The 57,671-nt window shown below is 55.6% G+C and carries 40 protein-coding genes, 4 pseudogenes and 2 CRISPR repeat arrays (1 of these 46 only partly in view); of the genes and pseudogenes, 9 read left to right on the forward strand and 35 right to left on the reverse strand.

Annotated features, from left to right (window positions below; all coding sequences use genetic code 11):
• The 11 genes from cas8c to HRQ60_RS06470 form a co-directional block, all read right to left on the reverse strand.
• Positions 1–1,119 carry the 5' portion of a type I-C CRISPR-associated protein Cas8c/Csd1 gene (gene cas8c / locus HRQ60_RS06420; RefSeq protein WP_172194820.1) on the reverse strand. The gene continues 882 nt to the left of window position 1, outside the view, so 1,119 of the gene's 2,001 nt are visible here — the first part of the coding sequence; the start codon lies at positions 1,117–1,119; its stop codon lies off the left edge, out of view.
• Positions 1,116–1,793: a type I-C CRISPR-associated protein Cas5c gene (cas5c, locus tag HRQ60_RS06425; protein ID WP_172194821.1), complete on the reverse strand. Its 678-nt coding sequence runs from the start codon at positions 1,791–1,793 to the stop codon at positions 1,116–1,118. Before cas5c ends, cas8c begins: the two co-directional genes overlap by 4 nt.
• A 26-nt stretch (positions 1,794–1,819) precedes the next feature.
• Positions 1,820–4,177 carry a CRISPR-associated helicase Cas3' gene (cas3, locus tag HRQ60_RS06430; protein WP_172194822.1) on the reverse strand — a complete coding sequence of 786 codons (2,358 nt, stop codon included), beginning with the start codon at positions 4,175–4,177 and terminating at the stop codon, positions 1,820–1,822.
• A gap of 357 nt (positions 4,178–4,534) precedes the next feature.
• Positions 4,535–11,363: direct repeats of the CRISPR family, unit length 32 nt; unit sequence GTCGCTCCCCATGCGGGAGCGTGGATTGAAAC.
• Positions 11,364–11,633: 270 nt separating this feature from the next.
• Positions 11,634–12,506 (reverse strand): DUF4261 domain-containing protein, encoded by an 873-nt coding sequence (locus HRQ60_RS06435; protein WP_172194823.1) that lies wholly within the window; start codon positions 12,504–12,506, stop codon positions 11,634–11,636.
• Between the two features lie 20 nt (positions 12,507–12,526).
• Positions 12,527–13,279 carry an esterase family protein gene (locus HRQ60_RS06440; RefSeq protein WP_172194824.1) on the reverse strand — a complete coding sequence of 251 codons (753 nt, stop codon included), beginning with the start codon at positions 13,277–13,279 and terminating at the stop codon, positions 12,527–12,529.
• An 89-nt stretch (positions 13,280–13,368) separates the two neighbouring features.
• The gene (locus HRQ60_RS06445) at positions 13,369–14,535 is read right to left on the reverse strand and encodes an ATP-grasp domain-containing protein (RefSeq protein ID WP_172194825.1); all 1,167 of its coding nucleotides are present in this window, start codon (positions 14,533–14,535) and stop codon (positions 13,369–13,371) included.
• Positions 14,536–14,734: 199 nt separating this feature from the next.
• Positions 14,735–15,586 carry a GNAT family N-acetyltransferase gene (locus HRQ60_RS06450; RefSeq protein ID WP_172194826.1) on the reverse strand — a complete coding sequence of 284 codons (852 nt, stop codon included), beginning with the start codon at positions 15,584–15,586 and terminating at the stop codon, positions 14,735–14,737.
• A 90-nt stretch (positions 15,587–15,676) separates the two neighbouring features.
• Positions 15,677–17,866, reverse strand: coding sequence for an S-layer homology domain-containing protein (locus HRQ60_RS06455; RefSeq protein ID WP_172194827.1), 2,190 nt, complete (start codon positions 17,864–17,866; stop codon positions 15,677–15,679).
• 57 nt (positions 17,867–17,923) lie between these two features.
• Positions 17,924–18,088 (reverse strand): hypothetical protein, encoded by a 165-nt coding sequence (locus tag HRQ60_RS06460; protein WP_172194828.1) that lies wholly within the window; start codon positions 18,086–18,088, stop codon positions 17,924–17,926.
• Positions 18,089–18,347: 259 nt separating this feature from the next.
• Entirely contained in the window at positions 18,348–19,859 is a 1,512-nt protein-coding gene (locus HRQ60_RS06465) for a sensor histidine kinase (RefSeq protein WP_343044626.1), read from the reverse strand.
• On the reverse strand, positions 19,856–20,542 hold the full coding sequence (locus HRQ60_RS06470; protein WP_246281168.1) for a response regulator transcription factor: 687 nt from the start codon (positions 20,540–20,542) through the stop codon (positions 19,856–19,858). The genes HRQ60_RS06465 and HRQ60_RS06470 overlap by 4 nt, the downstream gene beginning before the upstream one ends.
• A gap of 205 nt (positions 20,543–20,747) precedes the next feature.
• Between HRQ60_RS06470 and HRQ60_RS06475 the strand changes: the two genes are divergently transcribed.
• Complete coding sequence (locus tag HRQ60_RS06475) at positions 20,748–22,955, forward strand: glycosyltransferase family 39 protein (RefSeq protein ID WP_246281176.1); 2,208 nt, start codon at positions 20,748–20,750, stop codon at positions 22,953–22,955.
• Between the two features lie 35 nt (positions 22,956–22,990).
• Positions 22,991–23,926, forward strand: a pseudogene (locus HRQ60_RS06480) (glycosyltransferase family 2 protein); the annotation flags it as partial.
• Between the two features lie 848 nt (positions 23,927–24,774).
• Positions 24,775–25,996: a CRISPR direct-repeat array (repeat unit 32 nt; unit sequence GTCGCTCCCCGTGCGGGGGCGTGGATTGAAAC).
• A 441-nt stretch (positions 25,997–26,437) separates the two neighbouring features.
• Here the strand turns inward: HRQ60_RS06480 and HRQ60_RS06485 are convergent.
• Positions 26,438–27,268, reverse strand: coding sequence for a hypothetical protein (locus HRQ60_RS06485; protein ID WP_172194831.1), 831 nt, complete (start codon positions 27,266–27,268; stop codon positions 26,438–26,440).
• Between the two features lie 237 nt (positions 27,269–27,505).
• Between HRQ60_RS06485 and HRQ60_RS06490 the strand changes: the two genes are divergently transcribed.
• From HRQ60_RS06490 to HRQ60_RS06515, 6 genes are all read left to right on the forward strand, one after another.
• Positions 27,506–27,763 carry an autorepressor SdpR family transcription factor gene (locus HRQ60_RS06490; RefSeq protein WP_172194832.1) on the forward strand — a complete coding sequence of 86 codons (258 nt, stop codon included), beginning with the start codon at positions 27,506–27,508 and terminating at the stop codon, positions 27,761–27,763.
• A gap of 50 nt (positions 27,764–27,813) precedes the next feature.
• On the forward strand, positions 27,814–28,458 hold the full coding sequence (locus HRQ60_RS06495) for an SdpI family protein (protein ID WP_172194833.1): 645 nt from the start codon (positions 27,814–27,816) through the stop codon (positions 28,456–28,458).
• Between the two features lie 128 nt (positions 28,459–28,586).
• The gene (locus tag HRQ60_RS06500) at positions 28,587–29,780 is read left to right on the forward strand and encodes an alanyl-tRNA editing protein (protein WP_172194834.1); all 1,194 of its coding nucleotides are present in this window, start codon (positions 28,587–28,589) and stop codon (positions 29,778–29,780) included.
• Between the two features lie 210 nt (positions 29,781–29,990).
• Positions 29,991–31,706, forward strand: coding sequence for an ABC transporter transmembrane domain-containing protein (locus HRQ60_RS06505; protein ID WP_172194919.1), 1,716 nt, complete (start codon positions 29,991–29,993; stop codon positions 31,704–31,706).
• Positions 31,707–31,770: 64 nt separating this feature from the next.
• Positions 31,771–32,142 carry a YtxH domain-containing protein gene (locus tag HRQ60_RS06510; protein WP_172194835.1) on the forward strand — a complete coding sequence of 124 codons (372 nt, stop codon included), beginning with the start codon at positions 31,771–31,773 and terminating at the stop codon, positions 32,140–32,142.
• 147 nt (positions 32,143–32,289) lie between these two features.
• Entirely contained in the window at positions 32,290–32,910 is a 621-nt protein-coding gene (locus HRQ60_RS06515) for a YtxH domain-containing protein (protein WP_172194836.1), read from the forward strand.
• Between the two features lie 133 nt (positions 32,911–33,043).
• Here HRQ60_RS06515 and HRQ60_RS06520 read toward each other — a convergent pair whose 3' ends face one another.
• The 6 genes and pseudogenes from HRQ60_RS06520 to HRQ60_RS06545 form a co-directional block, all read right to left on the reverse strand.
• On the reverse strand, positions 33,044–34,582 hold the full coding sequence (locus HRQ60_RS06520; protein ID WP_172194837.1) for a lipopolysaccharide biosynthesis protein: 1,539 nt from the start codon (positions 34,580–34,582) through the stop codon (positions 33,044–33,046).
• Complete coding sequence (locus HRQ60_RS06525) at positions 34,579–35,676, reverse strand: glycosyltransferase family 2 protein (RefSeq protein WP_172194838.1); 1,098 nt, start codon at positions 35,674–35,676, stop codon at positions 34,579–34,581. The genes HRQ60_RS06520 and HRQ60_RS06525 overlap by 4 nt, the downstream gene beginning before the upstream one ends.
• A gap of 56 nt (positions 35,677–35,732) precedes the next feature.
• Positions 35,733–36,806 carry a glycosyltransferase gene (locus HRQ60_RS06530; protein WP_172194839.1) on the reverse strand — a complete coding sequence of 358 codons (1,074 nt, stop codon included), beginning with the start codon at positions 36,804–36,806 and terminating at the stop codon, positions 35,733–35,735.
• Between the two features lie 339 nt (positions 36,807–37,145).
• Positions 37,146–39,128, reverse strand: a pseudogene (locus HRQ60_RS06535) (PTS fructose transporter subunit IIABC).
• A 110-nt stretch (positions 39,129–39,238) separates the two neighbouring features.
• Positions 39,239–40,150 (reverse strand): 1-phosphofructokinase, encoded by a 912-nt coding sequence (gene pfkB / locus HRQ60_RS06540; protein WP_172194840.1) that lies wholly within the window; start codon positions 40,148–40,150, stop codon positions 39,239–39,241.
• Positions 40,151–40,153: 3 nt separating this feature from the next.
• Positions 40,154–40,900 carry a DeoR/GlpR family DNA-binding transcription regulator gene (locus HRQ60_RS06545; RefSeq protein ID WP_172194841.1) on the reverse strand — a complete coding sequence of 249 codons (747 nt, stop codon included), beginning with the start codon at positions 40,898–40,900 and terminating at the stop codon, positions 40,154–40,156.
• 399 nt (positions 40,901–41,299) lie between these two features.
• On the opposite strand from HRQ60_RS06545, the gene HRQ60_RS06550 reads away from it, so the two are divergent.
• Entirely contained in the window at positions 41,300–42,646 is a 1,347-nt protein-coding gene (locus HRQ60_RS06550) for a diguanylate cyclase domain-containing protein (RefSeq protein WP_172194842.1), read from the forward strand.
• Positions 42,647–42,795: 149 nt separating this feature from the next.
• Here the strand turns inward: HRQ60_RS06550 and HRQ60_RS06555 are convergent, their stop codons facing one another.
• From HRQ60_RS06555 to HRQ60_RS24105, 17 genes and pseudogenes are all read right to left on the reverse strand, one after another.
• Complete coding sequence (locus HRQ60_RS06555; protein ID WP_172194843.1) at positions 42,796–43,875, reverse strand: suppressor of fused domain protein; 1,080 nt, start codon at positions 43,873–43,875, stop codon at positions 42,796–42,798.
• A gap of 179 nt (positions 43,876–44,054) precedes the next feature.
• The gene (locus HRQ60_RS06560) at positions 44,055–46,031 is read right to left on the reverse strand and encodes a methyl-accepting chemotaxis protein (RefSeq protein ID WP_172194844.1); all 1,977 of its coding nucleotides are present in this window, start codon (positions 46,029–46,031) and stop codon (positions 44,055–44,057) included.
• A 241-nt stretch (positions 46,032–46,272) separates the two neighbouring features.
• Positions 46,273–47,052, reverse strand: a complete 780-nt coding sequence (locus HRQ60_RS06565; protein WP_172194845.1) for a hypothetical protein — start codon at positions 47,050–47,052, stop codon at positions 46,273–46,275.
• The gene (locus HRQ60_RS06570) at positions 47,045–47,923 is read right to left on the reverse strand and encodes an ATP-binding cassette domain-containing protein (protein ID WP_172194846.1); all 879 of its coding nucleotides are present in this window, start codon (positions 47,921–47,923) and stop codon (positions 47,045–47,047) included. The genes HRQ60_RS06565 and HRQ60_RS06570 overlap by 8 nt, the downstream gene beginning before the upstream one ends.
• The gene (locus HRQ60_RS06575) at positions 47,920–48,297 is read right to left on the reverse strand and encodes a GntR family transcriptional regulator (RefSeq protein ID WP_172194847.1); all 378 of its coding nucleotides are present in this window, start codon (positions 48,295–48,297) and stop codon (positions 47,920–47,922) included. Before HRQ60_RS06575 ends, HRQ60_RS06570 begins: the two co-directional genes overlap by 4 nt.
• Positions 48,298–48,463: 166 nt before the next feature.
• Positions 48,464–49,786 (reverse strand): slipin family protein, encoded by a 1,323-nt coding sequence (locus HRQ60_RS06580; protein WP_246281178.1) that lies wholly within the window; start codon positions 49,784–49,786, stop codon positions 48,464–48,466.
• A gap of 932 nt (positions 49,787–50,718) precedes the next feature.
• On the reverse strand, positions 50,719–51,717 hold the full coding sequence (locus HRQ60_RS06585; RefSeq protein WP_172194848.1) for a hypothetical protein: 999 nt from the start codon (positions 51,715–51,717) through the stop codon (positions 50,719–50,721).
• A complete protein-coding gene (locus HRQ60_RS06590) occupies positions 51,704–52,630 on the reverse strand; it encodes an ATP-binding cassette domain-containing protein (RefSeq protein ID WP_172194849.1) in 927 nt (308 codons plus the stop codon). The genes HRQ60_RS06585 and HRQ60_RS06590 overlap by 14 nt, the downstream gene beginning before the upstream one ends.
• 27 nt (positions 52,631–52,657) lie before the next feature.
• Entirely contained in the window at positions 52,658–53,482 is an 825-nt protein-coding gene (locus tag HRQ60_RS06595; RefSeq protein WP_172194850.1) for a hypothetical protein, read from the reverse strand.
• Positions 53,430–53,912, reverse strand: a complete 483-nt coding sequence (locus HRQ60_RS06600) for an RNA polymerase sigma factor (RefSeq protein WP_172194851.1) — start codon at positions 53,910–53,912, stop codon at positions 53,430–53,432. The genes HRQ60_RS06595 and HRQ60_RS06600 overlap by 53 nt, the downstream gene beginning before the upstream one ends.
• A 650-nt stretch (positions 53,913–54,562) precedes the next feature.
• On the reverse strand, positions 54,563–54,955 hold the full coding sequence (locus tag HRQ60_RS06605; protein ID WP_246281180.1) for an IS5 family transposase: 393 nt from the start codon (positions 54,953–54,955) through the stop codon (positions 54,563–54,565).
• Positions 54,952–55,086 carry a hypothetical protein gene (locus tag HRQ60_RS23880; protein ID WP_281358065.1) on the reverse strand — a complete coding sequence of 45 codons (135 nt, stop codon included), beginning with the start codon at positions 55,084–55,086 and terminating at the stop codon, positions 54,952–54,954. Before HRQ60_RS23880 ends, HRQ60_RS06605 begins: the two co-directional genes overlap by 4 nt.
• A 12-nt stretch (positions 55,087–55,098) precedes the next feature.
• Positions 55,099–55,221, reverse strand: a pseudogene (locus tag HRQ60_RS24100) (transposase); the annotation flags it as partial.
• Between the two features lie 156 nt (positions 55,222–55,377).
• Positions 55,378–56,061: a hypothetical protein gene (locus HRQ60_RS06615; RefSeq protein WP_172194852.1), complete on the reverse strand. Its 684-nt coding sequence runs from the start codon at positions 56,059–56,061 to the stop codon at positions 55,378–55,380.
• 20 nt (positions 56,062–56,081) lie between these two features.
• Entirely contained in the window at positions 56,082–56,660 is a 579-nt protein-coding gene (locus HRQ60_RS06620; RefSeq protein ID WP_172194853.1) for a matrixin family metalloprotease, read from the reverse strand.
• 115 nt (positions 56,661–56,775) lie between these two features.
• Complete coding sequence (locus HRQ60_RS06625) at positions 56,776–56,961, reverse strand: hypothetical protein (RefSeq protein WP_172194854.1); 186 nt, start codon at positions 56,959–56,961, stop codon at positions 56,776–56,778.
• A 182-nt stretch (positions 56,962–57,143) separates the two neighbouring features.
• Positions 57,144–57,359, reverse strand: a pseudogene (locus HRQ60_RS24105) (M23 family metallopeptidase); the annotation flags it as partial.
• Positions 57,360–57,671 lie beyond the last annotated feature (312 nt).

The raw sequence follows: 57,671 nt of genomic DNA on the forward strand, positions 1-57,671 counted from the left end.
CATATCCGCGCTCACGGTATCCGCATTTTTCACCCGCCCAAGCAAGTCTCCGATCTGGCGGGTCAGTTCCCGATGTTCTTCGCCTATAGGAAGATCAGCAGGCTTGGCTACCTTCTCTGAAGCAGGATCAACCGACTCTCCGTTCTCCTGCTGTGCCTGTTCGTTCCCGGCAGCCGAGTCCCCGAATGTCCCGTCAAAGAACGCCCCGAACATGCCCTCCTGCAAATCCCATTCTTCTTTCGCTTCGCCCGGCAGACGCTGTGCCCAGAAAACGACCGTCATATCGCCCATTCGGCGCAGACGGTTGCGTTCCGAGAGAATCAGGTGGTTGAGCGCTTTGGCATAACCGACCGATGCGGCTTCGCTGAACGGCGCGTTATAGCTTTGCTTTTTGCCGTAAGATTCGAGCGAGGGAAAGTTAAAAGAAACGATGCTCGCTCCCGAAGACTGCGCGTTCAGCACTCCTTTGATATTGACCTTGTGGATTTTGGCGATCGGCTGATCGGCAAGTCCCGTGACCAGACAATTTCCAAGTACTGCATCTTCACCGGATTCTGCCTGCGCAATCGCCAGATCCCACTCCCGCAGCACCTCCGAAGTTTCATGAACATAGCCCATTTTGTCCGACAACTGAAAAACAAGATTGTTATCTGTAGTACCCACGATGCGCAGCAAGTCGGCATACAACGGAGATTCCGGAAGAATCATTGCCTGAGGACTCCACTTTTCATAAAAAGCGACCACTGCCCGGGCTTCCGGCTCATTCGAAGAAGCCAGCAGACGCTTATGCAAGTCGGCACTGCTGGCGTATTTGGCAGGAGAGGATTTGATGCCCACTTCCTTATCCGCCAAGATGCCGAGTACATATTCCGCTTTGTCCGATAGAAAAAACGGCTTGATTCCACTTGTACGTACCGGATGCTCCGGCACCATCATGCGCAGCGGCATAAGCTTCTTGCCCTGCTGAACACGAATATCCACGATACTGCGCACTTCGCCGTCTTCGTCAATCTTCAGCACAAAAGAAACCTTATCCGAACTGTATCCCGGCTTGGACATCCCCGAATGCGGGTCCTGCAGCAGCTGTTCATACCGCTCGTATAGGGACTGCACGATCATGACCGCACCTCCCGCTGATACAGATCCGGCACGTCAATGACACCTTCGCGCATCACCGCCCGGAAGAACTTTGGCGATATTTCGGTTCTGTATTCCAGATCCCAGAGCATCCACTGCAAATCCCGCTCGGGCAAGTTCCGGTACACCGAGGTCGGCATCGACTTCTCTTCTTCCATCAGTTCAAAGTTGACCGGGAACTCCCGACACCCGAAATACGGCTGATGGTAGAATTGCCCCTGGCGTGCCCGCCTGGAGAAAATACTGTAGTGCTTCTCCGGATTATCCGTTTCGCCGGCGCTGTCGGTCATCTCAAAATGAGCCTCGATGATGTAGGCCACATTGCGCAGCATAACCGTCATCCGCTGCTGCCGCTCTTCTGCCGAGGCCTGATTCAGCACAACTTCCCGTCTGTTCATCGCCGATTTGATCTGCGACTGGGATACCGAAATTTTATTCTTGATTTCATTGCGCCGCACGGAATCGAACGAGATCTCGTTCAAGACGTGAATCCGATCCACCACCCAGCGTATCGCCGGTTTCCAGTGGATTGCTTCCAGAATGCCGCGTGCCGCCGAAGGTGTCATCACGTCGTAACTTACTCTTTCCGCCTTCATCTCCGGCCGCGTGAAGCATGCCCGATCGCCCCACACATGCAGCTTGATCCCATATCCCACTAGAGCCTTCCTCCTTTCATATTTCCTCACATGATCCACAATTCCCGAGCCGCGCTTTCTTGCGAATACGGCTTGATTCCCGTCTTTGCTTCGTACCAGGCGTTCGGCCGTGCAAGCGCGAAGATGCCTTCCCGTATCTCATCCAACTCTCCGGCACGGCGATACTCCCTGTATTCGTGTGGATACAGTTGAACCGTGTAAGGCTGGAGCGCGCGCATAATGGAACGAATGGAATAGGGATTGCTTTTCAACGCTTCAAGCAGCCGTCTGGCTTTACCTTTATAGGACGGATCGTCGGGATCTTCGCCCTGGGCCCATGCAGCCGCTCGTTCTTCGTCATCCACGTACGGAATCAGCAGCGTCTCCATCGGCGAGTCGATCAGTCGAAACTTCTCGGCTACCGTCGCAAAAGGAAACTCCATCTTCCTTGCGCCTTCCTCCAGCATCGGCAGAATGCCTTCGCTATCGGTCTGGTCGATCGTTTCATTTTGTCCGTAGAAAAAAAGTTCTGCAAAATATTCCCGAACGGCTTCAATCGACAGCGGACTTTGATCGTTCTCCCCGAACTTGACGAGCAAATTGCGGGCAATCGTACCCGTGCGGCTCATCCAGCCGTCCGGCAGTCCTTTTTCCGTTTCGAAGACGAGCACGTTTCCCAGGCAGGGCCGACCATTACGTTCGAGACGTCCGTTGCGATTGCAGCGTCCTGCCGCCTGCGCGATCGAATCGATACCGGCCAGCTCCCGATAGACGGAAGGAAAGTCGATATCGACGCCGGCTTCGATCAACTGCGTACTGACCAGCACGCAGGGAAGCCCATCCCGAAGCTGCATTTTGACCGTGTGCAGAATATCGCGACGATGCTTCGGACACATCCGTGCGCTCAGATGATACAATTCATCTTCGTCGTATTGACCGGACAGTACGGCGTACAGCTCTCTGGCATTGCCCCGCGTATTGACGATGCAAAGAGCCTGCCCACCGTTTTCTTCGACTTGTTCGGCCAATTCCGACCAATTCATTTTGCCGCCAAATCGCACTTGTACCCGTTCGAACTGTTCGTATCGGTGCTGCGGATCGGCTACCGTCTCCCGGATCGCGGCATGAGGAAGCAGTTTGGCCGCAGGCGGCTGGGTCGCGGTACAGAACAGCACCGAACAGCCGTAATTGCGTACCAATTCGTCCAGCGCATACAAGCAGGGCCGGAAAAAGCCGCCGTTCATCATCTGGGCTTCATCGAGTACAATGACGCTCCCGGCGATGTTATGCAGCTTCCGAGAAGGCGAACGCCGGGCGGCAAACAACGATTCGAAAAACTGGACGTTTGTTGTTACGATCAGCGGCAGCTCCCAGTTCTCCTCCGCCAACTTCTGGCGTTCCGTCGTCTCGAAACCCGCTGTTCCCTGCTCATGCGAATCGTGTTGAAAGTTGGAGTGATGCTCCAGCACCTGTTCCTCGCCGAGAATATCTCGAAACTCCTGCGCATTCTGCTCGATAATCGACGTGTACGGAATGACGTAGAGGATACGGCGAAGTCCGTGCTGGACCGCATGCTCCAGTGCAAAACCGAGCGAGACCTGCGTTTTGCCGCTGCCCGTTGGAAGAGTCAGGCTAAATAATCCTCTGGGGTCTGCAGCGCGACGGATTGTTTCCTCGAAAATCTCGGTGCGCCAACGATCGATATCTCCGCGGGGCGTGTGGAATTTGACTGCACGGTAATCATAAAATCGCTGCCTTAATCGTTCCCACAGAAGACACATACGCTCCTGCTCATTCTCCTCACGTTTGCGAAGGCTGTGTCTGGATGGATCTGAGAACGCTTCCGTATTGAGCGAATCGGCATCAACGAGACAAGAGAACAGCATTCGGGTGAAAAAAGAAAACTGGAATCCGGGAGCCGGTCCCGGCTTGATTGGAAACGTTCGCGGCGCAGCCGGTAGGACAATCTCCGTATGGAACGCGCTGTAGTCTTCAAGAACATAGGTGCCGGCGAGTCTTCTGCGCAGACAGGCATTATGGTCCGCTTCCGACGTTCCGAAGTCCGGCAGACCCGAATGATGTCCCGCGATGACGTAAGCGAGCAGCCGCGCGGCCGCTTGTTCCGTGCCGCTGCTCGACCACTGCTGCACAAGCGTAAGCGCTCCCGCCGTCGCATGATCGACCTTTTTCGTAGAACCGTCAAGGCGTTTCTGAAAAGCGAGCGAGTATTTACCAAGATCGTGCAACCGTCCGGCAGCTTCTGCCCAAGGCGCCGCCCCAAATGGCTGCGCCATCTCGCCAGCCAAAGTTCCAACCTCGGTGAGATGAGTTTTGAGCAGCTGCCAGATTGATTTGGGGCCCATCGATCCGTCTTCCAACTCTTTCGTATGAGCGTAGTAGGGCAAGGATCATCCTCCTTCGATGCGAATTCGATGTTATTCTGGGTGCTTGTTTACTAAGATTCGTCTTTATCCATAAATATCCTTTGCGAATATTTGTTTCAAGTGACTATTTTGTGTAGAATAACCCATTTCAGTGCCTCGAGGTCTAAAATCTCATTTCTATGGGCACACGCCTGTTGAACAGATTGAAAAGTGCGAACCTGAAGCTCTCATCAAATCCCTGGGAGGTTCGCACCCCGCATGGTATAAGGGCTGACACACTTTTCCTTGTCTTTTTGTCCGGTTTTAGATAGTCTGATTCTGAGGTTCGCACTTTTAGGGGATCCAAGCCTTGCGGGGTAAGGCCCCAAACAGCGAACAGTCGCTCCCCATGCGGGAGCGTGGATTGAAACGTTGAAGAGGCTGCAAGCTTCCCGAACGGCAAGCGTCGCTCCCCATGCGGGAGCGTGGATTGAAACTTCTTTGCTCATGTATTTGCTAATATACGCTCCGAGTCGCTCCCCATGCGGGAGCGTGGATTGAAACGTGAAGATGTACAGGAAGTTCGGGCACTGATTGCATGTCGCTCCCCATGCGGGAGCGTGGATTGAAACTGTAATGAATCCTTTAGTCACGTATGTTTTGAGTGTCGCTCCCCATGCGGGAGCGTGGATTGAAACCTTACGTTGTCGGCGGTGATACAGCTGGCGATGGATGTCGCTCCCCATGCGGGAGCGTGGATTGAAACGGTGGCGAACGGACGGATACACCGACGATGCAGGTCGCTCCCCATGCGGGAGCGTGGATTGAAACTGATGGCGAAGGACATCGGCAATTACATCGAACAAGTCGCTCCCCATGCGGGAGCGTGGATTGAAACTTCGGCAATCCGCAGCAGCGAGACGTACAGAAGCAGTCGCTCCCCATGCGGGAGCGTGGATTGAAACGCCAGTATCGCGTCACGGACAAGTGGCTTGCCGTGTCGCTCCCCATGCGGGAGCGTGGATTGAAACTACCGATGGAGACGCAATACATCCAGATCAGTATGGTCGCTCCCCATGCGGGAGCGTGGATTGAAACGACGCTCTGTTCAAGGAACTGGCCGCCTACCACGAAGTCGCTCCCCATGCGGGAGCGTGGATTGAAACGATTGAAGGGCAGCGGACCCGGCTGAACAGTTATGGTCGCTCCCCATGCGGGAGCGTGGATTGAAACATATTCTTCGTTTGCCACTACCCAATAATCTTTGTCGCTCCCCATGCGGGAGCGTGGATTGAAACGGGGGAAGATCGGCAAGGAGGGAGCGATGATGTAGGTCGCTCCCCATGCGGGAGCGTGGATTGAAACATCCAAGAGTACCTCAAGGACTTAAACGCCACGCAGGTCGCTCCCCATGCGGGAGCGTGGATTGAAACCGCTGTACCCGAACAAGACAATCAGAGCGAGCAGGTCGCTCCCCATGCGGGAGCGTGGATTGAAACCGGTTTCGGTGGGTACAGCATCCGGGATATTTAGTCGCTCCCCATGCGGGAGCGTGGATTGAAACGTGGTACAACTCGGGCGATAATCGACCGTTTCAAACGTCGCTCCCCATGCGGGAGCGTGGATTGAAACGCGTTCGGTTTCCAGAGCGCGTAAATCCGAATGGGTCGCTCCCCATGCGGGAGCGTGGATTGAAACCGCGTATACCCGAAACTCTCCAAACCGCTTGCAAGGGTCGCTCCCCATGCGGGAGCGTGGATTGAAACAACCCATTGAAAGAGCAGGAATGAGAGTTCTGACCGTCGCTCCCCATGCGGGAGCGTGGATTGAAACAGATCGGGACGTTTGGAAATCACGAATTTATAATGTCGCTCCCCATGCGGGAGCGTGGATTGAAACTATTAAGTCAGAAGCTACTTTGAGAAGCGCATACGGTCGCTCCCCATGCGGGAGCGTGGATTGAAACCCGGATGAGAAACGCAGGGACTCGCACAACGCGCGTCGCTCCCCATGCGGGAGCGTGGATTGAAACAAACAAGCCGCTGACGACCTCTATACCTTCCAAAAGTCGCTCCCCATGCGGGAGCGTGGATTGAAACCTGCGGGCCGAGGAGCAGCAGAACATCAAAGCGGGTCGCTCCCCATGCGGGAGCGTGGATTGAAACGCTTGGTTTCACCGAAAGCGACCGTTTGGCTCTTGTCGCTCCCCATGCGGGAGCGTGGATTGAAACTTCCAACAGACGAAGCAACAAAGTCGTATCTTCTGTCGCTCCCCATGCGGGAGCGTGGATTGAAACCGACGCAAGCTGCACCGCCGATGTACCTACGGTCAGAGTCGCTCCCCATGCGGGAGCGTGGATTGAAACCTGCCAAGATATGTTATCTGGTAGCTCGGGCTGCGTAGTCGCTCCCCATGCGGGAGCGTGGATTGAAACTATTTCCGGCCCTTGTAGACAATGACATCGCCGGGATTATGTCGCTCCCCATGCGGGAGCGTGGATTGAAACTAAGATTACTCTGCACGATCCATCGACTCTTGAGTCGCTCCCCATGCGGGAGCGTGGATTGAAACCCCCTCTTCGAACCCTTCGGAGTATGTGACCAGTGTCGCTCCCCATGCGGGAGCGTGGATTGAAACATCGTCATTGTGTAGATTTTAGAGCAGACTCGGGTCGCTCCCCATGCGGGAGCGTGGATTGAAACAACCTCTTCGTGATGATCGGCACCGTATGCCTGGTCGCTCCCCATGCGGGAGCGTGGATTGAAACAAGATCGAAAGGTCGGGCATCCCCGGCTCATAGGTCGCTCCCCATGCGGGAGCGTGGATTGAAACCGCTGTACGATGACCAGATTTTCACGAATTGCTTGTCGCTCCCCATGCGGGAGCGTGGATTGAAACGTATTCCACCGGATGAATCGCAGCTACGTCCGGGTCGCTCCCCATGCGGGAGCGTGGATTGAAACCAGCATCCCGGTCGACCACGGATATTTGCCCAACGTCGCTCCCCATGCGGGAGCGTGGATTGAAACTTCGCTGCCCTGAGCGCTTCCGCCTCGGACGACGCGTCGCTCCCCATGCGGGAGCGTGGATTGAAACCCGCTCTGGAATCTTTTCATAGCCTTTGCGAGACTTGTCGCTCCCCATGCGGGAGCGTGGATTGAAACCCATGGGCGCGCCTGTATGCGGAGCTGGCGAAGGGGTCGCTCCCCATGCGGGAGCGTGGATTGAAACTTCGTCCGTTGTAACACCAGCTTCCAAAAGTCGTGTCGCTCCCCATGCGGGAGCGTGGATTGAAACTCGATGAAGCAGCCGTCTACTTTAACGCTCGTGAGTCGCTCCCCATGCGGGAGCGTGGATTGAAACTCGTATGTATTCTATCTGGAGAGTTTTCAGGCAAGTCGCTCCCCATGCGGGAGCGTGGATTGAAACGGAGAAGAGCCGGTTGCGAAGCGTCGGGTGGTAGTGTCGCTCCCCATGCGGGAGCGTGGATTGAAACGGATACCTTTGCCGCACATACCGGGCACATCCAGGTCGCTCCCCATGCGGGAGCGTGGATTGAAACCGTACGGGCAGACGCGACAGACGTGCGTGGGCTCGTCGCTCCCCATGCGGGAGCGTGGATTGAAACATTGGCGATCTGCTTGGCGTTCTGCAGCGTGCCGTCGCTCCCCATGCGGGAGCGTGGATTGAAACTTCTTCGCTACTTCTTCATCGGTCAGATCCTGAAGGGTCGCTCCCCATGCGGGAGCGTGGATTGAAACTCGGCGATCGATAGGCCCTTCCATACCCTGCCGGTCGCTCCCCATGCGGGAGCGTGGATTGAAACTTCGATGGCCACCTGCCGGCGCAGGATCCGGACTGTCGCTCCCCATGCGGGAGCGTGGATTGAAACGAGCCTCCCGGCCTTGCCTACGGGGATTGAGGTGGTCGCTCCCCATGCGGGAGCGTGGATTGAAACCAACCGATCCGGACTCAAGTTCGTCGTGTAGATGGTCGCTCCCCATGCGGGAGCGTGGATTGAAACAACCTTTCGTCTTTTGAAGCTATTCAGCAATTTTTGTCGCTCCCCATGCGGGAGCGTGGATTGAAACGCCTCCTTGATGATGTCGACGGCCGGGCCGCTTCCGTCGCTCCCCATGCGGGAGCGTGGATTGAAACCCGTGAGTCAGCTCGAAGGCTCGAACCGTTCCGAGTCGCTCCCCATGCGGGAGCGTGGATTGAAACCGTAACGATGCCGAGTTTGGACGCGTGGGCCATGGTCGCTCCCCATGCGGGAGCGTGGATTGAAACATCAGTGACGTAAAAAAACCGTTTATCGACACCTTGTCGCTCCCCATGCGGGAGCGTGGATTGAAACCACTTGCTCCTTCCGTGGGTGGCCAAACGTTACGGTCGCTCCCCATGCGGGAGCGTGGATTGAAACCGTGGGACGTCAAACGTCTCATTGATCTCATGGTGTCGCTCCCCATGCGGGAGCGTGGATTGAAACGGGTAAACTGTATGCCGGCGACGAGAGCAATGCCGTCGCTCCCCATGCGGGAGCGTGGATTGAAACTCAAAAGTACGTAAGCTGTCGGAGAACCATTTCCGTCGCTCCCCATGCGGGAGCGTGGATTGAAACAAACTGCCCAACACTTTCGAGATCCGCAGATGCCCCGTCGCTCCCCATGCGGGAGCGTGGATTGAAACCGTCCAGCCTTTGCCGCCATCTGAAAAGGCCATGCCTTGTCGCTCCCCATGCGGGAGCGTGGATTGAAACATGCAATCACCCCTTTCAAATCAAATAAAAAAGACGTCGCTCCCCATGCGGGAGCGTGGATTGAAACCTCGCGGACAAGACTTTGTTTATACGCCTACGGCTGGTCGCTCCCCATGCGGGAGCGTGGATTGAAACGGCGAAGACTCTTTTATCGAAGCTGAAAAAGAAGAGTCGCTCCCCATGCGGGAGCGTGGATTGAAACCTGCTGTCCCGGTCGGTGCCGTGGGAGTTGGTTCGGTCGCTCCCCATGCGGGAGCGTGGATTGAAACGGTTGTAACGCCATTCTAACATCATTGTGGTGTTAGTCGCTCCCCATGCGGGAGCGTGGATTGAAACGACGCACAGACGGGACACATCCAGACCGAGCCGCGTCGCTCCCCATGCGGGAGCGTGGATTGAAACGCAGCCATATTGATGCTGGCGGGGAATGTACTAGTCGCTCCCCATGCGGGAGCGTGGATTGAAACGATTTCCGCGTCATAAGCTTCGATTCCTTTCACGGGTCGCTCCCCATGCGGGAGCGTGGATTGAAACTCCACTTCCTCACCACCTTTGCTCACCGGATTCAACAGTCGCTCCCCATGCGGGAGCGTGGATTGAAACTTCTGGGCCAATATATGGCGCTCTGGAAGGTCGGTCGCTCCCCATGCGGGAGCGTGGATTGAAACTAGTCGACAGTCGGTCGCTTGTCAATCGAAAAAAGTCGCTCCCCATGCGGGAGCGTGGATTGAAACATATGCGTGATGATGCTACGCTTACTGACGATACAGGTCGCTCCCCATGCGGGAGCGTGGATTGAAACCTGCGGCGGGGTGCTTGGCTGCGGCGGCTGCGGGACGTCGCTCCCCATGCGGGAGCGTGGATTGAAACATCCATGCGCCTGCACCTTCCACGCAACGGTTACGTCGCTCCCCATGCGGGAGCGTGGATTGAAACCCGTTTTGGTCCGAGAAGACGATCAAAAGGGCCGTCGTCGCTCCCCATGCGGGAGCGTGGATTGAAACAGGCGCTTTATCCAGTTCCTTCACTGCGAACATAGTCGCTCCCCATGCGGGAGCGTGGATTGAAACACGTGATCGGGCTTAACGCTATCGAGGTAATCTTGTCGCTCCCCATGCGGGAGCGTGGATTGAAACATGTCAGCGCGTAAAGTGGCAAACATATATGAGGTCGCTCCCCATGCGGGAGCGTGGATTGAAACAAGCTGCCGCCCGGTACTGCAAAGAAGGCACACCGGTCGCTCCCCATGCGGGAGCGTGGATTGAAACTGGTAATGGGTGTTGTATTGGTCGCCCTTCTTTTGTCGCTCCCCATGCGGGAGCGTGGATTGAAACTAATTCTGTAATGCGCTCATACATAAAATCGTGCCAGTCGCTCCCCATGCGGGAGCGTGGATTGAAACATTTCTGCATAAGTTTTCATCGTAAGTTCCTCCTGTCGCTCCCCATGCGGGAGCGTGGATTGAAACACGACTACGTTTCCTTTTAGTTTGCCCTGGGACGTGTCGCTCCCCATGCGGGAGCGTGGATTGAAACCTGATTCACAAAACCAAAAAATAAAAAGTCGCTCGTCGCTCCCCATGCGGGAGCGTGGATTGAAACGGTGATGGCGTCTTATAATACGGCTGTCGCGGCCGGTCGCTCCCCATGCGGGAGCGTGGATTGAAACATGTCCGGGCGATCGACGACACCCAGGGAAGCGTGTCGCTCCCCATGCGGGAGCGTGGATTGAAACAAACGGTTTTTGGGCAAAAATCCGGGCTTGTCGGTCGCTCCCCATGCGGGAGCGTGGATTGAAACCAAGACGCAGTGTGGGAATTAGCCAAGGAAAACGACGTCGCTCCCCATGCGGGAGCGTGGATTGAAACACCAAGGATTCAACACTTTCTACCAAAACACGGAAGTCGCTCCCCATGCGGGAGCGTGGATTGAAACGGCTATTGCTTGGGCTGAACAAATCCTCAACATCGTCGCTCCCCATGCGGGAGCGTGGATTGAAACTCGAACTCTCGCAGCCAATCCGCACCAGTCGGAACGTCGCTCCCCATGCGGGAGCGTGGATTGAAACGGATACGAGCGGGATGTTTTTATTCGCCGTGAACGTCGCTCCCCATGCGGGAGCGTGGATTGAAACGCCTTCTTCGTACCCCGTGATTTCAAGGTCGTAAGTGTCGCTCCCCATGCGGGAGCGTGGATTGAAACCACCTAAAAAAGCTGATACCAAATCCGTAATGACCGTCGCTCCCCATGCGGGAGCGTGGATTGAAACCCAAAGTATTCGTTTAACATGTTATCCATGACGACGTCGCTCCCCATGCGGGAGCGTGGATTGAAACGCATAACAAAGACCGCGCCGATTACCGTACTCGAAGTCGCTCCCCGTGCGGGAGCGTGGATTGAAACACGAACCAGGAATGGCGCGAGAAGGTCATCATTGGTCGCTCCCCATACGGGAGCACGGATTGAGACGTTCTGTGGACAGTGTCAAGCGAGGAGGCGGAAGGAGAAATTCAGTGCAGGAACTAAAGTCTTTCGAAGAAATACATATCGTAAGCATCGGCTAACGAATTTCTCCTGCAGCCCGCCAAGCTGCTCACACGAATAGGAGTTTCTCCGCACTCCCCTGCGCAACGCAAAAAAAGGAAGGCGCCCACGGAATTCCATCCGCCGGTACCTTCCTTTCCTTTTCCTATACCAGATCGCTGCCTAATCCCATTCCTTAAGCTGCTCTAGGCTGCTCTAAGCTTCCTCGATCTTCACCGTCATCCCCTGCAAAGCCGATCCCGCCGAGCGGTTCAGCGTAATCGTGCGGCCGGCAAAAGCGATCTCTTCGCCGCCTTGGAAGCGGATGTTCCGCGCCACCGCATAATGGACGACCGAGAATGTCAGCTCGAAGATCTCGTTCCCGGAGCGCGGGGAGTTCAGCAGTTCGAATTCGTCCGAACCGAAGTCCGCCATCCCGTGCGTATAGGCCGCTCCGCCGGATTCGCCGCCGTACAGGCCGACGAATACCCAGAGATTCACGGGCAGTTCTTTTTCTTTTAGCAGCTCCGCACTCGCCAGATAATCGGCCCGGCTGACCAGCAGCGGCGCCGAATAGACCGCAAGTGCATTCTCGTTTGGCATCAGCATCGCCGCAAGGACCTGGGTCAGGAAGCGGTGGCCGCTCAGCCCGTTCGCCGCGTTGCGAAGCGTGACGAGCAGCTGCGCGGCATACCCGGCAATCTCCTGCTCCGCTTCCGGCCAGAGCCGGTTGTATTTGCCGTTGCTCTCGGCTTCGCCGTCCGGCAGAGGCGCAGGGATATATTCGGCCGTGACGGTCATCCCGCGGTAATGAATCAGCAGTTGGCCGTCATGCACGCCGCCTTCGACCTCGAGTCCCAGCGTGCGCAGAAACGGCAGACATCCGTCCAAAGACGGGGGCGACGGCGTCTTCAGCAGAATATGCCGCTCCAGCGTTACCGTATCGGGCCGTTCGTCCGGGACTGTGGTCCAGTCTCCGTTTGCGCCTCCGTGTTCCCGATCAGTCCGCTCCGGTCTGCTGCGTTCCGCGGCTTCCCTATTCGATTCGTTTGCCGGATCTTTTTTAAACCATTTTGTGAAAAAACTCATTGTTGTCGGCCCCTCCCTGTTTACATCAGATCGCTCATATACTGCCGGATCTGCCTGCGCCACCAGTTCCAATCGTGCTCCGAGTCGTATCCCCAGAACTCGACGCGGGCAGGAATGGCTTTTTGAAACAGCACTTCGGCGAGGCGAGCGGTTTCTTCCTGCATCTCGTCTTCCCAGGCGCCCTGCCCGCAGCAGATGATGATTCGGCGTCGGCGGTACTGCTCCAGCAGATGATCGTCTTCAAGCCCTGGCAGATAATCGAGCGGCGAGTTGAAATAGACCGCACCTTCCCGGTATCCGCCGAAGAAATGATTAACCGAATACACCCCGCTCAGTGCGAGCAGCGTATCGAAAGACTCCGGATGCCGGAAAAAGAAATTGGCGCTGTAATAAGCCCCCATCGAACATCCGCTGATCAGAATCTTCTGCTCGTCTCCGCCATTGTTCTGCCGACTCTCATGCAGGATTCCCGGAACCAGCTCCTGCATGATATACGCATCGTACTGTTCGTGGCGCGCGATCCGCTCCCCGATATTCCAGTGCGGCGAGAAGAACGTCTCTTCGTCGAGCGTATCGCACGCCCAGACCTGAAGCTTGCCCGCATCGATCCACGGCGCCAGTTCTTCGATCATCCCGGCATCTTCATATTGATAAAAGCGTCCGAGCGATGTCGGAAAAACCAGCATCGGCTTGCCCCGGTCGCCATAGACTTTGACTTCCATTTCGCGGCCGAGGGCCGGACTGTACTGCTTTCGATAATGCACCGTAACCATGCCGCGTCCCGTCCTCTCCGGTTGTATGGAAACGAACGATCCGGCCCAGGCGATTTTTGCCGGGCAGACCGTTCGTTATCGTATCGTTTCTACCACTCTGCCTGGATATAATCCGCAATCTCCCGTACGCGATCCAGCGAATCCGCGCGGAACTGATACGCGCGGTTGCCGCTGGCCCGGCTGAAAATCTCGTCGATCGCATCGTAGCGCACCAGCGCACCGCCCAGTTCGTTCCGAATCTCTTCGTGGCTGTGGCGATAATGCTTGCGGTCTTTGCGGCTTGCGTATCCCGTGTAATAGTGACCCGACGGGGCTTCGCCGATTCCTCCGTGGACGACCATTCGGGCCCACAGCGTATAAATATCCACTTCGTACGAATAGTTGATCGAATCCGTCATCCAGGCACCCGGAGGACGCATATTTACTTCGAGCGCGATCAGCCGCCCGTCCTTATTCGACTTGAACAGCTCGATATGGAAGAAACGCTCCCGAATACCGAAAGCCTCCAGAATGCTGCGGCCCGCCTGCTCCACTTCCGCATCGACGTCTTTTAGGCAGAAATAGCGCAGATGGTCGTCGTCGCTCACGACTTTCATGATGCTCTGCTCGAAACGGTGGCTGGCCTGGAAACGCACAATACCGCCTTGGTCGATCAGACCGTCGTAGGTGAGAATGATGCCGTCGATAAATTCTTCCATAATAAACTCGGTATCCGCAGGCGAAGTATGGAAAAAGTAATCCAGTTCGTCCTGATTGCTCAGTTTGTACGTGTGACTGGCTCCCGATCCCAGATCGGGCTTGACGACAACGGGGAAACCGTTCTCCGCCGTAAAGGCCGCCGCGCTTTCCCGATTCGGATTCTTGAGGAACCGAACCGTTTCCACGCCGCTTTTGCGGAAAAAGTCTTTCATTTTCGATTTGTGCTTGAGGTTGTCTATGAAATCCGCTTTCGTACCCTCGATATTGAAATCGGTGCGCATGCGCGCATCGCTCTCCAGCCAGTATTCGTTCAAGGATTCGAAACGATCGATCCTGCCGTATTTGTGGGTGAAATACCCCGCCGCACGCAGCGTCTCGTCGTCGCTTTCCATATTGTCGACGCGGTAATATTCCGTCAGCGCCGCTTGGAGCCGGGAATCAAGGCTGTCGTACGGAGCGTCGCCGATGCCCAGCACCGTCGCGCCTTCCTCATGCAGCCGAATCGCGAACTCGCCGCTGCTGGCAGGGAAATGGGGAGAGAAGAAAACAAAGTTCATAGCCGGACCGCCTCCATCGCAAGATTGTACCTAATTTATCAGTCTGAGGGTGTTTCGTCAATTTACCGATCATTTTCGTCTATGTAAAAACGCCGCCGGCAGAAGCCCGGCGGCGAATTCGTCGGCCCGAGAGCCGACCTGGAACGGGGATGCACGAACACGTCGGCCCCTGCGGCCTCCGCATCCGATCAAGCCCGCCCTACAACCTTTTCTCCAGCCGCACATTCGTTTTGATACTCGAAGCATGCGGAGCGAACTTGCGGTCGGCCAGACGAAGCATGGCCGGGTTGTCGCCCGAGACGCTGAGCATCTGGTACGCAAAGCGTTCAAACAACCGGTGCCGACGGGCGATTTCCAGAAACAGCGCGATTCCGCTCGCATGAATCCGATATTCGGGGCGCACATACATAGTGCGCAGCAGAAGCAGGTTGGAAGCCAGCTGCTGGATACCGATCCAACCCGCAATCCGGCCGTCGATCTTCATCAGCATACTGAATTCCGGATGCAGCAGCCGTTCTTCCTGCAGCGGATTCAGATCGGACGGCAGATTCATCGCGATGGCAGCCAGTTCGGCCCGCTCGGCTTCCGTCGCATCGAGCAGCGGCCGCAGTTCCGCGGAGATCGGCAGCGAAAGCCGCTTTTTCTCGGCTTCTTCCCTAAGGCTAACAGAACGCAGCGTATAGGTACGGTATAACAATTGTTCGGATTCATAGCCACGCTTGCGCAGAAAATCCAGTTCCGGAGCGGGCTTGCCCTGCCGCAGCGTCAGCGTGATCCGGCTGACCCTGCAGCCCAATTCGAGGATCTGGCGCTCGGCTTCTTCCAGCAGATGGCTGCCGACGCCCAGATGGCGAAACAGCTCCTGGGTATGCAGCACACTGATACTGCCCGTACCGGAACGGGGATGCGCGATAACCAAGGCTGTGCCGGCGAACAGACCGTCGACTTCGGCCTCAAGTCCGATCGCGCCAGGCGGCAGCGGATCGCTCAAAGACGGCAGATAAGTGCGGAATCTTTTGGCTTCGGCAGGAAGCTTATTGATGATAATCATGATGAACTCCTTCCGTTTGTCCGGCGGCTTGCGGCCGGCAGCGATAACGGGAACAATAAATCGGTCCGGCTAACTGGCCGGCAGAATTTGTTACTCGGCCGCTTCGGTAGGGGCTGCTTCATCTGAAGGCGATTCGTTCGAGGTTTCCGAATCCGATCCGGTTTGCTGCGCAGTGCCGCTCTGCGGCTCTGCAGGCGAAGAAGACGGCAGCGGCTCGAGGACGTCCGTTTCTTCATTGTAAGAAAGGGTTTCCGGGCTTGGAGCCGGCGACAGTGGATCCGAGAGTACGGTAGACGAAAGACTTTTATTATTTTTATCAAGATGATGTTCGGTTGCTTTCCAAAGATTGTCAAGCCGATTGTTCACTGTTTTTTGAAAGATACTCCAAGGTTCTGTTTGGGAGAGTTTAAGCAGATCTTCACTTGCCTGGATCGAAGCCTGCAAGGGTTCACGGCTGTTTAAAGTTCCCTCATGATCGATAAGCGCAGATTGGGCTTTCGCAACAGTTTCCTGCAGCGGCTCATAATCCCAGGCAATGATCTGGGCTTCGAGGCTCAGTTTCAACTTACTAAGTTCATTTAATAACAGGTATTCCGTATCGGGGTCGATCACGGCCGGGTCCGGATTGCGGACTTTCAGATCGGCCAAGCCGTTCCAGAACGTATCGTACGTACTCTGAGAAATCTGTCTCGGAGCGGTTCCGACTTGGTATACGGCATACTGCACGGTGGCAGAATCCAGAGCGCGTGTAATTTGCGTATGGTTTTTGGAATCGCGCAGGGCTTGAGTCGCCGAGACCAGGGTGCTTGCAGCCTCATTGACCGCGCTCTGCGTCGCGTCGGCGTCGTCCAATACCGCCTGCGAGCGGATCAGCACTTCTTTGAACTCCAATTGGCTTTTCTGCGGATAGGACTGGCCTACCAGGTCTCCGACCGGCAGTTCTTCCAGCGCCAGCTCGGCATCGGCCAGGGCTTGTCTCAGTCCGGCCAGATCGACCGGCTCGGCAGGCGGATTGACTACAGGAGGAGTCACAACCGGCGGGACCACTACCGGCGGAGCCGTATAGACCGATTCGGTTACCGGAACCGGAACGGAAGGTAAGGCAGTAGAGAACGGAGCATTATTCCACAAGGAAATCTGATTTCTGACCACCCCGAAATTCGTAATGAACGACATCGGATTGAGTATCGATGTGACAAGCAGATTATTGATAGAAGCGAAGCGGCCCAGCGTCAAGCTCAGCCGACCATCGGTCTGCATCATGATGACCGGTGCATTGAGATTAAAGAATCCTACGCCCGGTTCAAGCATAAGCTTGGGAATACGCACGCTCGAATCGCCTTCAAGCGAAGCCGATTTTTGCACAAACATCTCTTTGAGTTTCGAAGATTCAAGCAGTTCCACACGTACCTGCTCTTTGTTGAGGACCACGCTTTCGAGCTGCGCCGCACGGAACACGACCGTATGATCGTCGCCGCCAAGCACATGCGTGGTTCCTTTGACGATCAGACCCGTGCTCGAGAAGTCGTGCTGTACGGACGACGCGATCGTCAGATCACCGCCGATCTCCAGCGCATTCAGCGTGACAAAATCGCCGCTTACCGTTACCGCACCCGAAATCTTGGCGCCTCCGCCGTTCAAGGCGACATTGCCGCCGAATTCCGGCTGTCCCTGGGCCGCTGCGGTTCCCGCAGATTTGAGATCCAGAGTCCGGACGGCCGTCACCGTTCCGTTCGTGATCGTCAGATTGACTTTGGCTCCGGCCAGGGCAGGCGCATTGGCAGCCGTAAACAGCCCTGCCAGATCTTGCGAAACCTGGTACGCCACTCCGCCGATCTTCACGATTCCGTCTTGAACCGCTTCAATTGCCTGCAGCTGCAGATTCGAAGCGGCCAGCACTGCCGAAGCGGCTTCTCCGCGCAGGACCTTGCGGCCCGGCTCGATTCCCTGCGTATATCCTTCGAGCAGTCCCGCTTTGGCGGACTGCTTGAGTGCCGCTTGTGCCCAGACGCTTGCCGAAGCGAGCTGCGCATCGGACAGGGCGGCTGCTCCGTTTTCGATCGGCGAATTCGTCAGATCCAGCGCTTTCGCCAGTACGACGGCCATCTGTTCCTGCGTAACAGGCGCGTTCGGCAGGAAAGCACTGCCGCTTCCCTGCATCCAGCCTTTGGCGCGAAGCGCTTCGGCTGCAGGGGAAGCCCACGAAGAGGTCTTGAGATCCTTATAGGAAGAAGCCGACGGTTTGGACATGTCCAGACCGAACGAACGGGCGACGAGCACGGCAAATTCCGCACGGGTCAGCGCACGGTCGGCAGCCAGATTGCCCTGGGCATCGCCCTAGATCATACCGCGGGCCGCGGCGCGTTCTACATCACTGCTTGGAAGGTTTAGGGAAGAATCGGAAGCGGCTTGAACCGAGAAGGGGAAGGCGAGCGCGCTGACGGCAATAGCCGAAGCGGCGGCACCTTTGGCGGAGAAGAATTTCGCGGATGCTTTTGTCATGGAGGGCTCCTTATCGCGCGCCTGTTGGCAGGTCGCGGCGTCTACTGTTGGTTACTTAATGATAGTTTAAATTTTAATAAAAGCAATAGAGATTACTTCAATTCGACAAATTTCGTAACTTTCCTTACATCCGCACTGGATCGAAACGTTTATATTATGTTGCGGCCGATTTCCCAAGCCAAATCGCCGGGATTTCCTGAACGGAAACCCCGGCGATTAGATCTGACGATGTCATTGAGATTTGCAGACCTCCGGTCTGTTATTCGAGCGGAAGAACGACCCGAAACGTGCTGCCCGTCCCCGGGCTGCTGTCCAGTTCGAGGGTCCCTCCATGGGCCTCGGCAATCGACAGCGAAATCGACAGACCGAGACCCGCCCCTCCGCTGCGCCGCGAACGGGAATCGTCTCCCCGATAGAAACGCTCGAACACTTTGCGCTGAAGATCCGGCGCAATGCCCGGTCCGTTGTCCCTTACCGCGATTCGCGCGGCGCCTTCGCTCACATCCAGAATGAGCGCAATTGCGCCCTGCAGCGGATCCGTATGCTGCACCGCATTGCCGAACAAATTGAGCACGATCTGCTTCAATTTGTCCGAATCGCCGGATATTTCCGCCGCTTCGCCGGCCTTCGTATCCAGCGTAACCGTGCGATCTCCGGCCAGCATCCGCAGATGCGCTTCCAACTCGCGCAGCAGCTCCGCAGGGCGGAGGCGCATAAGCTGCAGTTCCGGCCCCCGGTCCAGCTTCACGAGCAGCAGCAGGTCTTCGACCAGCTTGGTCATCCGCTCCGACTCGCCGTGCATACTGCGCAGAGCGGCGCGAAGCTGTTCTTCGCTGATCCGGCTGCCGCGCAGCAGCACTTCGAGGAAACCGCGGATCGAGGTCAGCGGTGTACGAAGTTCATGCGAAGCGTCGGCAATAAACCGCCGCATCCGTGCCTGCAATTCCCGTTCGGCGGAGAAGGCTTCTTCCAACCGTTCCAGCATGCCGTTAAACGACAATGCCAGGTGGTCGACTTCCGCTTGGCCCTGCGAAGTCGGGAAGCGTTCGTCCAGACGGCCCGCGTCGATCTGTTTGACCGCTGCGACCATACGCGACAGCGGGGACAAGGAGCGGCGCAGCACCGGCCGATACAGAGCAAACCCTCCCGCCAGCGCGAGCATCGACAATCCCGCGAAGATCGCCAGCTGCCGCCACAAGATGGCGGTCAGCGGTCCGGTCGGCATTCCGATCTGCAGCATCGGAGCGCCGCTGCCGCCGAATCCTCCGGCGGGACGCAGCACCAACAGCTGCTCGGTTCCGTTCGCATCGTCCGCGAGCCTGTAATCGATACGGCCGGGCTGGACCGGTTTGCGCTGAAACGACTGATAGGCAGCCGGTGCCAGAACCGGCGCGGCCGTTCCGTATTCCGCGTTGAGGTCCGTCACTTGGCCTTCCCGGTCGATCGCGGCAAGCGACAGCCCATTCAGCAGAAAAGCCCGATGATCCCTTTTCCCTCCCCTGCCGGCAGCGGATTCCGACAGCTCTTCGATAGCTTCGGCGTCGGCCCCTTGTCCGTCCCTCCAGGACTCGATCAGAAAAGGAGGGATTGAGCGAAACTGGGCTTCCAGTGTCTCCGCCTGATTCTGATACAAAAACCCTCGCATCAGAAAATATTGAAAGCTCCCGATCAGCAGCAGCAGGGCCGCCAGCACAAACAGCGAGCGCGCCAGCAGCTGGGCGTAGAGCGTTTTTTGCGTCGGCCTGCCGGGTCCATGTCCGCGCGCCTTCACGACAAATCCATCCGATAGCCGACTCCCCGCAGCGTGCGGATCAACCGGTGTTCCTTATCGCCGAGTTTCTCGCGCAGAGAACGGATATACACCTCGACGATATTTTCTTCGCCTCCGAACTGATATCCCCAGACGCTGTCCAGGATTTTCGTTTTGCTCAGTACGATCCCGTGATTGAGGACAAGAAATTTGAGCAGTCCGTATTCCGTCGGAGACAGCGCCAGCGCTTCGGAACGATACAGCATCTCGCCCCGCCGCTCGTCGATCCGAAAAGGCCCGATCTCCACTCCGCCCAGCAGATTGGGGAACTGGTTGCGCAGTCTCGCCTGGATCCGCGCCAGCAGTTCCTCGAAACTGAAAGGCTTGATGACGTAATCGTCGGCTCCGAGCGTCAGCCCCGTCACCCGGTCGTCTACCGCGTCTTTGGCACTAAGCATAATCACGGCGATATTCTCCCCGGTTTCTTTTAACGTGCGGCACACCTCGAATCCGTTCATTCCCGGCATCATGATATCCAGAATCACAATATGCGGCCGAAACGACTCCGCCTGCCGCAGGGCCTCTGCGCCGTTATCCGCCGTACGCACTTCATACCCTTCTCCCGTAAGCCCCAGTTCCAGAAACTGCAGGATGTTCGGCTCATCGTCCGCCAACAGAATTTTGATCCCTTTTTCTCCTGCCAATAGGGCCTCCCCCATTCTTTTTCCGGCCTGCCGCCGGATCTCTTCTCCCGCCCATTATGCCCTACCCGGCAGGCTTTCAGCAAACATTCAGTTGGTGTTCAGGCCGATTTCAGGTAAAAGCCCCACAATAACACTCACCAAGGTCCGCTGCCGAAATCTCTCCGCCGCAGCGGCTTGATCCCTGATGAAGGAGTGACTCGATTCGATGAAATTCCCAGCGAAATTTCGCATGGACTTCTGGCTGCTCGCTGCGGCGCTTACGGCACTGTTCCTGAACGGCTGGCAGATCTGGAGCGAAACTTACGCCAACACGTACTACACGGTCGCGGTGGCGAGCATGATGGAGAACTTTCACAATTTCTTCTATGCTTCGCTCGACTCCGCCGGATCCGTGACCGTCGACAAACCTCCGGTCGCGTTCTGGATTCAGACGATCAGCGCCTGGATCTTCGGCCTACACGGTTGGAGCGTCATCCTGCCGCAGACGCTGGCGGGTGTCGGTTCGGTGATTCTGCTCTCCCTGCTCGTGAAACCGTCGTTTGGCCCGCTGGCCGCAAGACTGGCTGCTTTTGTGATGGCCGGTACGCCGGTCGCCGTCGCGGTCAGCCGTACGAACAATATCGACAGTCTGCTGGTCTTTACGCTGCTGCTCGCAAGCTTGTTATTGTTCCGGGCGGTACGGCGAGGCAGCTTCTGGAGTCTGCTCGGCGCGTTCGCGGCAATCGGCGTTGGCTTCAATATGAAGATGCTGCAGGCGTACATGGTCCTCCCGGCGTTCTATCTCTTCTATCTACTGGCGGCCAAATACAGCTGGAAAAAGAAACTGCTGTCCTTGGCGGCAGCTACTGTCGTCGTCGCGGCCGTCTCCGTATCCTGGGCGGTTATCGTCGATTCCGTCCCGGCAAGCGAGCGTCCGTTTGTCGGCAGCAGCGGTACAAACTCCGTGTTGAATCTGGCTTTCGGTTACAACGGCGTAGCCCGCCTCACAGGTGATCGAAGTGCCGGAGCGGCGGACGGTTCGAATCAAGGGCCCGGCGGTTCAGCCGATCAGGCGGACGGATTCGGCGGATCGAACAGACCGGACGGATTCCCGGGCGGTTCGGGAACCGGCGGCGGCATGTTCAATACCGGGGAAGCCGGGCCGCTGCGGCTGTTCCAAGCGGAGCTGTCGGGCCAAGCCAGCTGGCTGATTCCGCTCGGTCTGATCGGAGCCTTCGCGATTCTGGCTTCCCTGCGGCGCCGGAACTTCACCGCCCGGCATCGGGAAATCCTGTTCTGGCTGGCCTGGCTTATACCGGTCGCAGGTTTCTTCAGCATCGCGGGTTTCTTCCATCACTATTATCTGATCATGCTGGCGCCGCCCGTATCGGCTCTGGCCGGTGCCGCGGCGGCCGAACTGTGGACTGCCTACAGCGGCGGCCGGGGCGGGCTCAAGCCCTGGCTCCTGCCAACGGCTGTGCTGGCAACGTCCGGGTTCTCCTGGTTTATCCTGCATCCGTACGATGGGACGATCGGCAGCTTCTGGTCGACCGCAGTGCTCGTGCTTGGTGCCGCGGCAGCCGTCCTGCTCGTTTGGGTTCAGCGAGGCAGCCGGCCCCGGCTGCGCCAAACCGCCTTCGCGGCCGCTCTGGCCGCTATGTTTATCGGTCCGTCCTACTGGGCCTTGACGCCAATCGTTTACGGGCAAAATGCGCAGCTGCCGGCCGCAGGGCCCGGCGGAGCGAATACGGCGTTCGGCGGGTTGGCAGGCGGGCCACCGAATAGCGCGAGCGGACGGGGCATGCCGGGCGATGGGAATTCAGCATCGGCCGGCGCGGATCGCGGAAGTGTTCCAGGCGGCGAAGATCCGGCAGCGGGTGGAACCGATCCCGGAAGCCCGGCAGGCGTCGGGTCGAACGGCGGCAGCGGAGGTTCCGGTGCAGATGCCGGAATCCGTGCAGCCGTTCCGGGCGGGATCAATCGCAGTCCCGGACGAACCGGAGACCACGAGGTGCAGGAGGCCGATCCGAATCTGCTCGCTTACCTGCGGGAACATCAAGTCGGAGAAGCGTATCTCATGGCTGTGACAAATTATACGACGGCCGCTCCGTACATGATCGACGAAGGAGAAAGCCTCGTCATTCTGAACGGATTCAACGCTTCCGACGAAGTTTACACGCCGGAGTCGCTTGAAGCGTTGGTACGCAGCGGCAGGGTCAAATACTTCCTGCTCGGCGGAGGAATGGACGGCGGCGGCCGGGGCGGGAATTCCGTTCTCACGGACTGGATTGCCGCTAACGGGACCGAGATTCCTTCTTCCGAGTGGCAGAACGAGGATCGCGCCGAACCCGGTTCTTCTCTCTCCGCTGCACAGAACGGTTCCGCCGCAAACGATACTCCGAAGCTGTACGAAGTGACGCTGCCCGAACAGTAAGAGGATATCCATCCATTTTTAAGGAGGCGATCAGGATGAACAACCCTACCCGGATTTCCGTCATCATCCCGATGTACAATGAAGAAGCGGTGATCGCCGAGACGTACCGCCGCTTGACGGACGTAATGCGCCGCACCGGTCACCTGTACGAGCTGCTGTTTGTCAATGACGGAGGAAGCGACCGTTCGCCGGATATCATCCGCGGATTTTCGCTGCGGGACGATTCGGTCAAACTGATCGACTTTTCCCGCAACTTCGGTCACCAGATAGCCGTAACGGCCGGCATGGACTATGCTTCCGGCGATGCCGTCATCATTATCGACGCCGATCTTCAAGATCCGCCGGAGCTGATTCCCGAGATGCTGGGCAAGTGGCGCGAAGGTTATGAGGTCGTGTATGCCCAGCGTATCAAACGCAGCGGGGAAAGCCTGTTCAAAAAAGCGTCGGCCTCTCTCTTTTACCGGATTCTTCGCGCTTCGGCCGAGATACCGATTCCTGTCGATACCGGCGATTTCCGCCTGATCGACCGCAAAGTCTGCGACGAGATGAACCGGCTCGGCGAACGCAATCCGTTCGTGCGCGGACTGGTCAGCTGGACCGGCTTCCGGCAGACGGCTATCGAATACGAACGCGACGAACGGCTGGCCGGCGAGACCAAATATCCGCTCAAAAAAATGATCAAACTCTGCCTCGACGGCATCACTTCTTTTTCCCACAAACCTCTAAAACTGGCGGGATACGCGGGCGCGGCCATGTCGGGGATCGGATTCTTGTATATGCTGTACGTCATCGCAATGGCGCTCTTCACCGATAGCACCATGCGCGGCTGGGCTTCGACGATCTGCCTGATGCTGATCTTCGACGGTTTTACCCTCATCATGCTGGGCGTTATCGGCGAATATATCGGACGGATCTACGACGAAGTCAAAGGACGCCCGCTCTATATCGTGCGCGAAACGTTCAATGTCCAGCGAATCGAGGCGCGCAAAACCGGTGTACGGCGTCAAGAAGCAGCCAAACCGTACGGCCGTAAGGTCGCTGCCGCTTATTCGGCGGATTCCGAGGTTTATGAAGCCCCCACCTTCGCCGCTTCAGCCCGGACCCACGAAGCCGGTTCTCCGGATCTGAAGCAGCGTAATGAACCGAGACGGTCGGAGACGGTTCCGCGTCCATTCCTGCCTGCTGTGCACCGATCGGTATCCGCCCGCTTGTCCAAACCGAACGCAAGCGACCGATTTCTTTTCCGGCTCCATTCCTCTTCCGAAGTCACGCTTCCCTCTGCTGCACAGATCCGGCATCCCGACACCGGAAAAAGCACGGAACCGAGGTAGAATCCGGCGATGAAAGGTCGGCTAACGGGGCGGCAGTAGCGATCGGGAGCTATTATCGTAGAAGGGGCCATTGTGTGGGCGAAATAACTGCACAGAGATCGTTATTCCGCTAAAAAAAGGACCAGTTGCTAAAATAACTGCAACGGGACCGCTATTTCCTCTACTTTCGCAATTTCCCGCCTCCCAGCGCCGAAATAACTGTTCCCTGGACGTTATTTGCCCGAGACGTGCGCTGCCTCTGCAAATAACGGTCTACAGAACGTTATTTGCAGTAGAGCGCCGAGTTCATGCAGATTCCCTTACCCTTACAAAATAGAAAAGTGCGAACCCCAAGCTCCCACGAAATCCCCGGCAGGTTCGCACTCCTTATGCCGTAAGGGATCTCGTGGTTTGAGTTGTCTTTTCTGGCGGTTTTGGTTAGGCTGTTTGTGAGGTTCGCACTTTTCGCTGTTTTTCTCCTTATGGAGGCGGCTTTAGAAAAGGGTGCAGTCGCTCCCCGTGCGGGGGCGTGGATTGAAACTGGATCTGATTACCGAGACGAACGACGACACCTTGGTCGCTCCCCGTGCGGGGGCGTGGATTGAAACGTGTAACTCCTCAAGTTCGAGCAGTTGGAGCAGCTGTCGCTCCCCGTGCGGGGGCGTGGATTGAAACGGAGATTGACCACTACAAGACCCGCGAGCGTGTCGTGTCGCTCCCCGTGCGGGGGCGTGGATTGAAACGTACACGACGAAAAAGATGTAAAGAAAAAGAACGGTCGCTCCCCGTGCGGGGGCGTGGATTGAAACAGTTCCATATTGAACTATATAGAAGTCTATCTATAGTCGCTCCCCGTGCGGGGGCGTGGATTGAAACCTTATCGACAAACTGGAGCAAAAGGTAAAGTAAGTCGCTCCCCGTGCGGGGGCGTGGATTGAAACGGAGTCAGCGCCCCATTTGGACGCGTAATAAGCCGTCGCTCCCCGTGCGGGGGCGTGGATTGAAACAAAATGATCGTGTTGTAATAGTCGGTAAAGTTAGTCGCTCCCCGTGCGGGGGCGTGGATTGAAACTGATCGTCTTGGCCTGCTTACCGGACCAGCTACGTCGCTCCCCGTGCGGGGGCGTGGATTGAAACCCTGTCGAGATCGTTACCGACGATGGAGAACTGGTCGCTCCCCGTGCGGGGGCGTGGATTGAAACCAGCTCCCGAAAGTTCGGCTGACGTCGAATATCCGGTCGCTCCCCGTGCGGGGGCGTGGATTGAAACAATCTTGATAAAGTCGGCGACGCGGTCAAAGAGTGTCGCTCCCCGTGCGGGGGCGTGGATTGAAACCGAACGTGCGCAAATCTTTGCGCAAATGACAAGGTCGCTCCCCGTGCGGGGGCGTGGATTGAAACTTTCCTTTAAACAAATTTTTCGCCGTGTCTTTGACGTCGCTCCCCGTGCGGGGGCGTGGATTGAAACTGGGTACGATTTGCTGTCTCCTATCGCGCAAGTGTCGCTCCCCGTGCGGGGGCGTGGATTGAAACGATATTGCGCAGAGTACGTTTACCCCGAAGGAAGCGTCGCTCCCCGTGCGGGGGCGTGGATTGAAACACGACCAGCGGCGTTTCGGACTCTGCCGAGAATAGTCGCTCCCCGTGCGGGGGCGTGGATTGAAACAAGTGGGTCGATCCCTTGGCTTGGAGTGGGGCGGGTCGCTCCCCGTGCGGGGGCGTGGATTGAAATATCGCTTCCTTGATGATGTTGTACTGCTTCGGTTGTCGCCCATGTAGGAGCGAGGGATTTCAAGCAAAACGCCCTACGCACCAAAAAGCCTTTTCGCCAAGCGAAAAGGCTCAACGTGTCGAGAAAGTCTGAATCCAAGTGAAGCGAGGAAGCGAAGGGAGAAATTCAGTGTAGGAGCGCCAGCGTTCGCCTTTGAAATCGAGAAAATCCAACTAAAATTCAATCTTTTTTCCCGATTTCAACACGCGACCTAAAGCCTTTCGAAGAAAGGCACATCGTAAGCATCCACTAACGAATTTCTCCCGCAGCCGACGAGCTTCTACAACGAATAGGACTTTCTCGACAACCTAAGCCTTTTCGCCAAGCGAAAAGGCTTTTTTCAACCCCTCATCCACTTCACACCAAACCATCCTCCTCAAGCGGACCGCTCCCATACACCGCCTAACCCACAATACGATCGTCCCGGTCGAAATAGACGATAGGATCCCAGTCCGGAAACCGTTCTTCTCCGTCTTCGGCCAGCCACAGTTCCAGGTCTCCATAATAATCGAAGATTACGAGGTCCAACCGAACGCCTAAGCAAAAAGCATCGAGCTCAAAAGCTTCGCGTTCTGCCTCGCTGCCTGCCCGCCATAGGTATTCCGCGGCCGCGCGCAGATATTCGTCAAGGCGGCCAAGCCGCCGTTTCACTGCGGGCAGCATCTCCTGCAGTTCTTCGATATTCTCGGATCGGCACAAGATTCGCGGTGCTTCTTCCCGGGGAACGGATAGATCGCGGACTTTGAGAGCGTATACCCCGCCGGCTTCCTCGTAGCTCCAATCGCCCGAAGAATCGCCCGTATAGACTTCCATCGTTCTTTTTTGTCTCGTCGGCAGTTCCAAGAAATCCTCTTCCAGTTGTATTTCATAGTCCGCATTGTTCGCTTCGCGGATCGGTCGGCGCCGCCGGAACTGCTCCGACGGCGCTGTCCATATTCGGCCGTCCGCCGCGGACAAGATGATCTCGTTTCCTCTCATGACTATACTTTTGATATGAAAAGAAACCGGGATCTCGATCAAACTGTCCAAGCCGATTCCTTTGTCCGGATGGATAGACAAGACGCCCTGCTGCCTTTGTTTGTCGGCATTCCACGATACGGCCAAACAGACTCCGCTGCGCTGCGCGAAGATCACGCCTCTGCGCTCCAGCTCGTCCAATGCCGCGGGTTCCCCTTGGGCAGCTGCGCGCATAAGCAGGGTGTCGCCGGGATTTTTCCGCAAATCGATTGGCATCGATGTTCTTCCTTTCGAAGCGGCGGACGATCCGTTATGCCGTCTATCCACCGCTGTTTCTTTTATGAAAAAGTATACCATCTACAGCACCCGGGGAAGAATCGACTTGCCGAAGCGTACGTCCCTTTCTATGCGAAGTCTTTTTTGTGAACAACGGCTTGTACCTATTGAACGAGAGCTGCAGCTCCGGTACAATTCATTTAGACATTTAACTAAATGACGAATTGAGGGATAGCCGTGGACCGTATTTTCAAAGCGCTGGGCGATCCCACCCGGATGAAGATCATCGATCTGCTCCGGGAAGGCGACCTGACAGCCGGAGAGATTGCCGAGCACTTCCACATCAGCAAGCCGAGTATTTCCAACCATCTGAGCATTCTGACGCAGACGGGCCTCGTTCATGTCGAACGCCAGGGGAAGTTTATGATGTACCAGCTCAATCTGACCGCTTTTCAGGAAATGTTCTACTGGTTGTCCAAATTTCGCGGGGAATAAGCGTCAGCGGTATTCTGTCGCAGGATTCGCCCAAGTAAAGGAGCAAGAAAATGTTCGTTCGGAGCCGAAAATTTTCATTTGCGCTTATTCTTGTTGTCCTTATCGTCACTCTCGCCGTCTATCCCGGTCTGCCGCATCAGCTTGTTATTCAGATCAACGATACGGGCTCTCCAAGCAATTCCGCTCCCAAATGGATAGGCGTCTGGATCGTTCCAATCGTCATGCTGATTCTCCACCTAACCCGCATTGATGCACTTCGCGGCGTTCCGGGAGCCAATCGCCGCGACGGGTCTCTCATCTCCGCCGCCGTTCAATTCATCCTCGCGCTCGCACAGATCGCAGGTCTGCTCTACAATTACGGCCATCCGCTGCTGCTAAAAGGACTTCTGCCGCTGGTATCGGGCGGTCTGCTGATTCTGATCGGCAACCTGCTGTTTCGGACCCGGCCTAATGTAACGTTCGGAATCCGCAGCAGATGGACGCTGTCCGACCCGCGCGTATGGACCGCCACTCACCGCTTTGCCGGGCTTTCCTTTATCGCCGCCGGGCTGCTGCTTATCCTACTGGCTGCAGTTAGTCCCGCCGTACACAGGACGCTCGAGATCCTCCTCGTGCTGGGGGCAGTCAATTACCTAGCCTCGTTTTTCTTTTACCGTAAATTCACGTCTCCTGCCAAACCGGGCCGCAAAACCTGAATTTACCGTTTGCCCGCACCCGACATCTGGGATACGATTCATACAGACTCTTCCGGCGATCGGACTAAGCGGCAGCCTGCCTCTGATACAGCCGCCGATCCGCCGGATACGAAAAGGAGACCGTTACCATGTCCAACCTGTACTACGATTCCGCTTATACCCGCGAATGGACAACCCGGATCGCGGAAATCGTCTCGCGCGAAGACAGCCTGTATATTCGACTGGACGAGACGGCCTTCTATCCGGAAGGCGGCGGTCAGCCGGGCGATACGGGAGCGATCGGGGAAGCCCGTGTGCTCGATACGATCGCCGAGAACGGCCGCATCCTGCACCTCGTCGACAGACAGCCCGGTGCCGCGGGAGACGAAGTCTTCTGCCGGCTCGATTGGGAGCGCCGGTTCGACCATATGCAGCAGCACACCGGCCAGCACCTGCTCTCGGCCGTGTGCCTGGACCTGCTCGGCGCTCCCACCCTCAGCTTCCATCTGGGTCAGGACTACGCCACGATCGATGTCGACAAGGCGGAATGGACCGATGCCGAACTGGACCAACTGGAACAGGAAGTAAATAAGCGGATTCAGCGCAATGTGGCGGTCAACGGTTATTTTGTCGAACCGGAAGAAGCCGCCCGGCTGCCGCTGGTCAAAGCGCCTTCGGTCGAAGGCCGTGTGCGGATCGTGGATATCGAAGGAATCGAATACAATGCCTGCGGCGGTACCCACGTTCGGACCACCGGCGAATTGGGGCTGCTCAAGCTGCTGCGGGCCGAGAAGCAGAAAGGCAATCTGCGCCTGACTTTCAAAGTCGGACTGCGCGCGCTTACCGAGTTTGCCGCCCAGCACCGGATTCTGGCCACGCTGTCCGCCAAGCTGAGTACGCCGAAGGAAGAACTGCCCGAACGCCTGGAGAAGCTGAACGCGGAAGATCGGCGCAAGCAGTCCGAGCTGAATGAGCTGCGCGCACGGCTCGACCGCTACGCTGCACGGGAACTGCTGGAAGAAGCCGAATCCCGCGGAAGTGCCGCAGCCAAGCTGTTCGAAGATCGGACGTTAAAAGAAGTGCAGCAGCTCGCCGCCCTCCTGACTGCCCAGACGCCGCTCCCGGTTCTGCTCGGTTCACGGCCGGAATGCAAATTGATGCTGGCCCACAGCGGCGAAGCGAAACTTTCATGCGGCGCTTTATTCAAGGAAATGCTGCCCGCTTTCGGCGGGCGGGGCGGCGGCAGCGAGACATCCGCCCAGGCGGCTTTTGGCTCGGAAGACGAATTGATCGCTTTTTACGACAAGCTTGTACAGCATCTATCCGGCAGTCAAACGGATTAGCACGGAAGCAGGTCAACCTTACAGCCTACCTTAAGCGAACGGCCGGGCATCCGCCCGGTCTTTTTTCCGTATTTCCCCTTGCCCGTTTGCTGTTCGGCACGCTATGATAGAGAATGATTCTCAATGGTTGGCGGTCCGGCAGTTTTTCCGACCTGTTCCGGCTGGATTTACAGGGTGTACATTATAGAGAAAAGAGGGATTGGCATCAACATATCGAAACGTTTCTTCGCTTTTTACAAACCTTACAAAGGACTGTTTCTGCTTGATTTTTGCTGTGCGGTATTTGCCGGTCTGCTCGAACTGACCTTTCCGCTTGCGGTCAACGTCTTTATCGACGATCTGCTGCCGGGACAGAACTGGGGCCTGATTCTGGTCGCCTCCTTCGCACTGCTCGGCATCTACGCGCTCAATACGGGGATGCAGTATATCGTGACCTACTGGGGGCATATGCTCGGGATCAATATCGAAACCGATATGCGCAAGAACCTGTTCGCCAAACTGCAGAAGCTGTCGTTCCGTTTCTACGACAACCATAAGACCGGTCACCTGATCGGGCGGGTGACGAACGATCTGAACGATATCGGGGAACTGGCCCACCACGGACCCGAAGATGTATTTATCGCCATTATGACCCTGATCGGTTCATTCGCGCTGATGTACAATATCAGTCCGGAACTTGCCGTCATCACCTTTGTCGTGATTCCGTTCATGGCCTGGATGATTATCTTCTTCGGCCGCCGCATGACCCGTACCTACAGCCGTCTGTTCGGCAACGTAGGCAACTTCAATGCCCGGATCGAAGACAATATCGGCGGGATCCGCGTCGTTCAATCGTTCGCCAACGAACAGCATGAACGCGACCTGTTCGAAGTCGAGAACCAGGCTTTCCGCCAGACGAAGCTGCTCGCCTACAAGACGATGGCCGGCAGCATGTCGGTCAACTACATGATGATGCGTCTGATCAGCGTGCTTGTTCTGATCTTCGGCGCGCTGTATTTTATCCGGGGCGAGATTCAGATCGGCGAATTCGTCGCTTTCCAACTGCTCGCGAACGTCTTCTTCCGTCCAATCGAGAAGATCAACGCGGTGATCGAGAGCTATCCCAAAGGCATCGCCGGCTTCCGCCGCTATTTGGAAATCATGGATACCGATCCGGATATCCAGGACGCGCCGGATGCCAAGCCGGTCGATTCGCTCAGCGGCGAGATCCGTTTCGATAACGTCACGTTCGGCTACGAGAAAGAACGGCCGATTCTGGACGGGATCAGCCTCTCGGTGCATCCGGGCGAAACGGTCGCTTTCGTCGGTCCGTCGGGCGCGGGCAAGACGACCATCTGCAGCCTGCTGCCGCGCTTCTACGAAGTGGATTCGGGCAGCATTACCGTGGACGGGATGGATATCCGCGGTCTGACACTGGAGTCGCTGCGCAAGCAGATCGGGATCGTGCAGCAGGATGTCTTCTTGTTCTCGGGCACGATCCAAGAGAATATCGCTTACGGCAAACTGGATGCCACGATCGAAGAAATCTGGGAAGCCGCCGACCGCGCGCATATGGCCGATGTAATCCGCGACATGCCGGAAGGAATGGATACGGTGATCGGAGAGCGCGGCGTGAAGCTGTCGGGCGGCCAGAAACAGCGGATGGCGATTGCACGCATGTTCCTGAAAAATCCTCCGATTCTGATTCTGGACGAAGCGACTTCCGCACTGGATACCGAAACCGAACTGGCGATCCAAAAGTCGCTGGCCGAACTTGCGGTCGGACGAACCACGCTCGTCATCGCCCACCGTCTGGCCACCATCAAAAATGCCGATCGGATCATCGTCGTGAACAAAGACGGGATTGCGGAACAAGGCAAGCACTCGGAACTTGTCGAAGCGGGCGGAATTTACAGCCGTTTGCACCAAGCACAGTTTGGCAGCTGACCTATTGAGGGTAATGGGAATAAGAAAGCCAATGGCTGCAGCCGACGAGGAGACGTGATGACCGATGGATGAGATGAAGAAAAAACGTGCGGCCCGAATTGTGGCAGGCACACTGGCAGGAGCCGGGGCCGCCTGGTTTCTGACCTCCCGCCTGGGTGCCGGTACCCGGCAGAAGATCCGGGATATCGCACAGCATACCAAAGAGCTCGGTATGGAGTTGGGACATGAAACGGCGGAGAAAACGCGCGATCTGATTTCGCTCAGCCGGGAAGTTTCCAGCGACGACGATTGGAAAGAAGCGATCGAGACGCAGGAACTCGATTCGGAGTCCAAAACTTTGGAAGCTTCGAACCCAGGGCCGGCTCCCTTGTCGGACAAGGAAGCGGCCGCCGCCGACATCGTCCCGTTTCCGCACAAACTGCCGGATCTTCGTTGATTCGGCAGAAGCCGGCGTCCGACCTGTACCGAAGGACGCGTCCTTAGCCGGGCGCGTCTTTTTTTGTGACAAGTGCCGGCTGACTCTGTTCAGAAACCCGAGTCTGGGTAATAGTAAAGAAGAACCTTATAGACAGGAGGCCTACATATGTCGAATCAAACCCTGAAATTCATTGCCGGGCTGGCAGCCGGAGCCGCCGCAGGCGGAGCTGTCGCTCTGCTGCTCGCGCCGCAGCGGGGAAGCGAAACCCGTCTTCTCCTGGCCGACACGGCGGTAGACCTGAAAGACAAAGGCCTTGTTCTCAAGGATCGAGGCGTTGCCGCTGCCGTCGATCTCAAAGACAAAAGCGTGGAAACGGCGCTCGACCTCAAAGACAAAAGCGTCTCCGCAGCGATCGACCTCAAAGACAAAAGCGTCAATGCGGCTTCCGCAATTCGCGACAAGAGCCAGAATTCGTTCTACGCCGCCAAAGACAAAAGCCAAAGCGCGATCGCCTCACTGCGCGCCAAAGGACAAGTCGCAGCCGAAAAAGGCCGCGAACTGGTCGAGTTCGGCAAAGAAGTCGGCGAAGTCGCCATGGAATGGAAAGTCGAGATCGAAGCGGCTGTCCGCGACCTCAAAGTGGAACTGGAACGTTTCCAGCGCGAACAGGAGAACGACACGCAGCTTCAGGACGATATCAACAAGCTGAAGAAACAAACCGAAGAAACGGCCGCCGTTATGCAAAAAGCACAGCAGCGGATCGCTAACGCAGGCAGCAGCAGCTGATCGCCGCTTCAAGGCAAAAGCCTCTTCCCGGAACTTCCGGAAAGAGGCTTTTTGCCGTGCTGCCCTGCTCTTTTTTGCCTGCTCTTTTTTCTCTGATCGTCCGTTTAAACAAGCGGGAACCTCTTGCGCCGGCTCAGCTCTCTTCCGAGGTCCGGGCGACCGGCCCTTGGTCCGAACGTTTGGCCAGCCGCTTCACGAACGACAGCACGTAACGGCAATCGTCGCGTTCAAATACCGACAGCACCGCCAGATAAAACGGAACGACGAGAATGCCCAGCAAGGCGGCCCATCCGAAGAAACCGGCATAAGAGACGATCGGCAGCTCGAACACTTCGCCCAGCGACACCGCCGCGACAAACAACACTCCGCATACCCCCCACTTCCTCAGCGTCACCCACGGGCTGCGCTGCAGCAGACGGAGATTGGCATACAGGATCATATCGATCGAACGGTAGAGCAGCGCCGCGATCGTACCGAGCAGTACGCCGTAAAGCCCCAGCCAAAAAACAAGACTCAACGATACGGCCAGATTGATCGCGGACTCCAGAATAGAGCGCGTCTGCGTGCTGCGAAAATGCCCGGCGATATCGATGACGTTATCCGCGGGAGCCCGCGCATTCATCAGCAGTTTCGATACGGCGAACAGCAGCGGCAGATAGATATCGATGTAGTTCGCATCCGTGACGCCGGCCGTATACAGCTTCATAAAAGGCAGGACGAGCAGATAGGCCAGCGTAACGACGGCGAATACCAATCCGATAAAATAGGTTTCGTACGCATTGTACAGCCGGTTGAATTTTTCTCTGTGCTGAAAAAAGCTCTGCCCGAGCGCGAACTTGATACTTCCTCCGAATGTCTGGACCAGACTGTCCACCACGTTGAAGATCATATTGTACAGCACATAGACACTGACGACTTTGAGATTCGTGAACAGCGTCAGAATCAAAACGTCCGTGTTGCGGAAAATGAGATAAGACAGCTCGTGAATCATCACCGAGTTCTTCTGGCTGATCGCCGGATAATCCGGTTCGACATTCAGTTTCAGCCAGCGGTAATGCCGCCGGATATAAATCTGATAGACGGCGATCTGCAGCAGCACGACCACAAAATAAGACAGCTGGACGGTCACGATACTGAAACCCTGAAGCAGCAGCACGATCCGCACCAGACTGCTGACGATCCCCCCGATCGTCAGCATCGACGATTCGATATAACTTTTGCCTTCGGCCAGCAGCAGCACCTTGAACTTGCCCTGGAAATAGTAATTGACCGCTCCGCCCATTCCCGTGAATACGATAACCGCAAATACCGTCAGCGCGGAGTATCCGCTCTCGACAAACATCGGGTAGACGGCGGCCAATACCAGCACGGCCACAAAATAATAAATCCCCGTCTTTTTGTAATAGGCGGAAGTGGCGGCCAGAATGGAATTGATCCGCCCGCGGTCTCCGTCCGCTACCGGCTTATACAGCGCCTGCAACGAAGCGGCTCCGACCCCGGCTTCCAGCAGGGCCAAATAACCGATAATCTGGGAAATGGAATTGACGAGGCCGTTCGTCTCCGAACCGTAACCGACCATGATCAGCCGCGGAATAAAGAAAGCCAGTCCAATGGTGATCACCTGGCTGAGCAGGCCCGTCAGGGCATTGAGGAGGGTACGCTTGAGCTTCAACGCGGTCCCTCCCCCTCAGCGCCGGATGGGATCGAGACCGGCTCGCCGGCAGAGCGTTCAGTCCGCCCGCGCAGAGCGGCGGAGCGTTTCGTACGGAGCAGCAGCGCATAGGCCGCGGGAGAAGCCGCAAACAAACGCAGCGACCTCGGCAGAGGGATCCCCTGGGCCCGGCAGGTACGGATACGTTCTTTCATCCGTCGGTGAAGGCCAGGATAATGCGTCTCGATATCGCGCATCAGAGCCGATATTCGGCCGTTTCCTCCTTCAAGGCAGGTCCGGATCGTATACAGATAATCTTCCAGCAGATAAGGACCTTCCAGCACCGCCGCGATCCGGTCGAGTTCGGGATGATTCCGTGTCCGCAGCTCGAGCGCGGTTCGCGCAAACGCATCGGCAAAGTCGAACTTGCGCACATTGTATGTATACGTCACCGACGAGCCGCGCTGCACATAACACAGCAGAGACTCGTCGATGAACCGGACGTCTTCCGCCCGGCAGAGCGCTTTATAAATGAATTCCTGATCTTCCCCGTTCACGCAGCCCGGCTCGTATCCCAGAGTGGCCTCGGTCAGCAGCTCCCGCCGATAAGCGATTCCCGCCGTATGGATCCGCAGATTGCGGTCGAAAAAGATTCGCTTCAGCACGTCGGGGCCGTTCAGCCGCTTAGGCAGCGGAGGCTTGCCTTGGAAAAAGTCCGCCTGCACGCTTCCGTCTTCCGCCACCTCGACAAAACGCCAGACCACCGCATCGGGAGGTCTCTCCCCGCTGGCGGAGAACCCTGTCGCTTCCGCGATCTTCTCAACCAGGCGTTCGTCGACATAATCGTCTCCGTCAAGAAACAGGACATAATCGCCCCGGGCTTCGGCAAGCCCCGCATTGCGTGCCCGGCTTACGCCGCCGTTGCTTGTGCGGATCAGCCGGGCCGCAGGCAGCCCGGCAAAATGCCGCTCCGCCGCTTCCCCGCTTCCATCGGTCGACCCGTCGTCGATAACCAGAACTTCGAAATCCGCAGCGGTCTGGCGCTGCAGGCTGCCAAGCGTCGTTCCAATATAGTGTTCCACTTGATAAGCCGGGATTACGATGCTCAGATTCATAAAGTTCTCATCCTTTTTCGCGGATTTTCTCCGATTTCACCTTTTACATTCGATTTTCAAAAAAATGAAGCCTGAACCGACGCTGCCTTTTTGAATCGGCCGGTGCTTCGCACTTTGCGAAGCGTCCGCGAAACACCGGACAACGTACGCAGCAGAAAGATTGCCGAGGTATACCGCCGCCGGGCGCACAGGTTCGCAAACAAGCGCATCGGCCGCCACACTTCGGGGTCCCGGGAAGCCGTTCTCATCTGGTCGTGGAAACCCGGATGCCGACTGGCCTGGAGCAGTCCGCTTCTCGCTTCGTTCAGGCTGATCCGGAATTCCACATCATGCACGCAGCTGTTCTGGACACGCTCGAAGAACAGACGGTTCAAGATCCGGCGATAGACTTCCCGGTTGTCGTAATCGGCGTAGAAATCCGCAAAACGGTCTACCAGATACAGCTCGCGCTTGAGATAATCCGGTTTCCAACTGCTCGTCAACGAATCGGGACGCTGAAAATAATGGTAAAAAGCGCCCGATACCGAAGCGAACACCGACGCATGGCGCAGGAAGCACAAGTTGAAAAGCACATCCTCGCTGAATACGCGGCGGTTCGATTCGAAGCGCAGTCCATACTCTTCGACAAGGCTTCTTCGGTAAATCTTGTTCCATACGACTACCGCATATTTCTTGCTGTTCCACAGCCGATCGAGCCCATACACTTCGATATCGATTCGTTCGGCTTCAAGCTTAAGTACATTCGATACCGAATCGTGTTCGTACGCCAGCGTATAGTCGCATGCGCAAATATCCGCATGGGTGCGTACCGCTTCCGCGTACATCGCTGCAAACATCTCCGGGTCTACCCAATCGTCCGAGTCGACAAAAGCGAGATACTCGCCCTTTGCTGCGCCGATTCCCGTATTTCTTGCGCCGCTCAATCCTTGATTGGCTTGATCGATCACCCGAATACGCTCGTCCTGCTCGGCATGCGTACGCACGATCTCCCGCGACGAATCCGTCGAACCGTCGTTTACCACCACGATCTCAATGTCCTTTAACGTCTGCGATGTCAAGCTGCTTAGACATCTGTCCAAAAATTTCTCCACGTTAAATACGGGGACGATGATGCTGATAAGCGGTCTCACCCTCCTGAAGCCTCCCTTTTCAATCCCTGAACTGAATCTGTCTAGGCTTTTTTTCTGTACAGTATGGATGCTTGTCGGACTTCGCTTCGGCACGGATCCGGGCAGCGTATGTGGGAGATTGAATACCAAAAAAAGAATATGTACAAGTTTAAGATCCGGCCATGAGGCTTATATAACCCACCGCCGCAAAAATTGAATCAGCCTTTTACTTAACCGGATTTGACTTTGGGGAAAGCGAATATTACAAAAAGACCCGTCCTGCCGGCTTGCGGCCGGAAAGACGGGTCGGATGCTGCGGGATTGCCCTAATTACTGCTGAGAAAGCTCACAGAGCCGGAGTTACGCGGCTTTGCGGGCCGTGATTTCTGCACGCTGGGCCAGCGTTTTTTTCCAGAGACCGAGAATCAGGCCGGAGATTACCGAACCGATGACGACCGTCAGCAGGAACAAGAACGCGTGGTTCGCAAGCGCGGCTACGAAGATGCCGCCGTGGGGAGCCGGAACGTTGATCGCCCACCATTGGGTCAGGCCGCCGGCTACCGCCGAACCGATGATGCAGGAAGTCAGGACGCGCAGCGGATCCGCTGCCGCGAACGGAATCGCGCCTTCCGTGATGAAGCTCAAACCGAGCACATAGTTCGTAACGCCGGATTTGCGTTCTTCGTCGGTGAACTTGTTCTTGAAGAACGTCGTAGCCAGGGCGATTGCGAGCGGAGGCACCATACCGCCGGCCATAACCGCCGCCATCCAGGCGCCGTCGCCTGTCGAAGTGAAGATCCCGATCGCGAACGTGTAGGCCGCTTTGTTGAACGGGCCGCCCATATCGATGGCCATCATGCCGCCGAGAATCAGACCGAGCAGAACCGCGTTGCCTGTGCCGAGGTTCTCCAGCACGTTGGTAATCCAGGTATTCAGACCGCCGAAGACCGGATCGATGATGTAGTACATAACCAGACCGACTGCAAGCAGGCCAAGAACCGGATAGATCAGAATCGGCTTAAGACCGTCGATACTCTTAGGCAGGCCTTTGAACAGTTTACGCAGACCGATAACAATATAACCGGCCAGGAAACCGGCAGCCAGACCGCCGAGGAAGCCGGCGCCGGACGTGGAAGCCATGTAGCCTGCAACGACGCCGGGCATGAGAGCCGGACGGTCGCCGATGCTCATTGCGATAAAGCCGGCAAGGATCGGAATCAGGAAGTGGAACGCGCTCTCTCCGCCGATATTCATCAGCAGTTTGAAGATCGGGTTATCCGCTCCGCCGCCGCCGTACTACTCAAACAGGAACGAGATGGCGATCAGGATACCGCCGCCGACAACGAACGGCAGCATATGCGAGATCCCGTTCATCAGGTCTTTGTAGATTTTGCCGCCTACGCTGACTTTATCGCCCGAATCCGTACCGCCTGCCGAGCCGCCTTCGTGACGGTAGATCGGCGCATCGCCGGTGACCGCTTTGCGGATCAGTTCTTCAGGTTTGCGGATACCGTCGCTGACTTTGCGCTGAAGGACCGATTTGCCGTCAAAACGGGCCATCTCCACGTTCTTGTCGGCCGCGATGATGACACCGTTCGCGCGGGCGATCTCGGCTGCCGTCAGCTGGTTGCCGACGCCTTCCGATCCGTTCGTCTCGACGCGGATATTGATGCCGAGTTCTTTGGCTTTCTTTTTCAGGGCGTCTTCCGCCATGAACGTATGCGCGATGCCGGTCGGACAAGCGGTAACTGCCACGACGAACTGATCGGAGTTCGGGTTACCGACGATCACGTCGGCCATGCCGGAAGCGCTGCCGCCTGTCGAAGAATCGGCTTGTCTGGCGGATTCCGCTCTCTTCGCCTGCTCGGCCGCTTCCGAAGCTTCGGACTGCGACTGTGCCGCGTTGAAGAGTGCGGTCACTTCGCCCGGAGTCTTCACTTCCCGAAGCCGGTTCAGGAAGTCCGCGTCCAGCAGCATGCGGGACAATACTTTGAGCGCCTGCAGATGCAGGTTCGATTCGCCTTCCGGCACGGCGATCATGAAGAAGAAGTAGGCCGGCTGTTCGTCGAGCGATTCGTATTCGACGCCCCGGGTGCTTTTACCAAACACGATCGTCGGCTGGTTGACCGCGCTTGTCTTGGCGTGCGGCATCGCGATGCCTTCGCCGATTCCCGTGCTGGACTGCGCTTCACGGGCCAGAATGGCCTGTTTGAACGCGGACACGTCGTTGATCCGGCCGCTTGCATTCAGGGATGCGATCAATTCGTCGATTACCGCTCCTTTGGTGCTGGACCGCAGGTCCATGATCATGACCGGTTCGATCATCAGATCCGTAATTCTCATCTTATTCCACTCCTCTGGAGGTGTCGTCGGTCCGCGGCTTCCGCGCACCGGTTATTCGTTCCCGGTCGCCTCTGCAGGCTGCGGGAGATACCGATCTATAGGGTCATGCGTTATACGGGATTGACTTGCACCTGCGGAAGCAGCGACTCGATCTTCGCTTTCTCGGCCAGATCGTCCGAGAAAGCGGTAGCACTGCCGGAAGCCGTACCGGTTCGAAGAGCGAATAGCGGATCGCCCGTCGTGGCGAGCGTGCCGACAAATCCGGCAATCATCGAATCGCCGGCGCCGACCGAGTTCTTCACTTCGCCTCTTGGCACGTTCGCATGGTAAACCTGTTCCTTCGTAACCAGAAGAGCTCCTTCGCCCGCCATCGAAATCAGTACGTTCTGCGCACCCATTTCCAGCAGCCTACGGCCGTATAGGATCAGATCTTCGCGGCCATCAATTTCGACACCGAACAGTTCGGCCAACTCGTGGTGATTCGGCTTGACCAGCAGCGGCCCGTACGGAAGAGCTTTCAACAGCGCGTCGCCGGTCGTATCGATTACAAAGCGGGCTCCGCGTTCTTTGATCACCGCGATCAGACGGTCGTAGTACCCGCCTCCCAGAGAAGGAGGTACGCTGCCGGACAAGACGACGATGTCGTCTGAGGTAAGCGTTCTCAGCTTCTCCGCGAGACTGTCGGCTTCGCCGCTTCCTATTTCCGGTCCGAGTCCGTTGATCTCCGTCTCTTCGCCGTGCTTGAGCTTGATATTGATTCGCGTATCGCCCTGCACGTTCACAAAGTCCGTGACGACCGATTCGGCGTTCAGCACATCCTCGATAAAACGGCCGGTGAATCCGCCGACGAATCCGAGTGCCGTATTTTCGATGCCGAGCCGGCTCAAGATACGCGATACGTTGATTCCTTTGCCTCCGGGAAGCTTGAGATCGCGCTTCATTCGGTTCAGGGCGTCCAACTGCAAATTCTCCACTTCCACGATGTAATCGATAGAAGGATTGAGCGTTACCGTATAGATCATGGTTTATCCCTCGATTATTTTGGTTTTTTCAAGAATGGACTTTCTCCACCGCTCCGGAATCGAATCCGTGATGATGGTCGCTTCCTTAAGGTCGAACAGTTTCGCAAACGCCACTTCGCCGAACTTGCTGGCATCCGCCAGTACGTAAGAGCGTTCCGACAGCTGGCGGGCCCGGCGCTTGATCAGCGCTTCTTCCGGGTCCGGCGTCGTAAATCCGAACTCGGCATTGACGCCGTTCGTTCCGATAAAAGCTTTGTCGAATCTGAAATTTTCCAGGTTCTGCAGGGCGATACTTCCGATGACCGCTTTGGTGTGGCTCTTCATCATGCCTCCGAGCAGGTAAGCTTGAATATTTTTGCTGACCAGCGCTTCGACATGCGACAACCCGTTGGTCACAACCGTGATGTTCTGCGCTTCGATAAAAGGAATCATGGCCAGCGTCGTCGTACCCGCATCGATGTAAATACATTCCCCGTCCCGAAGCTGCATCGCCGCCGCGCGACCGACTGTGTTTTTTTGATGAACGTTTTTGAACGTTTTCTCTTCCATACCGGGTTCTTCGCTCCGCCGGTGCAGCAGGGAAGCCCCACCGTGGACCCGCTTGAGCAGATGCTGCGATTCCAGGTCGATCAAATCGCGCCGTACCGTTGATTCAGAGGTACCGAGCAGCTCAACCAATTCCTGAAGTTTGACGATTCCCGAGACTTGTAAGCGCTGTAATATGAGTCGGTATCTTTCTTCTGTCAGCATGTTCGATTCCTCCATCTGCCACTCATTGTAACGCAGGTTTCCCGAAAAAACAATCATTTTTCTTCGAAATCATTCAAAATAATTCATTTTCATTTTCCGGATGTGAAAACCCTTTATCCTTTGCTGTCGCAGCGATGATAACGCTTACCCGATCTGTGACGCTTTGGCTGCAATTTCCTTCAATCCTTCAAGTTCCTTCTCTTCCATAGAATTGAATATCGGATAGAACACAGCCGAACATTAGCAGGCGAACGACTATTTATGCTCCTATATTTATCTTCTCTTTTCGGCGAAAACGGGAATTCTGTCTCTCCTGCTTGTCCTCTGTTTCTCCGATAATAGAAAGAAGCATAAATAGGGGTTACGGATCTTCTGTACCCAGACGATAAGGAGGCGCTTATGCCGTTACCGGATTTCTTCCGCAGTGCCGCTCCTTTTCCGGGTCCCGGCAGCGATGGCGAAGCCGTACTGCGAACAGCTCTCGATCTTATTCCCGACCTGGTCGTGTTGAAAGATCGAGACGGACGGTGGCTGTTTGCCAATCGGCTCGTGCTCCAGACCCACGGCTTGACCGAATCGGAATGCCTGAACCGTACGGATCTCGAGTTAATCCCGCTCAGACCGGAGTTTGAAGACCTGTTCCGCAAAAACGCTCGTTCGGACCAGGCCGCATGGGAAATGCGCAAACCGCTGACTCTGGAGAAAAAATCGACGGGGATCGACGGGATCACGCAGTATTGGGAAGTCGTCAAGACGCCTTTGTTCGATGCCGACGGGCAGCGCCAGTGTCTGATTGTCGTCAGCCGCAATATTACCGAACGCAAAACAAACGAAGAAGCGATCAAGGCGAAAGAATTCCATTACCGCTTGATTGCCGATCATATGACGGATATCGTCTCAATGCTGAATCGCCGCGGCGAAACCGTGTATATTTCCCCTTCGATCGAACGGGTACTCGGCCATGCTCCCGAAACTTTCCAAGGAGTTCGGGGATTCCCGATTACGCATCCGGAAGATCTCGACAAGCTGAACGCGCTGGTGCAGGAGACGGCCGACGGGCATCTGGTCGACGGACGCGGCGATATTCGGCTGCGCCACCGAAACGGCAGTTACAGCTGGTTCGAAGTGGTCATGTCCAAAGTCCGCCGGGAAGAAGAAGAATATGTGCTGATGACCACCCGCGATATCCGTGCCAAGAAAGCCGACGAACTGCGGCTGCAGTCGATGGCATACCGGGATTCGCTGACCGGAATTCCGAACCGCCGGTACCTGATGACCCGGCTGCAGCAGGAGATGGAGAAAGCCGACAGAACCGGCATGCCTCTCGCCCTCTTCTATCTGGATGCGGACAAATTCAAAGAGATCAATGATACGATGGGCCATGCGGTCGGCGACGATCTGCTGCTGCAAATCGCCCGGCGCATCGAAGGACAAATGCGGGAACAAGATATCGTCGCCCGGATCGGCGGGGACGAATTCGTGGTAATCCTGCCTAAAGCCGCAACTCCGCTGTGGACCGCTTCGACGGCGGAGCGTCTCTGCTCCGCTCTCGGCGAGACCTGGATCGTCGACGGCCGCGAATTGTCCACAACGTCTTCGATCGGCATCGCGCTGTATCCGCAGCACGGACAGACTCCCGCGCAGCTGCTGGATGATGCGGACCGTGCCCTGTACGCAGCCAAGAGGGAAGGCCGGGCCTGCGTCCGTTTCTATGAACCCAACAGATCCTGCGAGTCTTCGGATTGAAATCTTTTGCAGAGCCATAAGCAAACCGAAAACCTCCAGAAATTCCCCGAGACCTGAAAAAACCGCCGATCGGAAATATTCCGAAACGGCGGTTTTTTGATTTTAACCCGTATTTGGGCATGCCAGGGTTCATGCGGCACAGGACAGCTTCAGCCGATCGTCTCCACGATATTCCCTTCGGAGTCGCGCATAAGCGTCTTGACGATCCGGATCGTCAGCTGGTTCATGGTCTCAAGCCGAAACTCGCTTTCGATAGGAACCAATCTTCGGGACAGTTCCGCCGCCGCATCCGCGTTCAGATACAGATGGAGCCCTTCCTCCACTTCGGCCACCCGGTTCTGCAAATCGGGAAGCAGCATCACTTCGGTGTCCGGGCCGATCAGGGTCAGAGAACGATCATGCATCAGACGACCGGTCACGATTCGGGCCAGCGATTCGGCCTGTTTGGCTCCCAGCTGAAGCACATACGAATTGCCTTTTAGCAGATTCCGGTGTTCTTCCCACAGCAGACTGTCGAAATACAAATGTCCGGTACTCGATCCTTCGGTCCGTACGCCAAGTTCGGCAGCCGCCCTCAGTTCCGTATCCTGCAGCAGCGACTCCCGCTTCAGGTCTGTCAGATACAGCGGGAGACGCGCTTTGGCCAGTTCAAGAAAGCTGCGGGTATTCCATACTTTGATCAAGTCCAGCTCCTCGTGCGTAATACCTACGACCTGAACGAATCGGCTTTCGCCGAAAGGCGATTCAATCTGACCAAGTTCCGGATCTTCCACAAAAGCGATCGCCGTAATGGCCGTTTCCCGGTCCGATTCGATCGGCCCGTTCGCATCCATATGATGACCGGGCAGAAACGGATTCCCGCTGCTAAAAACGTAACGGGCCAGATTCTGCAAGAAGTTGATCGCCCATACCGGCGGTTCTTCTTCTCCTTCCGCAGCCAGCCGCAGCGTCAATTCAAAGCCAAAGCCGCTGAACTGCGTATTCTCCGATTCTTTTTCGTGCAGCTCGGTAAATCCGTACGTGACGTAATGCCAATGCGGAACAGGATCGGTCCGTTTGTATACGCTGACGCCGTCGAGCGGATCGGGTCCGCCCAGCCGATACGAGACCAGGGTTCCGTAATGAAAAGGTTCGATTCCCGGATAAACCCGGTTCAATGCGGCATCGATAGCCTGCCAACCCGGCGACTCCTCCCGTGCTTCCCCGCTTCGCAGTTCTTCTTCGTTCATCGTGGGTGCTCCTCTCCCTGATTGGACGCGGAACGGATCTTCCGCAGCTTCGCTTACCTGTATGCTTCTAGTTTACCCGAACGGAAGCTTCTTTGAAAATGCCCCAGCAAAAAGCCGGCTTGTCCCCGAGAGGACAAGCCGGCTTTTGCCTAGCGGAAAGAGGGAACGGCACTGCCGGATTACTGGGTCTTGAACTTGGCGATCCGGGCGCGCAGCTCGTCCGCGCTGACCGACACTTCGCCCGACAGATCGGAGATGCTGGCAATCGCCTGCGCCTGTTCCTGCGTCGACGAAGCCGCTTCTTCCGTACTTGCGGCACTCTGCTCCGCGACGGCCGCGATATCCGTCATGATCGCCGACACATGGTCCGAGCTGTGTTTCAGTTCTTCCGACGCGGTCGAAACTTCGTGGATCCGGCTCGTGATGCCGTCGACCGAACTGCGGATCACGTCGAAGGCTCCGCGTGTGGAGGCCGCTGCTTCGATCTGTTTGTCGACCATCGCCTGGAACTCCTGAATCTCGCCGATACTCTGGCGTCCCGCTTCCTGAACCCCCGCCAGCAGCGTATCGATATCCGCAGCCGAAGCCCGGGTCTGCTCGGCGAGTTTGCGCACTTCGTCTGCCACGACGCTGAAGCCTTTGCCGTGTTCCCCGGCCCGCGCCGCTTCGATCGCCGCGTTCAGCGCCAGCAGGTTCGTCTGTTTGGCAACCGTGTGAATCAGGCTGACCGCTTCGCCGATCTTGACCGTCTGATCGCCCAGACGGCGGTTCGCTTCTTCGACCCGTCCCGCCGAACTGCGGCTCGCTTCGGTCAGATTGCCCTGCGAAGCGACGGCCTGCAGGCCGCCTTGCATCGCTTCCGTGACATCGTCCGCACCGGCGGAAGCCTGTCCTGCGCTGCTTGCGATCGCGTCGATCGAAGCATTCATATCGCCCAGCTGCTCGACGCCCGATTGAATCGAGGACGCCTGATCCGTCGCGCCTCTCGCCAGTTCTTCGATCACGACGGCGATCTGGTCGGAAATATGCTTCGCGCCTTCGGCCTGTCCGTTCATATATTTGGCGGAGTTCTCTACGCCTTCGGCGGAATTGGCCGTCGCATGGATCAGCTTACGCAGACTGGCGGACATGTCGTTGAACGCCGTGCCGAGTTTGCCGATTTCGTCTTTGCCTTTGATCTCGACCGTAGCGGTCAGATCGCCTTCGGACATACGCTGCGCACTTTGCTGCAGCAGGATAAGCGGTTTAATGAGGCGGGCAGCCGCAAACACGGCGACCAGGGTCAGCAGGATTGCGAGCGCTGCGATCCCGATGATGAAGATATTTCGCAGCTGGATATAATCCGCAAAAGCGAAGTCTTTCGAGACCGAAGCGGCCACGAGCCAGCCCGTGCCTGCGACTTTTTGGTAATACAGCAGATGGGTATCGCCTTTGTATTCGTATTCGACACTGCCGGATTCGTTCTTGAGCATTTCGGCGGCAATCCCGGCATAGTCGGCTACTTCGCCAAGCGGCTTGTTGACGTTGTCCGCATCGGCATGGGCCAGCACTACGCCCGTTTTGTCGGTCATAAAAGCAAATCCGCCGTCAATCTTGATAGTGTTGATCGTCTCGGTCAAAGTCGAGAGTTTCATATCGCCGGCGACGACCCCGGCAAACGCGCCGTCTTTCTCGTGCAGCGGATATCCGATCGAGACGGCATACTCGCCGCTGATGAGATCCAGATACGGGTTGCTGAAGTTCAGCGCATTGGCCGCTTTGCCTTCCGTGTACCAAGGACGGACTTTGACATCGTAATCCGCTTCCGGCACCCAGCCGGAACCGTCGATCATGCGTCCGTCTTCCATGCCTACATAAATATCCGACAAATTGTTTTTGTTGGACTCGGCTGCATAAGCCTGCAGATGGCTTTCCGCGATACGATCCAGCGGAACCGACGATTCGATGACTTGGGCAGTCGTTTCTACGACTTTGGCATTTTTGCCGACCCAACCTCCGATTTGTTCGGCCGTATTGCGAGCAGCCCCCTGCAGATTACTGTCGATGACCTTCTGAGCGTCGTTTTTCATCGTGCTCAACGCAGCCACACTGATACTTCCCGTACCGACAAGAGTGACAATAACAAGCAGCGCAGCCAATTTCATTTTCAAGTTCATCTTCAAGCCCTCCTTATGGGTCGAACCCTTCAGCCTACTCAAGTCTTCCGTCTTATAGATAGTGTTTTATACGTCTAAGGTGAGTTGTTTCGATATTTATCGACAAAATCAGCAGAAAATTTAGCAGAAAAAGGAGTTTGAACAAGAAAAAATGCGAAAGCGTAGGCTTTCGCATCATCGAAAAGATTGGTTTGACGGTTTGAGCGGAATAATCTTTTTTTCACGTTGTATAGGGAGTCCCTTAGAACGTCCGATGGCGCGTAAACAACCAGGCTCCCGCAATAAATACGGCGCTCAAGATCAAGTTCAGTCCCATACCGGCAATCAGGGAATCGTTGAACAGCAGAGCCAGGAAGAAATCCGCCACATGTACGCGAAGCGAAGCGATCGAGGTTCCGATCGGAATCGCCGCGATCAGAACCGCCCACAGGATCCAGGTGATCGGAGATTTCATCCGGGAGAACAGCAGATTGAACAGCGTCAGGACGAAGAAATAGAAAGCGGCCTGATACAGGAAAATCCCGACGGTCCCAAGGCGATCCCAACCGAAAATTTCAATCAGGTTAAACGTCTGGCTGTGCTCGCGGATAATATTCTGTTCGAACGGCCACCAGAGACTGTTGCACAAAGCCAGTACCAGAGCCGCACCGGCATAGATCAGCAGCAGGCCGACAAAATACCGTCTGCGCGAGTCGCCGAAGTTCATCATCGTCCGGAATGTTTGCAGCGGCAGGACGATCGCGAGCACCGGCAGCAGCAGCAGCAGCATATTGGCCGAAGAGACATTGACGTTCTCCATCTCCGACGGGACTTCGATCTGCAGCGAATCGTCTCCCGTCAGGTCGCGCAGCTCGCCGACCGCAGCCGCCACGTCCTGCGCGTCACGCTGCGGATCGCCCTGCAGCGCCGCATTGACCGTATAGTTGGCAATCGTCGACACGACAATGGCACCGATCACAAGCAGGATGGCCAGTCTCATTCGAAGCATGGATACCCGCAGTTGGACTCCCATTTTATTCATCCGCTTGTCCCTCCTCGATCAAATAAGCAAAAAATTTCTGCAGCGGCACGCCTTCGATCGTCAGTCCTCGGCTCTGCGCTTCTCTTCGTTTGTCGTCCGGCAAATCGCCGTATACGATAGCGACGCCCACATTCCCGTAACGTTCGCCGTGAATGACGCGTCTGCCCGCCGTAAAAGCGTCGAGCGCAGCGGTGCTGCCGCTGACCGTATGCGCGCGTTCCCGGATATGCTCGACTTCTTCCCGCATCAGAATGCCGCCATTTTCCATAATGAACACCTGCTCCACCACGGTTGCGATCTCGTCGATCAGATGCGTGGAGAGCAGGATGGTACGCGGATGTTCCGCATAATCTTCAAGCAGCGTACGGTAGAATTTTTCGCGCATCAGCACATCCAATCCCAGGACAGGTTCGTCGAAGATCGTAAGCGGCGCCCGGCTCGCAAGACCGATGATATTGCCGACCATCGACTCCATGCCGCGCGACAGCTGACGCATTTTTTTGCTCGGATTCAGCTTGAACGTTCCCAGAAGCGTCGAAGCCAGTTCGGAATCCCAATCCGGATGAAAAACAGACGCCATCTGCAGCACATCGCGGATACGCGCTCCGCTGGGGTAAAAGTTTTTCTCGCGGATATAGCAGACTTGGGTCGGCACTTCTCCTTGGCGGAGCGGACGTCCATGCACGACCACCTCGCCGCCGTCCGGAAACATCCCGCCCGTGATCACATTCAACAGTGTCGTCTTGCCCGCGCCGTTGCGTCCAAGCAGTCCATAGATGGTGTGCTCGGCAAGTTCCAGACTCAGGCTGTCGACCGCTTCCGTGCGTCCGTACGATTTGCTCAAATGCTTGACCTGCAGTACCGAGTTCATGTGCGCTGTCCCCTTTTCTCCCGTTTGATCATGTCGATCACATCTTCCATGCTCATGCCCAGCTTCTCCGCTTCCTCCAACAATTTGACGACCAAATCGCTGTAAAACCGTTCCCGGCGTTTGCCCATGATCTTCTCCTTCGCTCCGGCGGACACGTACATGCCAAGCCCTCGCTTTTTGTAGATAATGCCTTCATTCACCAGCAGGCCGAATCCTTTGACGACCGTAGCGGGATTGATCTGGAACATGCGCGAAAATTGCGTGGTCGAGATAATCTGGTCTTCCTCCGCATAGGTGTCGTTGAGAATGTCGTCTTCGATTCGATCTGCAATCTGTTGAAAAATAGGCCGGTTTTCGTCGAATGGAATCGGCATCGCGACCACCTTTCCGGTTTGTTAGTCATGTAACTAACCATAAAGGCAGCGCGCCACTTTGTCAACGGTCTTTTTGAAAGTTTATTACGAGCGTCCCCTGATGGCAGAACGACAAAAAACCGTCTTCGAAAAGACGGTTTGATGCTCATTTGCGCAGAGAATTCGGTTACTCCCGGCCGATCTCCCTGCGTTCTTCCCCCTGCCGCAGTCCCAGCAGGCCGTTCATCTGCTCGAGCAGGCTGCTGCCTCCGCTGAGCGAGATCGTGCCGATCTTTTCGCAGATTTTCTCCACGAATTCCAGTTCCTTGAGCCGGTACAGCGTCGCGTTCTCGTCCATCAGCTTGGCCGTGTTCAGCAGGCTGCGGGTCGATGCCGTTTCTTCACGCCGGGTAATCATATTGGCCTGCGCTTTTTTCTCGGCCAGCAGGACCGTATTGAGGATAGCGCGGATCTCGCCCGGCAGAATGACGTCTTTGAGTCCGGCCGCGAGGAATTCCACGCCGTAGTCCGCGCCGCTTGCCTGCAGTCGGCCCAATACGAAGTCGCCGATCTCCTGTTTCATGCGCAGCAGATCATCCAGCTTGAGCGTGCCGACGTATTCGCGCAGCAGCAGCTGCAGCTGGACGTACACCTGGTCTTCGAAGTTCTTGATCTCCGCCGCCCGCAGCGGATCGACGATCCGGTACTGGCAGACGAAGTTCAGGCGCAGCGAGACTTTGTCTTCCGTCAGAATCTCCTGACCGGTCATATCGAGCTGCTGACGGCGCAGATCGAACTTCTTGACCGTCACGGCCGCGGAACCGTTCCAGAAAAAGCTCCGCCCCGGAGACAGCTGCCGCTGAAACCGGTTATCGAAGTACAGCAGGCCGGTCTCGTGGCTCGCCACTTCGACCGTCTGCACATAGTTCGGCCCGATCTTTTCCAGGATTGCGCGTCCGATCTCCGGCCCGATCTCCGGAGTCTGAAGGTCGACGCGAATAAAGGTATGCTCGCGCGATTCGTTCCAGTAAGCGTAACGTCCGGTCGACAGCAGGTTTTTGAACCGTCCGTTCTCCAGATGCAGCGCATATTCGCCGTCGCCGACTTCCACCGTGCTGAGCTGCTTCATCAGCTCGGCATCTCCCGCATACAAGCGCACGTCCATGTCGGGAATGCCATTTGCGGTAAGCCAGCCGGGCACCCAACTGTCCATAGGATGATGTTCGAACGGCTCGGCCAGGCTTTTGAAAACCACTTTCCGGGCGCGGTCCGTCCAGCTCCAAAAGCGGTGGCGGCCCGGCATCAGCAGACGGACGTAGCGGGTATGTTCAAACAGCAGCGCGCGCTGGCCGTCTTGGACTTCGACGGTGCGCAGACCCTGACCGAGTTCAAGCACGCCGGGCACGAAGACCGATTCTTTTTTCGCTTCTCCCGGACGAACGTTCGGACCGGGCATCCCCGGAATTTTGCGGCCGTGCGGTACGTTTATGTTCGAATGATTTGAATTCATAGATGGTTCCTCCTTGGAATCTTTGCGGCGGAAGTTCGCACGCCCGTATGCGCGGAGCCCGGCTTGAGTCGGCTTCGGCTGCGCGCGGCAAGCGGGAGTCGAACGGCTGGGCAGCGCCGGTCCCGACTTCGGACCGACCCCTTCTCCGTCGTTCTTCGCTTGCTCGCCGCAGCTTCGGCCGGCGGAATCCGCCGGGGCTGCAAAGCGCGTTCGGGCGCCGGGCCCCAAGTAGGCGGTCCGCCGGAACTTCCTTCCCCAAAGATCATGATTTGTTGTAGCTCCATTAGAAGTGGAGTGCTCTACCAAGAGCTTGCGCCTAAGCAAGTGGGGCGTCGAACCCCAATAATCACGTACGATTATGCGAACGCTTCTTCCGGCATACCGCAGCGCAGCGCGCCCGGCACCGCCGGACTTTATCGATGTCCTGGCCTTACGGGGAAGGCGTTCGCGAATCCCTGCTTGGGATCTGAAGTCATTGTCGCCTATTGGGCGAGCAAGGAACAGGGCGGAACTATGGCGACCGGAATCTCTTTCTTTTTCGTTTCCAAACGCCGCCACACTCCGTCAGTGGGAGCCTCACAACCAAAAACGTATGGCTTGATATCGCATAAAGGGCAGCTTTATAGTGGGAGAAGAAGCGTGATCGACGTTCGTAAACGAGACAAAAAAGAGCGGCCTTTATAATAGGGCCGCTCAGATTGTCGAGAAAGTCTTATACGCTTTAGAAGCCTAACAGCTACAGGAGAAATTCGTTCCGGTCGCGTGTTGAAATCGAGAAAAGGATTAAATTGTAGTGGGATTTTCTCGATTTCAAAGGCGAACACTATCGTTCCTGCACTGAATTTCTCCTTCCGCTTATCCGCTTCACCTTCAATCAGACTTTCTCGACACGTTGAGCGGCCCTTATAGGGCCACTCCCTTTTTCTGACTGATCACCAACGTTCCCTCCGCCCTTCCTTTCTCCACGCCATATAAGCCAATCCCGCCGCAATCCAGCAGAGCATGAACACAGCCGTATACGTGATCCCCATATACTGCAGAAAGCTCAGATCGGTCCAGAAAAGGGGGCCTTCTTTTCCATTGATATCTGCTCCCATCAGACTCCACAGGCCGCTGAATCGATAGGCAAGCAGCAGGGCGACCAGCAGAACCGCCGCAACCAGCGTTCCTGTCAACAGGGCGGCAGCCATTTTGATCCGAAACAAACCGGTAGTTCCCGCTCTCGACGCCGCCTGTACCTCACCCAGTCCGACCCGGCGGTCTCCGATATGAATATGCATCACGAGCAGCGAAGTCATCAGCATGGCGGTCAGCGCAAGCCGGCTTAACAGATTTGTGGAATTATAACTGTTCGTAAAATTCGGAGGCAGCACCGATACCCAATCGCGGCTCTGGATGTCTGCTGCCCTTTTTTTCTCGGTTTCGTTAAGGCCAAACGTATTGACCGTTCTGTTTTCATAATATTCGATCCAACCCAGCGACGCTTGAAGTTCCGCGAACAGATCTTTTGCCGGACCCGCGTCGATGATGCGATTTAACGGAAGCGTCCCGCCGTTTGCCATCTGGGACCTTTTGACATAGCGGTCGTAACGGTCCAGATTGACCCGGGCAAAAGCGGGCGTCGAACGGATATATGCGTCTGCTTGCGCAATCTTCGGGACCAGCGACTGCTTGAATTGTTCCAACTCCGCCGCGTCGATTTGCAGTCCGTACTCCGCTTCCAACTGCACGGCGATAGCATTGTCCCAATCCTTGAATCTTTCCCCGGGATACAGAATCCGAAACGGATACAACCACAGTCCCCCCAGCAGCAGAACCAACACCGCAAGCCCTACCCTTTTCGGCATAAATAATCTCTTGAACTCCAGCCAGATCAATGGAATTCCCGATCCGCGATAGCTGTTCGACAAATGATTTTCAGCCGTTTTCATATCGCGCTGCCTCCTTCTCCGACCGCCCCGGCGAATGTACAGCCGTATCCCGGTATACGTACAGAAATACGTCTTCCAGCCCGGGCTTCATCGCCTGCCATTCCGGCATAGCCGATTGGGATTCCGCCGCAAAACGCATATGCAGCCCTTCCCGCTCTCCGCGCTCTCCGCGTTCGGCCAGAATCGGATACTGCCTGCGGAACTTTTCCGCTTCTTCGTATCCGATCTGCGTCTCGTACACCCGGCCTGCCAACAGCGAACAGACCGCCTCCGCCGTATCCTTGACAAACACCTGCCCGTCCTTCAGCATTACGATCTCATTTGCCGCCGACTCCACATCCGAGACGACATGCGTGGACAAAATGACGATCCGGTCCCGCCCGAGCTGTGTCAGCAGACTGCGGAATCTCGCGCGCTCTTTCGGATCGAGTCCGGCCGTCGGTTCATCCAGGATCAGCACGCGGGGATCGTTCAGCAGCGCCTGCGCAATGCCGACCCGCTGGATCATCCCGCCTGAGAAAGTCTTCATTTTCCGCCGCTTCACCTCGCCCAGCGCCAGCATATCCAGCAGCAGCTCGGAACGCTCCCGCGCGCTTTTGCGGTCCATGCCTTTGATTGCGGCCAGATACTGCATGTATTTCAGCGGCGTATCGTTGGGATAATAGCCGAACTTTTGCGGCAGATAGCCCAGCAGCTCCCGATATTTCTCATCCAATGCCGCAAGCGGCGTTCCTTCATAGGCAATCTCGCCCTGGGTAGGCGGCAGCAGCCCGGCCAGCATCTTTAGCAGAGTCGTTTTGCCGGCTCCGTTCGGCGCAAGCAGTCCGTAAACGCCATGGCCGAATTCCAGATCCAGCTTCTCCAGCGCTTGAAAATTCCCGTAACGCCTTCCGGCTCCTCGTACGGTCAGCATTCTATCCACTCCTTTTTCCTGGGATTCTCAAAAAAGTTTGGGCCGAAAAGTCGGCAGTCGCCGCACCTGTCCGAAGTAGGCGGCGGCTCCGAGCAGGATCAGCGCGCCATACGCCAAGACCGGCATATCGCTCAGCAGCGACAGATAGACGCCGGGCTTCGCTATCCACAACCCGGTATGGAGCAGGGGCCAGAGCGCAATCGGCACGTAACGTCCGAATCCCGTACGTCCGCGCAGCAGACCGTACAGGAAAGCGGCCGCAAATAAAAACAGAGACGAAGCGGACAGCATCAGCCCACGCAGCAGGTCGATATTCCCATAAAAAGCGGCGATCCAGCAGACGAACGCGATATTCAGGATCAAGCAAACGCCTGCAAAAACGAGCATACGCAGCGAGGCGAGCTGATATACGTTATAGCGGCAGGCCATCTCGACTTGGTACGTATCCCTGCGCTGCAGATCGGCGAAGAAGACGACCGATACGGCCAGATAGAGCAGCGGCGACACGATAAAAATAAAAGCGTAAATCCCCTCCCTATTCGTATTCTCCATCGCAAACAGCGCCATGAAGATCAGAATGCCCAATCCCAGCAGCAGCACGAAAGCGATCTCCGTCAAGTCCCGGAACAGATGGCGGAACCCGAGCTGACGATACATGCCCGCCACGTAAACGGGAAATGACGGAGGGGCCGGCAGCGCTTCATCGACGATCGAAGAGATCCGCATGCGCATCTCTTGTTCATCCGGGTAGTCGACGGTCAAGAGATCCACCGATCCGTCAAGGTTTGACGTATTTTCGCTAAATGTCCGCCGTGCGTCGCCCGCCCGCTTCGGTTTCTCCTGTTTGTTCATGGCGCTCCTCCTTGAATTGGTGTTTGATCCGGCGGATCGATGCGTAATAATTCGTTTTGACCGTTGAATCCGGCAGTTCCAACAGCTGTGCGATTTCGGCAAAAGTCCGCTGCGCGAACAGTTTGAGCCGGATAATCTCCTGCGCGCGAATATCGAAAGTCCGAATCAATTCCAGCACCCGGCCCACTTCTTCCTGCCGCACAAGCTCCAGTGTAAAATCGCCCTCTTCCGCCAGATCAAAATCTTCCAACGGCCGGCTCAGCTTCGTATCGCGGTGGCTGCGGGATCGAAAATGGTCGATGACCCGGTTCGTCGCAATCCGGTACAACCAGGTGCGAAGCGACGAACGGCTGCCTTCGAACGAACCGATACTTCGCAGCATACTGACGAAAATATCCTGTGTCAGATCGAGCGCATTCTCCCGATGCATCAGCTGCCGGTAGACGAATGCGTAGATTCGCGGTAGTAATACGACACCAGTTGGTCGGCGGCCTCGCGGTCGCCGCTGCGCTGAATCCGTCTAATCCATTTCGCTTCGTTTGGCATATTCGGCTTGGGCCGCCTCCTTTCGCTCTCCGGCATGTTGTCCGTCTATAGATATATGCGTTGGCAGGATCGAAAAAGTCGGAGGCCGCAGGAAATTTTTTTATGAAAGTGCGCGTTAATGAAGTGTAGGACAGAGCGACTTCTTATTTGCAGACGGTCAATATATTCAAGCTCAACGTGAAAAAAGCCGCTGCCACACCCTAATCGGGTACGGTAGCGGCTTTTAAATAGTCGTTCAAACAGTATCATTCTATATTGTGCATATCGCTTCATGAACATGATGGGACATGTACGATTTATCCGCAGCGTGTACTCAATGACTTCTTCCAGTGTAATAGATGGGGCTTTTTCTTTATTTTAAAAATCCCTCTAGTCCAAGATTCCAATCGCGACTATCATGCTTCCAACCTTCTCTTTTATACTGTTCAAATTCCTTACGATCGACGCGTACATGATGGTAATCCTTATCTATAAGGAACGATTGCATAATAAGTACTCTTTTTACTACGTCTTCATTAGGGCCTCTACGCAAACCTATTTAAGCCAAATCCGAATTGAAATTAAAGCTAAAAAAGCCTTGAACATGCTCGCTGTCTTATCGTAGCGAGTTGCTAGGCGCCTGTAGTTTTTCATTTTATTGAAAAAGCATTCGACGAAATGACGTTCTTTATACACCGTACGGTCGTAGGCGTGCTGCACTCGGCGATTCTTCTTGCTGAGAATCACAGCGATCGCATTTTGTTCCCTTAAAAGGGTCCGAATCGCATCCGTGTCGTAAACTCGATCGGCTAAAACCTCACGGTTTGACAGGTCGAACTGGGCGAGCATTTCGTATCCTTGGACGGAATCGTGAGCTTGTTCAGGTGTCAGCTCAAACTTGAGCGGATTTCCCAGCGCATCGACGACCGCATGAATTTTGGTCGTCAATCCGCCTCGGGAACGTCCGATCGCTTGCTTGTGCTGTCCCCTTTTGCGCCTGTTCCATGCTGATGAACCCGGACAATTGTTGTATCCAACATGATTTGTTCGAAATCAGGCTCGATCGCCACATGCTCCAAGATTTCCTCCCAAGTTCCTGACTTTTGAAGTCGCCAGAAAAAGCTGTAAGCGGAAGACCAAGGTCCATAATAATCGGGTAAATCCCGCCAAGCTGCTCTGCTACGCGCAACCCATAGGTGAACCGTAATCTTGATAAAGTCTTCAAAACAGAAAACCGACTCACTTTTAGCGGTCGGCTATCGATCCATTGAAGGGTAATGACCGCTATACCTTAACTTTCTTGCTTTGCTTATCGCAAAAAAGGACCCTTTAGTATATGGGCCCTTTAACAAAGGTATATTTTGAATAGATCAATTTAAATCATATTCCTCTAAAGCTTCATTTTTTAATTTCTCATGTACTGGATCTCCTTCAATCTCCAAAGCATTAAAGGAATTCTCTTCATTTTCATTCAAATCAAATGTTCCATTATTCATATTGATCACGCTATAGTTACCCAGACCATTATTCTTCAAGAAAACCAAATACTTTTCTCCCTGTTGAACTTCTTGATAATCCGCAATAGAGTAAATCACTTTCTGACCATTTTCATTCGTTACAATGGATATCGGCTCAATAAATTTTATCTTTTCATTCTGAACAGCTTGCTCAGGGTCTTTAATCACCTTTTCCACTTTGAAATCTGTTAAGGTGTAAAAATTCTGTATGAATCCGTCTTCATAATACGTAGCCTCATGTTCACGTTTCTCAAAAGGAAGAATAGGCGTACCTACAACGATCACATCGGCGTCATTTTCCAAGGCGTCTATATCCTCAAAACCAATATAACTCGCCTCCGCATTCACTCGTTTGAGTCCATGGTCTCTATCCTTTTTCTCTTTCTTTATTTCCGAATCGGGTATACTCTTACTCACAGTTTCATCTGCATAAGTAAGAGCATTAGTGGTTGTATATTGACGAATCCCAATGATCAAAACCAAACAAAATGTAGCTCCTAATGCCATTAGGATCCATGCTTTTTTCATTTTCATCATATTACTTCCTCCTTATAATATTAATTTCCCCATTTTCTTCTTAACTCACTTTTATCGTAATCTGTAGGAGGGTATGCGTAAAGTTGTTCAGATGGCCCTATCATCATACTGTAGATTTGGTGTGGACTATGATCCAGTCCTAAACTATGACCAATTTCATGAGCGGTTACCATTGAAACAATTTGTGGATCACTTAAACCCCAAGATTGAATTTCATTATGATAAGCGGATACTGATGCAAATTGCCAAGGCTCCGTGGTGAAAACTTGCCTAACTGTGCCGCTCACGTTTCTAAAAGGAAGCATTATTCCTAGTACATTAGCTGTAGGAGTTGTGCCTACATAATAGCGATCAGAGGTGGTGCTTGTAGAAGGAGTGTACAAAACTTTAACTTTAGACGATATATTATCCCAACTTGCCCTCCCTTGATTAAATAACGAATTATAACCATAGCTTGTAACAGAATTACTGTACCAAGCAGCTCTTTGACCAGTATTAGGTCCTCCTACATAAAGATCAGCATTAGCAGTTTTTGAAAAGGTGGATATCGTTAAAAGAGATAAAAACATAACCATAACCAAAGTTATTCTTATTTTCATTTTAATGCCTCCTTTTTTCATAATAATACCTTTTTAAACGTTAAAGTAAACTAATTAAAGCTATTATCTTGATGAAATCTATAAAAAAAGAACGGCTCGTGTTTGAGCCGTTCTTTTAGGCTTGCTTATAATGCTGGACATATTGAGCGTACAAGCTTTGCAGCAGATACAACGCGTCTTCTTTATCCGTTGGCAGGTAGCCTTCGTAAACGATGTTGGATCCGATCAGCTCGCGTACAAGCTTTTCAGAATCGTAATCCGGATCTTCCAGCAGTTCATTCCGTATATCGGCTACGGCCACATATTCCTGGAAAATAATATGGCCGTTTTTCGTTTCCGCGATGACATGATCGTCGCTATTGGTAATCCGGACTTGAGGATGCTTGCGTTTCTACGCTTTCAAATACCCCATAATCTCTTCAGCCGATCCGATCAGCTGCGTGGTAACGTCCATCGGCTTCGTAGCGATACCCCGAATACATGTCATTTCCCTCCAACGAATGGCAGAGGATCAACCAGACTCCCGTTGATGATGATTTCAAAGTGCAAGTGCAGCCCTGTACTGCCGCCTGTAGATCCGCATTCTCCGATCACGCTGCCAGCTTGTACAGTCTCGCCAACGCCCGTAATTAGTTTAAAAAGATGGCTATACGTAGTGACGTAGCCGCCGCCATGATCGATACGCACATACTGTCCATACCCTTTACTACGATCGTTCGCATTCTGTCAAGCACTGAAGATCATCTTTCCTGCTTTCGAAGCCGGTATAGGATCTCCTGTTTAACAACCTAGATCGACACCGGCATATTTCTTTTCTTTACCGATAGTCGGATGGATACGTAGTCCAAAAACCGAAGTAACCGGCCCACCGATCGGTCGAACGAACCCACTTGCCCCAGCTTGCGGAATCTCAATCACCTTGTATCCTTCTTCCACATACAAGGTCGCGTATTTCATAACTTTGGCTACATAGGCGCTATGTTTGTGGTGTTTTTAGATATCCCATATACT

The sequence above is a fragment of the Saccharibacillus qingshengii genome (assembly GCF_013185195.1).
Classification (GTDB): domain Bacteria; phylum Bacillota; class Bacilli; order Paenibacillales; family Paenibacillaceae; genus Saccharibacillus; species Saccharibacillus qingshengii.

What these genes read in the sequence shown, in the direction of transcription:
- HRQ60_RS06560 (WP_172194844.1), bottom strand. Translation starts at nt 46,031, where the DNA reads ATGAACTTGAAAATGAAATTGGCTGCGCTGCTTGTTATTGTCACTCTT.
- HRQ60_RS06600 (WP_172194851.1), bottom strand. Translation starts at nt 53,912, where the DNA reads ATGCATCGGGAGAATGCGCTCGATCTGACACAGGATATTTTCGTCAGT.
- HRQ60_RS06485 (WP_172194831.1), bottom strand. Translation starts at nt 27,268, where the DNA reads ATGCCAATCGATTTGCGGAAAAATCCCGGCGACACCCTGCTTATGCGC.
- HRQ60_RS06460 (WP_172194828.1), bottom strand. Translation starts at nt 18,088, where the DNA reads ATGACAAAAGCATCCGCGAAATTCTTCTCCGCCAAAGGTGCCGCCGCT.
- HRQ60_RS06525 (WP_172194838.1), bottom strand. Translation starts at nt 35,676, where the DNA reads ATGAATCTGAGCATCGTAATCCCGGCTTATCAAGTGGAACACTATATT.
- HRQ60_RS06510 (WP_172194835.1), top strand. Translation starts at nt 31,771, where the DNA reads ATGGATGAGATGAAGAAAAAACGTGCGGCCCGAATTGTGGCAGGCACA.
- HRQ60_RS06435 (WP_172194823.1), bottom strand. Translation starts at nt 12,506, where the DNA reads ATGAGTTTTTTCACAAAATGGTTTAAAAAAGATCCGGCAAACGAATCG.
- HRQ60_RS06515 (WP_172194836.1), top strand. Translation starts at nt 32,290, where the DNA reads ATGTCGAATCAAACCCTGAAATTCATTGCCGGGCTGGCAGCCGGAGCC.
- HRQ60_RS06475 (WP_246281176.1), top strand. Translation starts at nt 20,748, where the DNA reads ATGAAATTCCCAGCGAAATTTCGCATGGACTTCTGGCTGCTCGCTGCG.
- HRQ60_RS06575 (WP_172194847.1), bottom strand. Translation starts at nt 48,297, where the DNA reads ATGCCGATTCCATTCGACGAAAACCGGCCTATTTTTCAACAGATTGCA.
- HRQ60_RS06555 (WP_172194843.1), bottom strand. Translation starts at nt 43,875, where the DNA reads ATGAACGAAGAAGAACTGCGAAGCGGGGAAGCACGGGAGGAGTCGCCG.
- HRQ60_RS06580 (WP_246281178.1), bottom strand. Translation starts at nt 49,786, where the DNA reads ATGAATTCAAATCATTCGAACATAAACGTACCGCACGGCCGCAAAATT.
- HRQ60_RS06450 (WP_172194826.1), bottom strand. Translation starts at nt 15,586, where the DNA reads ATGATTATCATCAATAAGCTTCCTGCCGAAGCCAAAAGATTCCGCACT.
- HRQ60_RS06620 (WP_172194853.1), bottom strand. Translation starts at nt 56,660, where the DNA reads ATGAAAATAAGAATAACTTTGGTTATGGTTATGTTTTTATCTCTTTTA.
- HRQ60_RS06595 (WP_172194850.1), bottom strand. Translation starts at nt 53,482, where the DNA reads ATGAACAAACAGGAGAAACCGAAGCGGGCGGGCGACGCACGGCGGACA.
- HRQ60_RS06440 (WP_172194824.1), bottom strand. Translation starts at nt 13,279, where the DNA reads ATGGTTACGGTGCATTATCGAAAGCAGTACAGTCCGGCCCTCGGCCGC.
- pfkB (WP_172194840.1), bottom strand. Translation starts at nt 40,150, where the DNA reads ATGATCTATACGGTAACGCTCAATCCTTCTATCGATTACATCGTGGAA.
- HRQ60_RS06500 (WP_172194834.1), top strand. Translation starts at nt 28,587, where the DNA reads ATGTCCAACCTGTACTACGATTCCGCTTATACCCGCGAATGGACAACC.
- HRQ60_RS06615 (WP_172194852.1), bottom strand. Translation starts at nt 56,061, where the DNA reads ATGATGAAAATGAAAAAAGCATGGATCCTAATGGCATTAGGAGCTACA.
- HRQ60_RS06445 (WP_172194825.1), bottom strand. Translation starts at nt 14,535, where the DNA reads ATGAACTTTGTTTTCTTCTCTCCCCATTTCCCTGCCAGCAGCGGCGAG.
- HRQ60_RS06585 (WP_172194848.1), bottom strand. Translation starts at nt 51,717, where the DNA reads ATGAAAACGGCTGAAAATCATTTGTCGAACAGCTATCGCGGATCGGGA.
- HRQ60_RS06570 (WP_172194846.1), bottom strand. Translation starts at nt 47,923, where the DNA reads ATGAACTCGGTACTGCAGGTCAAGCATTTGAGCAAATCGTACGGACGC.
- HRQ60_RS06495 (WP_172194833.1), top strand. Translation starts at nt 27,814, where the DNA reads ATGTTCGTTCGGAGCCGAAAATTTTCATTTGCGCTTATTCTTGTTGTC.
- HRQ60_RS06565 (WP_172194845.1), bottom strand. Translation starts at nt 47,052, where the DNA reads ATGAATAAAATGGGAGTCCAACTGCGGGTATCCATGCTTCGAATGAGA.
- HRQ60_RS06550 (WP_172194842.1), top strand. Translation starts at nt 41,300, where the DNA reads ATGCCGTTACCGGATTTCTTCCGCAGTGCCGCTCCTTTTCCGGGTCCC.
- HRQ60_RS06590 (WP_172194849.1), bottom strand. Translation starts at nt 52,630, where the DNA reads ATGCTGACCGTACGAGGAGCCGGAAGGCGTTACGGGAATTTTCAAGCG.
- HRQ60_RS06545 (WP_172194841.1), bottom strand. Translation starts at nt 40,900, where the DNA reads ATGCTGACAGAAGAAAGATACCGACTCATATTACAGCGCTTACAAGTC.